At 44.9% G+C, this 57,671-nt stretch carries 43 protein-coding genes (1 of these 43 cut by a window edge); 25 read left to right on the top strand and 18 right to left on the bottom strand.

Features of this window, described 5'->3' with window-relative positions:
* From JKP82_RS09980 to JKP82_RS09965, 4 genes are all read left to right on the top strand, one after another.
* Positions 1-2,367 carry the 3' portion of an efflux RND transporter permease subunit gene (locus JKP82_RS09980; RefSeq protein WP_218396854.1) on the top strand. Its footprint begins 219 nt before the window's first position, so the window shows 2,367 of its 2,586 coding nt (coding positions 220-2,586); its start codon lies off the left edge, out of view; its stop codon occupies positions 2,365-2,367.
* Between the two features lies 1 nt (position 2,368).
* Positions 2,369-3,283 carry an outer membrane lipoprotein-sorting protein gene (locus tag JKP82_RS09975; RefSeq protein ID WP_218396852.1) on the top strand — a complete coding sequence of 305 codons (915 nt, stop codon included), beginning with the start codon at positions 2,369-2,371 and terminating at the stop codon, positions 3,281-3,283.
* An 83-nt stretch (positions 3,284-3,366) separates the two neighbouring features.
* Positions 3,367-4,827 carry a hypothetical protein gene (locus JKP82_RS09970; protein WP_232370705.1) on the top strand — a complete coding sequence of 487 codons (1,461 nt, stop codon included), beginning with the start codon at positions 3,367-3,369 and terminating at the stop codon, positions 4,825-4,827.
* 92 nt (positions 4,828-4,919) lie between these two features.
* Complete coding sequence (locus JKP82_RS09965) at positions 4,920-5,138, top strand: YgaP family membrane protein (RefSeq protein ID WP_159533858.1); 219 nt, start codon at positions 4,920-4,922, stop codon at positions 5,136-5,138.
* A 70-nt stretch (positions 5,139-5,208) separates the two neighbouring features.
* Here the strand turns inward: JKP82_RS09965 and JKP82_RS09960 are convergent, their stop codons facing one another.
* Complete coding sequence (locus JKP82_RS09960) at positions 5,209-6,033, bottom strand: HAD family acid phosphatase (RefSeq protein ID WP_246604384.1); 825 nt, start codon at positions 6,031-6,033, stop codon at positions 5,209-5,211.
* A 171-nt stretch (positions 6,034-6,204) separates the two neighbouring features.
* Positions 6,205-6,594, bottom strand: coding sequence for a YybH family protein (locus tag JKP82_RS09955; protein ID WP_013786455.1), 390 nt, complete (start codon positions 6,592-6,594; stop codon positions 6,205-6,207).
* Positions 6,595-7,158: 564 nt separating this feature from the next.
* On the opposite strand from JKP82_RS09955, the gene JKP82_RS09950 reads away from it, so the two are divergent.
* The 6 genes from JKP82_RS09950 (at position 7,159) to JKP82_RS09925 (ending at position 11,124) form a co-directional block, all read left to right on the top strand.
* Positions 7,159-7,515: a nuclear transport factor 2 family protein gene (locus JKP82_RS09950; protein ID WP_159533854.1), complete on the top strand. Its 357-nt coding sequence runs from the start codon at positions 7,159-7,161 to the stop codon at positions 7,513-7,515.
* A gap of 228 nt (positions 7,516-7,743) precedes the next feature.
* Entirely contained in the window at positions 7,744-8,154 is a 411-nt protein-coding gene (locus JKP82_RS09945) for an MAPEG family protein (protein ID WP_159533852.1), read from the top strand.
* A gap of 23 nt (positions 8,155-8,177) precedes the next feature.
* Positions 8,178-8,684 carry a P-loop NTPase family protein gene (locus tag JKP82_RS09940; protein ID WP_218396850.1) on the top strand — a complete coding sequence of 169 codons (507 nt, stop codon included), beginning with the start codon at positions 8,178-8,180 and terminating at the stop codon, positions 8,682-8,684.
* Positions 8,685-8,700: 16 nt separating this feature from the next.
* Positions 8,701-9,102 carry an MmcQ/YjbR family DNA-binding protein gene (locus tag JKP82_RS09935; protein ID WP_218396848.1) on the top strand — a complete coding sequence of 134 codons (402 nt, stop codon included), beginning with the start codon at positions 8,701-8,703 and terminating at the stop codon, positions 9,100-9,102.
* A 120-nt stretch (positions 9,103-9,222) separates the two neighbouring features.
* A complete protein-coding gene (efpL, locus tag JKP82_RS09930; protein ID WP_013786447.1) occupies positions 9,223-9,789 on the top strand; it encodes an elongation factor P-like protein EfpL in 567 nt (188 codons plus the stop codon).
* 234 nt (positions 9,790-10,023) lie between these two features.
* The gene (locus JKP82_RS09925; RefSeq protein ID WP_218396846.1) at positions 10,024-11,124 is read left to right on the top strand and encodes a M14 family metallopeptidase; all 1,101 of its coding nucleotides are present in this window, start codon (positions 10,024-10,026) and stop codon (positions 11,122-11,124) included.
* A gap of 102 nt (positions 11,125-11,226) precedes the next feature.
* Here JKP82_RS09925 and JKP82_RS09920 read toward each other — a convergent pair whose 3' ends face one another.
* Together JKP82_RS09920 and JKP82_RS09915 are read right to left on the bottom strand one after the other, a co-directional pair.
* A complete protein-coding gene (locus tag JKP82_RS09920) occupies positions 11,227-11,673 on the bottom strand; it encodes a DUF3015 family protein (protein WP_218396844.1) in 447 nt (148 codons plus the stop codon).
* A gap of 22 nt (positions 11,674-11,695) precedes the next feature.
* Complete coding sequence (locus JKP82_RS09915) at positions 11,696-13,525, bottom strand: Lnb N-terminal periplasmic domain-containing protein (protein ID WP_218396842.1); 1,830 nt, start codon at positions 13,523-13,525, stop codon at positions 11,696-11,698.
* A 255-nt stretch (positions 13,526-13,780) separates the two neighbouring features.
* Here JKP82_RS09915 and JKP82_RS09910 point away from each other — a divergent pair, with 255 nt between their 5' ends.
* Positions 13,781-14,551 (top strand): sulfite exporter TauE/SafE family protein, encoded by a 771-nt coding sequence (locus tag JKP82_RS09910; RefSeq protein WP_218396840.1) that lies wholly within the window; start codon positions 13,781-13,783, stop codon positions 14,549-14,551.
* 126 nt (positions 14,552-14,677) lie between these two features.
* On the opposite strand, the gene JKP82_RS09905 is transcribed toward JKP82_RS09910, so the two are convergent.
* From JKP82_RS09905 to JKP82_RS09895, 3 genes are all read right to left on the bottom strand, one after another.
* The gene (locus tag JKP82_RS09905; protein WP_218396838.1) at positions 14,678-16,771 is read right to left on the bottom strand and encodes a TonB-dependent receptor; all 2,094 of its coding nucleotides are present in this window, start codon (positions 16,769-16,771) and stop codon (positions 14,678-14,680) included.
* 78 nt (positions 16,772-16,849) lie between these two features.
* Positions 16,850-17,272, bottom strand: coding sequence for a hypothetical protein (locus JKP82_RS09900; RefSeq protein WP_232370704.1), 423 nt, complete (start codon positions 17,270-17,272; stop codon positions 16,850-16,852).
* Positions 17,273-17,355: 83 nt separating this feature from the next.
* Positions 17,356-18,618 (bottom strand): sigma-54 interaction domain-containing protein, encoded by a 1,263-nt coding sequence (locus JKP82_RS09895; RefSeq protein ID WP_218396976.1) that lies wholly within the window; start codon positions 18,616-18,618, stop codon positions 17,356-17,358.
* A gap of 212 nt (positions 18,619-18,830) precedes the next feature.
* Here JKP82_RS09895 and JKP82_RS09890 point away from each other — a divergent pair, with 212 nt between their 5' ends.
* The 6 genes from JKP82_RS09890 to JKP82_RS09865 all read left to right on the top strand — a co-directional run bounded on the left by JKP82_RS09890 (position 18,831) and on the right by JKP82_RS09865 (position 26,226).
* Entirely contained in the window at positions 18,831-19,448 is a 618-nt protein-coding gene (locus JKP82_RS09890) for a Tll0287-like domain-containing protein (protein ID WP_159533836.1), read from the top strand.
* A gap of 412 nt (positions 19,449-19,860) precedes the next feature.
* Positions 19,861-21,441 carry a cytochrome ubiquinol oxidase subunit I gene (locus tag JKP82_RS09885; protein ID WP_159533834.1) on the top strand — a complete coding sequence of 527 codons (1,581 nt, stop codon included), beginning with the start codon at positions 19,861-19,863 and terminating at the stop codon, positions 21,439-21,441.
* On the top strand, positions 21,438-22,574 hold the full coding sequence (gene cydB / locus JKP82_RS09880; protein WP_159533832.1) for a cytochrome d ubiquinol oxidase subunit II: 1,137 nt from the start codon (positions 21,438-21,440) through the stop codon (positions 22,572-22,574). Before JKP82_RS09885 ends, cydB begins: the two co-directional genes overlap by 4 nt.
* A 10-nt stretch (positions 22,575-22,584) precedes the next feature.
* The gene (gene cydX, locus JKP82_RS09875) at positions 22,585-22,698 is read left to right on the top strand and encodes a cytochrome bd-I oxidase subunit CydX (RefSeq protein WP_013786436.1); all 114 of its coding nucleotides are present in this window, start codon (positions 22,585-22,587) and stop codon (positions 22,696-22,698) included.
* A 133-nt stretch (positions 22,699-22,831) separates the two neighbouring features.
* Entirely contained in the window at positions 22,832-24,472 is a 1,641-nt protein-coding gene (locus JKP82_RS09870) for an ABC transporter ATP-binding protein/permease (RefSeq protein ID WP_159533830.1), read from the top strand.
* On the top strand, positions 24,469-26,226 hold the full coding sequence (locus JKP82_RS09865) for an ATP-binding cassette domain-containing protein (RefSeq protein WP_218396837.1): 1,758 nt from the start codon (positions 24,469-24,471) through the stop codon (positions 26,224-26,226). Before JKP82_RS09870 ends, JKP82_RS09865 begins: the two co-directional genes overlap by 4 nt.
* A gap of 108 nt (positions 26,227-26,334) precedes the next feature.
* Here the strand turns inward: JKP82_RS09865 and JKP82_RS09860 are convergent, their stop codons facing one another.
* Positions 26,335-28,713: a TonB-dependent receptor gene (locus tag JKP82_RS09860; protein WP_218396835.1), complete on the bottom strand. Its 2,379-nt coding sequence runs from the start codon at positions 28,711-28,713 to the stop codon at positions 26,335-26,337.
* A gap of 515 nt (positions 28,714-29,228) precedes the next feature.
* Between JKP82_RS09860 and JKP82_RS09855 the strand changes: the two genes are divergently transcribed.
* The gene (locus JKP82_RS09855) at positions 29,229-30,548 is read left to right on the top strand and encodes an alpha/beta hydrolase family protein (protein ID WP_218396974.1); all 1,320 of its coding nucleotides are present in this window, start codon (positions 29,229-29,231) and stop codon (positions 30,546-30,548) included.
* Between the two features lie 149 nt (positions 30,549-30,697).
* Here the strand turns inward: JKP82_RS09855 and JKP82_RS09850 are convergent, their stop codons facing one another.
* From JKP82_RS09850 to JKP82_RS09830, 5 genes are all read right to left on the bottom strand, one after another.
* The gene (locus JKP82_RS09850) at positions 30,698-33,679 is read right to left on the bottom strand and encodes a TonB-dependent receptor (RefSeq protein WP_218396833.1); all 2,982 of its coding nucleotides are present in this window, start codon (positions 33,677-33,679) and stop codon (positions 30,698-30,700) included.
* A gap of 66 nt (positions 33,680-33,745) precedes the next feature.
* Positions 33,746-36,418, bottom strand: a complete 2,673-nt coding sequence (locus JKP82_RS09845) for a glycoside hydrolase family 16 protein (protein ID WP_218396831.1) — start codon at positions 36,416-36,418, stop codon at positions 33,746-33,748.
* Between the two features lie 510 nt (positions 36,419-36,928).
* Positions 36,929-40,075, bottom strand: coding sequence for a carboxypeptidase-like regulatory domain-containing protein (locus JKP82_RS09840; protein WP_218396830.1), 3,147 nt, complete (start codon positions 40,073-40,075; stop codon positions 36,929-36,931).
* A 104-nt stretch (positions 40,076-40,179) separates the two neighbouring features.
* Complete coding sequence (locus tag JKP82_RS09835; protein ID WP_218396828.1) at positions 40,180-40,956, bottom strand: fimbrial biogenesis chaperone; 777 nt, start codon at positions 40,954-40,956, stop codon at positions 40,180-40,182.
* 63 nt (positions 40,957-41,019) lie between these two features.
* The gene (locus tag JKP82_RS09830) at positions 41,020-41,529 is read right to left on the bottom strand and encodes a hypothetical protein (protein ID WP_159533816.1); all 510 of its coding nucleotides are present in this window, start codon (positions 41,527-41,529) and stop codon (positions 41,020-41,022) included.
* 466 nt (positions 41,530-41,995) lie between these two features.
* On the opposite strand from JKP82_RS09830, the gene JKP82_RS09825 reads away from it, so the two are divergent.
* Entirely contained in the window at positions 41,996-42,940 is a 945-nt protein-coding gene (locus tag JKP82_RS09825; protein WP_159533814.1) for a cation diffusion facilitator family transporter, read from the top strand.
* Between the two features lie 25 nt (positions 42,941-42,965).
* On the opposite strand, the gene JKP82_RS09820 is transcribed toward JKP82_RS09825, so the two are convergent.
* From JKP82_RS09820 to JKP82_RS09810, 3 genes are all read right to left on the bottom strand, one after another.
* A complete protein-coding gene (locus JKP82_RS09820; RefSeq protein WP_218396827.1) occupies positions 42,966-44,690 on the bottom strand; it encodes a solute:sodium symporter family transporter in 1,725 nt (574 codons plus the stop codon).
* A 16-nt stretch (positions 44,691-44,706) separates the two neighbouring features.
* Positions 44,707-46,809, bottom strand: coding sequence for a glycoside hydrolase family 31 protein (locus tag JKP82_RS09815; protein ID WP_218396825.1), 2,103 nt, complete (start codon positions 46,807-46,809; stop codon positions 44,707-44,709).
* Between the two features lie 162 nt (positions 46,810-46,971).
* Positions 46,972-47,733: a sulfite exporter TauE/SafE family protein gene (locus JKP82_RS09810; protein ID WP_218396823.1), complete on the bottom strand. Its 762-nt coding sequence runs from the start codon at positions 47,731-47,733 to the stop codon at positions 46,972-46,974.
* A 101-nt stretch (positions 47,734-47,834) separates the two neighbouring features.
* Between JKP82_RS09810 and JKP82_RS09805 the strand changes: the two genes are divergently transcribed.
* The 6 genes from JKP82_RS09805 to JKP82_RS09780 all read left to right on the top strand — a co-directional run bounded on the left by JKP82_RS09805 (position 47,835) and on the right by JKP82_RS09780 (position 53,660).
* Entirely contained in the window at positions 47,835-48,584 is a 750-nt protein-coding gene (locus tag JKP82_RS09805; protein ID WP_159533806.1) for a GntR family transcriptional regulator, read from the top strand.
* A gap of 304 nt (positions 48,585-48,888) precedes the next feature.
* Positions 48,889-49,851, top strand: a complete 963-nt coding sequence (locus tag JKP82_RS09800) for an aldo/keto reductase (protein ID WP_218396821.1) — start codon at positions 48,889-48,891, stop codon at positions 49,849-49,851.
* 9 nt (positions 49,852-49,860) lie between these two features.
* Positions 49,861-50,853, top strand: coding sequence for a TauD/TfdA family dioxygenase (locus JKP82_RS09795; RefSeq protein WP_218396819.1), 993 nt, complete (start codon positions 49,861-49,863; stop codon positions 50,851-50,853).
* A gap of 5 nt (positions 50,854-50,858) precedes the next feature.
* Positions 50,859-51,860, top strand: a complete 1,002-nt coding sequence (locus JKP82_RS09790) for a YeiH family protein (RefSeq protein WP_218396817.1) — start codon at positions 50,859-50,861, stop codon at positions 51,858-51,860.
* A gap of 63 nt (positions 51,861-51,923) precedes the next feature.
* Positions 51,924-53,303, top strand: coding sequence for a sulfite oxidase (locus JKP82_RS09785; protein ID WP_218396815.1), 1,380 nt, complete (start codon positions 51,924-51,926; stop codon positions 53,301-53,303).
* Positions 53,304-53,306: 3 nt separating this feature from the next.
* Positions 53,307-53,660 carry a hypothetical protein gene (locus JKP82_RS09780; protein ID WP_159533797.1) on the top strand — a complete coding sequence of 118 codons (354 nt, stop codon included), beginning with the start codon at positions 53,307-53,309 and terminating at the stop codon, positions 53,658-53,660.
* A gap of 171 nt (positions 53,661-53,831) precedes the next feature.
* Here JKP82_RS09780 and JKP82_RS09775 read toward each other — a convergent pair whose 3' ends face one another.
* Both JKP82_RS09775 and JKP82_RS09770 read right to left on the bottom strand, forming a co-directional pair.
* Positions 53,832-56,405, bottom strand: a complete 2,574-nt coding sequence (locus JKP82_RS09775; protein WP_218396813.1) for a glycoside hydrolase family 3 protein — start codon at positions 56,403-56,405, stop codon at positions 53,832-53,834.
* 14 nt (positions 56,406-56,419) lie between these two features.
* The gene (locus JKP82_RS09770; protein ID WP_159533793.1) at positions 56,420-57,664 is read right to left on the bottom strand and encodes a sugar MFS transporter; all 1,245 of its coding nucleotides are present in this window, start codon (positions 57,662-57,664) and stop codon (positions 56,420-56,422) included.
* Positions 57,665-57,671: the final 7 nt, after the last annotated feature.

Here is a 57,671-nt window from a genome sequence, read left to right as displayed (position 1 = left end):
TTGGTGGTAGCGGACAATCTTGCAAAAAGCGACGAGTCCAAAAACGGCATATACACGCCAGAAACCTTGGCGGCCATCCACCAGGTGACTAACCATGTACTTGCCATAGAGGGTGTTATTAGCCAAGACGTCATGGCATTTTCAACGGTAGACAACATTAAGCAAGGTAGTGACGGTAGTCTTGAATTTTCATGGTTAATGGCCAGCCCACCTGAAACCGAAAGCGCAAGTGCTGAACTACAAAAATCTATCGAAAGACTGCCGTTACTGTACGACACACTGGCTGCGTCTTCAGGTAACGCTGCTGCTATTTATATCCCTATTGCCGACAAGAATGAAAGTTATCGCATTGCCCAAGATATTCGCGCTTATTTAACGAATGTTCACACGGCAGGCCAATGGCACATCACAGGTTTACCTGTTGCTGAAGATCAGTTTGGGGTAGAAATGTTTGTGCAAATGGCCATTGCTGCACCTGCGGCTGGTGCCATGATTTTTATTCTTCTGTTCTTCTTTTTCAGAAATTGGTCGCTTATTACTGCGCCCATGATAGTGGCGATGGCTACAGTTATCATTACCATGGGTGCTCTCATTGGCATGGGATTCACTGTGCACATCATGTCATCCATGATTGCCATTTTTCTCATGCCAATCGCGGTAGTCGACTCAGTACACATATTGTCTGAATTTTCCGACCGTTATAAGCCAGGTGAAAATGCAGGTAAGGTGATCACTCACGTGGTTGAGCACCTGTTTAAGCCCATGCTGTTTACCTCACTCACTTCATCAGCAGGCTTTTTCTCTTTAATGCTAACCCCGATACCGCCCGTGCAGATCTTTGGTGCTTATATTGGGTTTGGTATTTTGTTGGCGTTTTTAATTACCCTTACGTTTATTCCCGCTTATATATCCCGTATGTCACCTGCGGCATTAAACAAACTTCAAGTCGCGCTGCATCAAAATGAAGAAGCTGACAATAGTGAAGGCAATACCACGTTACTAAAACGTACCGTTAATAAACTACGTTATATTGCGCTGAATCACAGAGCGCTGATTATCGCAGTATTTGGTGCAATTACTCTTGTATCAGCGTGGGGGATTACCCAAATTAATATTAACGACAACCCCGTACGTTGGTTCAAAAAAGACCATGAAATAAGGGTGGCAGACAGGGCCTTAAATACAGAGTTTGCGGGCACGTATAATGCCTATTTGGTGATTACAGATACCAATGAAAACATTGATGCAAGTAAGGTGTTAAATGAGGCAAAACTACCTTCAAGTTTAGATGAATGGGTTGAGCAAACCCAGGCCGCGATAAGCCAGAACGATGACGCTAACAAAATGTCGGAACTTGCCATGCGTATTGATGATGCGCTATTTAGCAATCTCGACGATGATGAACTAACCGCGTTAGACAACTTATTGCAAGTCGTCGATGCCGCGAATGGGAATGCCAATACCTTCCAACAGCCCGCAGTACTTGTGCATATTGAGAAGTTGCAAGCGTACCTAGATACTCAACCTTTAATTGGTAAATCACAGTCTTTGGTTGATGTAGTCAAAGTGGTGAATCGTGAGTTACGCTCAGGTAACGAGGTAGACTACGCATTGCCCGCCAACAACCGAGGCGTGGCACAAACCTTAATGCAATATCAGTCTTCCCACCGTCCTCAAGACCTGTGGCATTTTGTCACGCCGGATTATCGCCAAACGCTGATTTGGCTACAGCTAACCAGCGGTGACAACCAAGATATGACGAATGTGATTTCGCTTGTTGAAGATTACTTTGCGAATAACCCACTACCGGAAGGGCTGAACTACGACTGGGCGGGTAAAGCCTATTTAAATGTGGTGTGGCAAGAAAACATGGTAACAGGCATGTTGGAAAGTTTGCTTAGCGCTTTTGTCATTGTATTTGTGATGATGGTACTGCTATTTCGTTCTTTTGTTTTTGGCGTACTCGCCATGCTCCCCCTTACCATCACTATTACGTTTATTTATGGACTTATTGGCATTGTGGGAAAAGACTACGACATGCCTATTGCTGTACTTTCGGCGCTTACCTTGGGACTATCTGTCGATTTCGCTATTCACTTCCTTGCTCGGGCGCGGGAAATCTATAAGGAGACGGGCAGTGTGCCAGACACCTTAGACGCTATGTTTGATGAGCCTGCCAGTGCAATAACGCGCAATGCGTTGGTGATAGCACTGGGCTTCACCCCTTTACTGCTAGCGCCGTTAGTGCCTTACATAACGGTGGGTGTTTTCTTGGCGAGTATCATGGCGGTTTCTGCCTTGGTGACTTTGTTGGTCTTACCCGCGGCCATGGTATTTTTAAAACGTTGGGTTTTTAAAGGGGCTTAATATGCGTAATTCAATGCTTCACATCACAAATGTTAATCGCGATTTCCTTGTTATGGCACGCGCTAATACTCACATCAACACAAAGACCTCCAACTCGAGTGTTCGTGTTTGGTTAACAAGTATGTTGCTACTTTGCTTTTCTTTTGCCGCGGTGACTCCCGTTACCGCGAATGCGCAAGAAGACGTGGCGAGTATTATTGCGAAGTCAGAAAAGGCCGCCTATTACGCAGGCAATGACGGTAAATCAATGGCGCGAATGATCATTGTAGATAGTCAAGGGCGCAAACAAATGCGTCAGTTCACGATTTTGCGTAAAGACGTGCTAAACAATGAAGGTACTGAAAGCGGCGACCAAAAAATGCTGGTGTTTTTCAGCCGCCCAACCGAAGTAAAAGGCACGGTGTTTAGAGTTGAAAAGCACACCAACATTGATACCGATGATGATCGTTGGTTGTATTTGCCGGCCCTTGATTTAGTAAAGCGCATTGCCGCTGGCGATAAACGCACCTCGTTTGTCGGTTCACACTTTTTTTATGAAGATGTGTCGGGCCGTGCAGTGTCAGAAGACAACTTCACTATGCAAAATACCACCGATACCCACTATGTGTTACGCGCAACGCCTAAAAGCGCCGGTAGCGTAGAGTTCTCACATTATGTCGTAGAGATAGACAAGCAAACCTATTTACCTACGCTAATAAACTTTTTCAAAGGAGATGATAATTACCGCCGTGTTGAAGCGGTATCAGTAGACACAGTTCAAGGGTACCCAACGGTAGTACGAAGCAAGGTGTCTGATTTAGCATCAGGCGGTTATACCTTAATGGAATTTCGCGGTATTCAGTACGATATCGCCTTGCCGGACAGCATATTCAGTGAACGGAGCTTGCGGGTTCCTCCACGAGAGTTTGTGGAGTAATCGTGATGCGGGGAGCACAGCTTTTTTCAGGGAAATGTTTTGATAGCGCACCTTTTGAGACCGAGCCACTGGGAATCGCGCTATTGGGAAAGAAATCACGTGGAGCGGCGCTACTTGCACTAGCGCTGCTGGGAATAAGTGTTTCACTACCGGTGTATTCACAAGAACTGCAGAATGAAATTGCACAAGATGTACCCGCTAAAACTGAACAAATCGACAACCCTGAGCCTGCTAGTGACGATAGTTTGGAAAATGAAGGCTGGGAGGATGACAGCTGGGGCAACGAAGGTTGGAGTGACGATAATTGGGATAGCGAAGACTGGGGCGAGAAGGATATTAACGCTACCGCTTACACCTTAAGCGGATTTGTCGAGCTCGCGGCAGGAAACCGAGTGGCTAATGATGCCGCCATTGATGCTAGCAGCACCTTGCGAGATGCAAGAGTGCAATTGCGTGCTGACTATGCGCTAGCAGCATCAAAACTTAGTTTTCGGGGCGATGCGTGGTACGACGGCGTTAAACATCAACGAGAATTTCAGATACGTGAGCTAGCATGGCAAGGCAATCTTGCTGCCTTGGGCCAATGGGGCAATGCTTTTGATCTAAAAATCGGACAGCAGGTGCTTACCTGGGGAACTGGTGATTATGTTTTTCTAAACGATCTTTTCCCAAAAGATTATCAGTCATTTTTTTCTGGCCGTGATGATGAGTATTTAAAAGCGCCCAGTGCTTCTATTAAGCTATCGGGGTATTGGGAGGCCATAAATATAGATGTTGTGGTGACACCTGAATTTGAACCTGATATCGGTATTACAGGAGAAGTATTTTCCTTTTTTAGCCCCCAAGCCAATGAAAATATCGCGCCAGCTTATACCGTAAGTAATGACAATACGCCAAGTGGTAGTGAAGTGGCGTTGCGGGCGCATCGTACATTTAGCAGCTCGTTTGGGAGTATTGAGGCTGCGCTTTACGGATATCGAGGCTATACCAAGCAACCTACGGCCACAGATGAATTGGGTGCGCCGCGTTATAGCCGCTTAAATGCCATTGGCGCCAGCGTAGTTATGCCGTTGGGTAAAGGGATTGCAAATGCAGAGTATGCGTATTACCGGAGTGTAGATGATAGCGAAGGAACTGATCCATCTGTGAGTAACTCCCAGAGCCGGTATTTACTTGGTTATAGCCAAGAAGTGATGGCTAATGTAACGGGCGCTGTGCAGTGGTATACCGAAGCCACTCAACATCATGATGCTTTATTGGTTCACTCACTCTACCCAGAATATGAGCAAGAAGCGTATCGGCATTGGGTTACAGGTCGTATTACATGGCAGGCATGGCGACAAACCCTCACCATCAATAGCTTTCTATTTTATTCGCCTACGGATAATGATGGTTACTTGAAAGCTAGCGCCAGCTATTCCCCTACCGATAAGTGGCAGGTTCGAGGCGGTGTTAATTTATTTAGTGGCGAAGAATCGCATACGTTCTTTGCTCAATTCGAAGACGCCAGTAACGTCTATTTTGCATTTAGGTTTTTTTATTAGTTTGCGCAGCAAACAAATGTAGTCGCGATTTTTGTACGAATTAGCGGTGTACCATTAATTAACTGGGTGCGATTATTTAAGAGGAAATGATAATGTCTCAAGAAAAAGCATTAACCGCTTTTGCGGGTTTCATGGTGTTGTTATCGGTAGTGTTAACGGTGTGGGTTCATCCAAACTTTGTATGGTTTACGGTATTTGTTGGCGCCAACCTATTTCAGCAGAGTTTTACTGGCTTTTGCCCCGCCACCCTTTTTTTTAAAAAGGTATTGGGGCTAAAAAGCGAAAGAGAGCTGGCTCAACAGCAAAACTAGTTTAACGATAAGCTAATTACAGTACTAGTTAGGGCACCAGTTAGGCTTAAGCGTTTAAGGCTAACTACGCTTACCAAGAACCATACATAGGGTTAGGTAAAATAAACAAGCTAGTACCGACTTCAGGCAGTATCGCTGGCAGATAAGCGTCTTCCTGCGTTACTCCTTGAAAATCTTCAATATTATCGCCAATTTGCATAATTATATTATGCGGTTTGTTCCAACTATCACTTGCTGCTTCATTAGTTAGTGAGCAAGCTGGCGAGCCTTGTTTTACAGCATTACGGCGACGATCTTTATCGTTTACAATATATTTATGATCAACGGCCTCTTTATCGGCAGGTAATCTGCCCATAATACAGGTATTGCTTGGTGTAAGCGGCAAGCCCATAGCAAGCAAGTTATTCCATGTGTGGGCGTCTAAGGTTTTATCGCGATTAGTAATAAGGGCAATTTTCCCGCCTCTTTCAATCACCGTTGCTAGAAACTTGTCTACACCAGGAACCAACGTAGCTTCTTCTCGTTTAATCCATGCATTCCAGCTTTCGCTTGAATAACCCATGCCTTTCGACTCACGCTCTTCTTGATAAAGGCTGTTATCAAGCACAGTTTCATCTACATCTAATACAATCACCGATGGGGTTTGTTGATTATCAAAAGACGCGGGCAATGCAGCGGTAGCTTGTTTGTAAACATAGGCACTAAGGAGTGGATATTCTTTGCTCTGGCGTTGGTATTTCACTGAGTTTGATAGTGAAAACGAAGCTTCTGGTGCGACGGCCGCGGTGTCAGCCTGTTGTGTGGTAACACATGCCGATAGCGCACTTAGCGCTAAACAAGACACGGCAATAGGTCGCAGTGCGGTCTTAAAAGAAATCGAAGCAGTGGTAAACATGTTTATAGTCCTTGCTTAGCGTTAACAGTCTGTATTCGCCAATGAAAATTTTGATGCGTTACTTTGACACAAAACGTTCCGGCTTCAAAATAAAGGTAACTTGCCCGAGCTTCACTTTGTCGTATTACTGATAAAACTAACTAGCGCCGGGCCTAATGCTTCTGCAAAGTCTCAGGCAAAGTCGAGTAAATCGGTGCCAAAGAAGTTATCGATAATGCATCGCCATTCACCGCTGTCGTTTCGCTGCATCACATACACCGCTCGTTTGCCGTCGCAAGGTAATGTGTGGGGAGCGGCTTTTGGCACTAGGTAAAGCTTAGCGATTACTAAGGCTACATCACCCGCCTCAATTACAATTTCATCGCCGGTGGTAACGATATGCTCCGGCATGTATTTGCGTTGGAAAGTTTGTAGTGCGCTAACACAATCGTGCTGGGCTGTGCCTTTCAGCGGCGTAGATACCACCTTGGCATTATCGCCATAGCAGGCGCTAACCGAAGCAGGGTCGTTTTCGTTTACCGCGTTGTGCAAACGGGCTAATAACTGAGTGATGTTGTTCATGGCTGTCGTCTCGTTTGTTTTTACCGCGAAGACAGACTTAAGAAAAACCCGCCTTGGCGGCGGGTTTTAGTGATGTTTTACGTACGCACTAACTTTCCCGCCAATTATTAAGAATAATAGCGAGGAGGATAATTGAGTTTAACGCCAAACCTTGGCGCGGTGCTGAAAACAGCAATGTGCGTAATGTCATAACCGCAGTATTTAATTTGCCGAATAAAAAGTCAACGACTTTGTATTGTTTCAATAGTCAGTGAGGGCGAAGCGCATGCCTCATGACACGCCGTAAACCCATCCATGGGGGCTCCGCTGCCGCATCCTTGCGGTAGAGGGTCATGAGGCTCGCTCTCAACCCTCACTCTGAAACATAGCGGGCTACTTCGCCACAGCATCCCTGCTGTGGAGGGTTCCGATTGCCCTAGTACACCATCTATACTGAGTTCGTACGGTAGTGCTCGGTATACCCATCCATGGGCGTTGTTGATTTATTGGAATGTTGAATAGTTTGTGAACACTAACAAGATGTCGAATACTCAAATTATATGTTTACAGTAAAAGGGAAATATTATGACACCTAGTGAATTAGTCAAACGATGGGTAGCGGCGTTTAACGAGGGCGATGCAGATAAAATGGCGAGCTTCTATGCCGAAAATGCCATTAACCATCAGGTGGCCAACCTTCCGGTGGAAGGAAAAAAAGCCATACATGCTATGTTTTCAAATGAATTCGCTAATGCTGAAATGGTATGTATTGTTGAGAACATTTTTGAAGATGGTGATTGGGCCATTCTAGAGTGGAAAGACCCTATTGGTATTCGGGGATGTGGCTTTTTTAACGTTAAAAACAACCTTATCGTTTTTCAACGTGGTTATTGGGACAAGTTAAGCTTTTTGAGGGCTCATGATTTACCTATTCCCGATTAGCGGCCTATGATTGAGTAAATCGGTACTAATAAACTCGTCAGATGCCGAGAAAGGTGTTTTTTAAAGGGTATTTCCATCGAAAATATAGTTAAATATCTACATTCACTTGGCGAGGAGGGCTGGGAAATTATCGACTTAGATTTTCAGATGGACCCAACTATACCCGGTGGTCCTACGCACTTTCATGGCGTGGCGAAAAGGCCCAAAAAATAACGAGAGTATTAGCGAATGGATAGCCTATTAGTACCAATGTTTGCCCATGTTTTACTGTGCACCTTTCTTTATATACTTTTAACTTTCGTGAGAGCGCCAAAGGTGTGGGGAATAGGTCGCAACCACGATGGCACCAACCCATTCGATACTATTCAACCTAAAATTAGCGCTAATTTAAGTAACCAATTCGAGTGGCCGTTATTTTTTCATATTATTTGCGTTGTATTAATAGTTAAAGGGCTTGAATTCACCTCGCTTTATGTTGCTTTTGCTTGGGTGTTTATCGCTGGGCGGATAGTACATAGCGCGGTACAAATATTAACGTCAAACGTACAATTGCGAGGCTTGGTCTTTACGCTAAATTTTCTGGCTGTTTTAGCAATGTGGGGCTTGTTCGTTGCTGAAACCGTGGTTGCACAAAGCTAGTTCAAAGTACAATAAGGCTTCTTATGACAAAAATCGTGGTTTTTGGAAACTCAGGTTCAGGAAAGTCTACCTTAGCTAAGAATTTGGTAAAGGTGCGCCACATCGCGCATTTAGATTTGGACGCGGTGGCCTGGGCGCCCTCAAATGCGTCCTCTAGCCCACCTAGTCGTTTGCCTATCAGCGAATCAAAGGTGCTTATTGAAACTTTCTTATCTAAAAATACATCGTGGGTTATTGAGGGTTGCTATTCCGATTTGCTCGCTGAAGTCTTGCCTTATGCCGATGAGCTTATCTTCTTAAATCTACCCATTAACCTTTGTGTAGAGAATGCTAAGGCACGCCCATGGGAACCTCATAAGTATGCGTCTAAGCAAGCACAAGATGCTAATTTAAGTATGTTGTTAGACTGGATAAAGGACTATGAAAATAGAACAGATACCTTTTCCAAGCAAAGTCATCAAGCCTTGTACGATAGCTTTGAGGGAACCAAAACCATGTACACCTCAAACAGCCACAGTGAAAGACAATGAAAGATAGTGAAGCACAGTGACCTACGACGAGTTTAATCAGTTTTGTGGTGGCTTAAAGGCTACAACTTATGTAATGCAATGGAATAACTCCCATGTATGGAAGGTGGGCGGTAAAGTATTTGCCATAGGCGGTTTAGGCAAAAACGGTGAACCCGCTTTTATTTTCAAAACCTCAGAGCTTAATTACCATTTTTTGAGCGAAAAACCCGGGTATCGCCCCGCGCCTTATTTTGCGTCTCGGGGCATGAAATGGATCCAGCAATTTGGTGGCGCTGAAGCTCAACCTAAAATAAACATTGAACAAAGTGTAGAAGATCTCAACGAAGAGTTGAGGTACTACTTACATGAGTCTTACAAAATAGTGTCGCTAGGACTTGCTAAGAAAAAACAAAAGGAACTAGGGCTGAACCAAGTGTAGCAGATGTTTGTTCAATAAAGGTGTAACGGCTTTGACTATAACACTCAATTACCGGAAGATAGGGCGATAATTTAACATGGCCAGCCAATTGTTAAAGGCCATTAATAACAGGGTAAGACCATGCCAAAGGCAAGTGAAATTAAAAAGAATCACACCATCGTTTATGGTGGTAAAACGTGTATTGTGAGAGATATCGAACGTTCAGTACCTCAGGGCCGTGCGGGTGGTAGTATTTATCGCATGCGCATGTATGACGTGGTTAGCGGCGCTAAGTTTGATGAAACCTTCAAAGATTCAGACATGCTAGAAATGGCTGATTTAGTGCGTCGCCCTGTGATGTTCTCTTACATTGATGGCGACGAGTATGTATTCCTCGATAACGAAGATTACACGCCATACCACTTAAATAAAGAAAGCATTGCTGACGAAGCCTTGTTTATTAACGAAAAGACCGAGTCTATTCAGGTGTTAATTGTAAGCGACGTGCCAGTGGCGTTAGATTTGCCAATGAGTGTAGAACTCGAGGTAACTGAAACCGACCCTTCGATTAAAGGTGCATCAGCAACCTCGCGGACTAAGCCTGCTACTTTATCGACGGGCTTGGTGGTTCAAGTGCCTGAGTACATCAGTACGGGCGAGTGGATAAAGGTAAATACCGAAGAGCGTAAATTCCAAAGTCGCGCGTAAGTTCACGAATTTTAGTTGCGCCTTAAAGAATACCAAGGCGCAACTATGTCATGTTTTGTTTCCTGCAAGCCTTAGCGTTTAAAAGCAAATACATTACCCAATGTTAGTTTCAAGCTCACATTCCTTATTAAATTAATCGTTTAAGCTGGCATTGGGCAGTGTATAATCACTGGCTAAGGTGATGTTATAGCATTACAAAAACAATCTATTTTATATCGAAAACTAGGTAAAAATATGAAGTTTAAAACGTATTCTTGGGTCAGTATCCTCTCTATTTGTTTTTTATTAGTTGGGTTTGGGGCAAGTGCAAAAGACATAGAAGTTGCAGGCACTTTAGTGGCCGAAGGTAGCCGAGAAAACATTAGTATTCCTGTGGGAACGGGTGGGGGGAACAGCACTGAACCAGAAACCTTTATCCCAGTAACCGTTATCAATGGGGGTAAGTCAGGACCTGTACTTGCTACCATCGCTGGCGTTCATGGCTATGAATATAATTCAATATTGGCCACTGAAAAATGGCTTGCGAATATCGATCCTAGTACGATAGCCGGTACTATCATTGCGGTGCGAGTAGCGCATATACCTGCTTTTGAAGAGAAAAGTATTTACGTAAACCCTTATGATAGAAAGAACCTAAACAGAAGCTTTCCGGGCAAGGTTGAAGGCACGCAGACAGAGCAAATAGCGTGGAATCTATCGAACCACGTTATTGCAAAAGCCGACTTTGTTATCGACCTTCATAGTGGTGATGGAGCTGAGTGGCTTGCCGGTTTTGTGGGTGTCTATGGTGGGCCGCTTTCCAGTAATTACGCACAAGCCATGTTAGTGGCAGAAGGGTTTCAATTCCCAAATATCGTAACCTACAAAATGAAAACACAAAAACAAGTTGATACTCGTCGCTCGCTCAATCGCCAAGCGGTAGCCCATGGTGCACCTACCATTTTGGTTGAAATTGGTGAGAACGGCTCAAAAAAAGAAGAGCACATAAATGCGATGGTAACAGGGCTTGAAGAGGCCACTCGTATTTTGGGTATTACTTCGCCTTCTAGTATTAATACCAGCAAAGCTGACTTAGCTTCACAGGGGGCACCTGACCGTCGATATTTTGAAGGTACTTTTTCTGTACCGGTTAACTTTTCGGGTTTATGGTTTCCTGAAATTACTACAGGCCAATTTTTGAAAAAAGGTGATATGTTAGGGGTAGTAAAAGACTATTTTGGCAATACGGTTGAAACTGTTATTGCGCCAGAAAGCGGCTTTGCGCTTTACGGATTATCGGGGCCTTCAGTAAAACAAGGGCAAAGCATTATGACTATTGCCAAGCAAGTAAAATAGGAAGATTTGGATCAAGAATTAGCTTAAAAATTTGTTTTAATCTTAATATAGCAAGATGAGGCAGTGGCATTCCCGCTTGCGGTAATGTCACTGCCCACAATACTAGATGTTTGCTACAACTGCGTTGTAGAAAGCTTCTGGGCTAGTTGCTTCGTTTGCTGCAACTGATAATGCCATTTCAGCACGAACAGCCGTAACAACATCAGCGCGAGCCGCTTCGTTTACTTCTAAAATATCAAGCATTGCCGTTAGGTGTGCGCCTGAACCTTGACTCGTCTCTTCAATAACATTGTTGAAGTTATTTTGAATGAATACGGCCGCAGTAGTCATTTTACCTTCACAAGAATCAGCAGATGATACTTTTGAAGAAACCGCAGTTGTCCCTAAATCCCAAATAATGTTTGAAATTGCAGCAGCTGTGCCATTGTCATCAAAGATAACAGCGCCAATACCACAGTGCTTCCACGGGTTAATGTTGTCATCAGCTGATACGTTCCCAGCAAAAGCGGTAGTCGTAAGAAGAGCGGCAAGTGTTAGTTTTTTAAACATGTTTATATTCCTCTGATTGTTATTAGTAATAATGTGAAATGAGCAAGCCGAAGTCAGTACCATGCTTGTTATCAATATTTGCTCTCACGTCCCAGCGCTGATTAATTGCATATCGTGCGGTAACAGAGAGGTAATGTTGATCCTTCGATGGCTGGTTAACAAACCATTGTTGTCCTACTGCTAGTGACATCGCTATTTCAGGCGTAACATGTGCTACGCCTCCCACTTCTGAACCCACAGCGATAAAGCCGCCATTCAGATTAGAGCTGGTAATAGAAGTACTGAGCGCCGCGTAACCTACAAGGTTGTGACGAAACGCCCAAGACTTCCCAATAAAACTGTCGATATAACCTGCGCCGCAGTGGGTGCAGTTATTAGCTTGTTCTTTGTAGCCAAAGGCCAGTTTCCAGGCCCAATTGCTATCAAGTGGTAATCCTGATTCAGATGCATTTAAGTTAATAATTCGCACCGGCGTAAATTCTTTTACTGCTAGTCCTTCACCCTCTAGGTAGCGAAGACGAAGATTAAAGGTAGTGAGTTCAGAGTAGGGAATTCGCCCCGCATTTAGCGTGAGTAGGTCGTAGTAATTGGCCCGAAAGTTCAGCTCCCCCGCTAAGTCGCCTGCTGGTGTGTTGTATAAACCAAGGCCAATGCGCGTGGTATCTTGTGCCTCATGAGGAGGGCGTCTATCTACGCTTTTCCAGTTTGGTTTACCCGGCGCCATCGCAAACCGCTTTATCATGGCCTGCCGCTTTTGTGCTTGTTGTGTAACGGTGAGCTCGTCTTCTTTTTGTTCAATAAACGCAAAGTAGTCGTAAAGGGTATCGATAACCCGTATCGCCGATGCGTCACCTAAAGCAGCAAGTTGCTGTTGCGTGTCTTTAGGCGCACTTTCTAGAATGTGCAGTAAGGTTTGCTGTTCTTTGCTGGTTAATTGTTGCCAGCGATCATAAAGTGTTTGCTGACGTGAGCCATGGTAGATAACGTCATTAAACATGGGGCGGGTAGCTTGATGGCGCTGCATCATTACCACTAAATCAAATGGCATCACCCACACCTTATTGGGGGCAATCAGAGATTCATCGAAAACTAAGCTGAGTAACTTTGCTAATTGGTAGGCACAGTTTTGCTCAAAGAAATAATAGGTCATTGTGGCATTTTCTAGCTCCCATAAATGGGCAAGTAGAAATTGAATATCGTCTTGGGATAGGGCAAGTTTATATTCCCACATATCGCGAAGCTCGGTTTCGCTATAAGTTAAATGATGATGGTGGTATTGCTGGTTAGAGAACTTACCTTGATAGCCGCCCAATATGCCTTTAGTGATGTAAACCAACTTGTTTTCGTTATCGGGCACCTTGGCCCCATAAGAGAAGGTGTTATCGAGTAAGCCGTCTTCTGATTCACCATTAAACTTCAAAAATACATGGCCAAACATCGACGCGGGGTTACCTAAGTAGCCTGAAGCAAAAATAAGGCTGACGCTGTGGGTAGAAAAAGCATCTAAATATTCTTCATACTGTGGGCATGCCACGTCAGGGAAGCTAAGTGTGGGTAACTGTTTTTCTATAAAACGTTTACGTGCAGGAAATTGACACTGGCTTTTTGGGTTTTGCGAGAAGGCATGAATAGTCGCTTCAAGTTCCGAAAGTGGATTTTCAAAGCCATTTTCTGCTAAATAGAAGTTACTGCCATTGTGGTGTAGCGTTACTGCGGTTTGCTCAGCATGTAATAGCTGCTTCCACACCTTGTGTGATGCAAGGTTATTTATATGTTGAGACGCATCGTTAGCGTAAACTAGCGTTACGGTACACAAAAATACTATGCAACAGCGGGTGAAAAAGGAATACAACGCAACTTCCTATATTAAATCCATTTAAATTCGCGACAACGACGTAAAATAAACCGTTTCGTTGCGCAATGAAGATTGCAGAATATGCCTTCGCTGCGGGGTATATACAAGTTCCAATTACAGATAATTTGTTACTAATTGCTACTAGGTGCCTTAAATTTCGCTTCAAAAAGGTGAGGTGAAAACCATTTTCTTTCACCTCGTTTGTGCTTAAGGGAAACTAAAAATCAATAAATTAAAAAAGGAGGGCTGTAATTGGATCTCGTTACTTATTGGCTAACCGCTGATGGCGCTATCTCGATAACTACCGCCGCAGTGCTAATAGCAACCTCTACGATGACGTCCTTGATAACCGCCACCTTTGGTATTGGCGGTGGCGTGTTGCTTATTGTGGTAATGGCGGGAAGCTTGCCAGTATCTGCACTTATCCCTGTGCATGGATTGGTACAGTTAGGTTCAAACGGCAACCGAGCACTAATGACCTTTCGTTATGTTGATTGGTCTATGGTGAAGTTCTTTTCGTTTGGGGCGTTGTTGGGGGCGGTGCTGGCTACGTTTATAGTCGTGCAATTGCCTTTAGTGGTTATTCAATTTGCTGTAGCGGGTTTTATCTTATTTTTGGTGTGGGGCAGCAAACCGAAAGCGCAGGAAATGCAACCCGCAGGGCGAAGTCTAGCGGGGCTGGTCACCACGTTAATTTCTATGTTTGTCGGGGCTACGGGGCCGTTAGTAGCCGCTTTTGTGCATCGAAATAACTACAATAAAATGCAGATAACCGCCACCATGGCCTCGTGCCTTACCTTTCAGCATGGGTTAAAAGCGTTCGTTTTTACCTTTGTTGGATTTTCTTTTTTTCAATGGTTAGGGTTAATTTTTGCCATGATTATAAGTGGCGCAGTGGGGACTTACGTGGGGCTAAAAGTACTCAAGAAAATTCCAGCCGACAAATTTCTCGTGTTATTTAAAGTTATTGTCACCTTATTAGCTTTTCGCTTAATTGTTCAAGCAACAGCTGACTTAGTGTAGGTCAGCCTGTTCGCTATTGTTTGTCTATGAATTACTCAACGTAAGCGTGATAGGCGAATATCTTCGCCTATCACTTTACATTTTTTATCGTAATTTACATGTTAGCTCGCTTTGGGAACGGGCCAGCTAAAAGCGATAGCTTGCTGAGACCTGCCATTCCCTGCCAGTCCCAGGCAGTTTATCCCCTACCGCAATATCGACATCTGATACGCGGTTAACACCCGCGGTATGAGCGGTATAGTACTTATCAAACGCATTTTGAAGCTGTGCCGACACGCTGAAAGCTTGAGTAAGTTGCCAGCGTGCGCCTAAATGTATAAGCCCGTAACCTGATGTACTGCTTTCATTTTGGAGGGCAGACGTATGATTTTGCGCACCCGCTAAATGAGAAGTAACCGACAACATAAGCGGCGATTGCATTAGCTCGCTTTGCCACTCGATACGGGTAGTTAGTTGCTCGGGGGCAATGCGAAATAGCGCGTCGTCTATATCGTCACGGTTACCATGGCTAACACTGGCGGTTGAGGTTAACAACAAGTTATTCGATAGCTTAGCGTTAATAGTTACATCAGCTCCTTTAATAACAGCGTCAGTATTAGTCCATTGAAATGGTGTATCTGACCCCATCATGGTTGAGAACATAACTGCGGCTGCATTGCTGCTCGGTGTGCCAGCAATGTAGTCTTCTATGTCTTGGTAATAAAGCCGTGGTGAAACCGTCCAGTTGTTTTTGCTGTAAGTAACACCAAACTCAATTTGACGAGCAGTTTCCTTATCAAGTTCAAGGTTACCAATGTAATTGAGCCCGTCAGCCATGCCGCCTGTAATGCCTAACGGTAACCAGGTGTAACGTTCGTAATAGTTGGGCGCACGGTTTTTTTGTGAGATACCCGTAAATACTGTCATGGTTTCGCTTACGGGTACTTGAATAGTGGCTGCCGCATCTAGCATATTGTAGGTTTCACTACGTTCGGCATTGTTGAAGTTAGACGCTAGCATAGCCACCGCATCGTTCATCATCACCATGTTAGAGCCAATTGCATCAGCGTCCATATCAATTTGGGTATAACGAAGGCCCAGCAAGTAATCAGCGGTGTCGGTTGTTCGATGCCATTCGGTGAAACCACTGTAGGTATCGCGGGTAATATCGCTAAAGTTGTTGATATAAAATGCGCTGTTATTCGGGTTGGTGATAACAGAATTATTTCGGCTGTGTAAATGGCTAAAGCCTACTTCGAGTTCACCATCAAGGGCAGGGGTAATGTAAGTTGCCTCTACACCCTGCGCCACAGAATCGGCGTCGTTTTGTCTAGCCATGCTTGCCATTGAAATCGCGCGTTGGGAAGCATTATCCATGGCGTGTTGGTTGCTATTGCCAAACACGCTCATTTTCAACATACGCTCATCATCGGCTTGATATTGATAACCTAAGCGATACCACGCCGCGTCTATAAACGAAATATCCATTGCAAGCGCCGCAGTGCCGCTGTTGTTAGTGTTCAGTGTTTGGTAGCTGACATCTAGACTATGCTTGCCCCAACTATAGCCCGCGCGCAGTTTTCCGCCGTTTCTTTGGTACTGAGAATTAGGAATAGTTATGTTTGAGGCGGTATTGCTAGAACCAGCCTCGCGATCTTCGCGTTGCTGGTGGGTGAATGCGCCGGTAAAAAAGCCATTGTCTGCGCCATAAAACGCATTGGCTTGGTACTGCTGTGCATCGCCGGGAGAAAGTGCACTGGCGCTGGCATTAAACTGCAGGCCGTTAGCTTGTGAAAATAAGTGCTGAGCGTCGGCACGAATGTCTAGCTTACCACCTAAGGTTTCAACCCCTGCACTTACCGGTACTATTCCGCGATACAGCACGGCCTGAAGCCCAGGTTCAGGTAACACGTGTGAAAGCGGGGAGTCCATGGAATTTGGACCTGCGCCCGCTATATCTACTCCATCAATAGTCACGCCGACTCTGTCACCATAAAGGCCACGATACTGGATTAGCCCAGTTACGGGGCCATTTCGCGAAATAGTCACGCCAGGTAGCGTGGCGAGTTGACCACCATAGTCAGCTTCGGTATTGGTAGAGGCTGAAACGGGCGCATTATTGGTGGCGGTGAGCGGTTCGCCAATAACGGTAATCACTTCTGTTGATGAAGTTTCTTGAGCATACAAAAAGGGGGATAAGCCAGCAGAACATACTGCTAGTGCAATGGCTGTTTTTTTCATAATTATTCCATTTCTAATTAAACAACGTCAGCGATAAAGCTGATTAAAGCGCGTTATAAGTAAAGTGTGATGGGAAAACTATGAAAGAGGTGGAGCGCGCGAGAGCGGAGCTGCGTAGGCGTATGCCGTGTAGGGTCGCTGTGCAATGGCAGTAGCTAGGTTGTTAAAGCGAACAAAGGTGATTAAAGGAAGTGAAAAGTCAGGAGCCGTAACCGCATTGGGTAAATCAGAAAGTAGACTGTTGGTACAGTCGATATGTTCTACCGGTACCTTGCTGATATCGACGCTAACATAAACAAATTCACCGGCATGCTCAGTAGCGCTTAATGATATCCAGCGCATGGTACTGCCAGTACAAATGAGTTCTATATCGTTACTGCTGTCATTCAATTCAGTAGTCAGTTGCTGCGCCTTTTCCATTGTTACAGCCGCAAGCTTCAATGCCATCGCATTTTGCAATAGCAAGGTTAGGCAAACTAGCAGTGTAAATAATGACTTCAATGGCAAAGCGCTATTCTATTTCTACCGGAACTTACTTAATAATACGTTAAATATAGGATGTTGAAAGGGGTTTTTACCGCGTGTTATTTAATCTTTAGTCCTAACGCTTGAAGCTTACGGTACAAGGTTCGCTGGCTGATACCCAGTGCTATGGCTAGGGAATCTATACTGCCTTCATGTTTTGCTATTACCTCTTCTAGGTACTTAGCTTCAGCAGCTTCCAGAGTGAGAACACTTGCGCAGTTATGGGATGTGGGCTCGCAGACTAACTCGGGTAAGTCTGTGGGGTAAATAACATTTTCATCTGCCAATAAGTACGCTTGCTCCACAATATTCTTGAGCTCACGAATGTTACCTGGATAGGTATAGTGGCTTAGCACTTCAAGAGTGGATTTGTGTAAGCGTTTTTTCGAGGGGAGTTCATGCAACATGTGGCTGCACAGCATGGCAATATCGCTTTGACGCTCGCGAAGCGGCGGAAGGTGTATGGGGAAGCCCGCAATTCGGTAGTAGAGGTCTTGTCTAAATTCACCTTTTTCCACCAAGGACTTTAAGTCTTTATGGGTAGCGCATACTAAACGGAAATCGGCTTTTTTAACTTGAACGCTTCCAACTGGGCGGTAGGTTTGAGTTTCAAGCAGCCGCAGTAACTTCACTTGCATGGTAAGAGGAACATCGCCAATTTCGTCAAAAAACAGCGTTCCACCTTGGGCGGCATCAACCAACCCCTTCTTGTTCGATTGCGCGCCTGTAAAAGCACCTTTCTCGTAGCCGAATAACTCCGATTCAAAAAGCGAATCAGCTAACCCAGTACACTCTATTACTACAAAAGGTTTTTCGGCGCGGTGGCTACTGGTATGCAGGGCATGAGAAACCAGCTCTTTACCTGTACCCGTTTCACCTTGAAGCAACACGGCTATATCGGATTTTGCGGCCCGATTAATTTTATTCAGCATCGCTTTAAAGGCGGCAGACTCACCTATCATTTTACCCTTAGTCGGGTAATTTGAGGCGAACGCGAGTTTATCTAATATTTCTAAGTAACCAAGCAGGTCGCCGTTAGCATCGTGAACCGGTCGCATGAGAATATCACAGTAGCTTTGACCGCTTTTTGTGGTGTGAATGTGAACCACACTTGCAGTGCGGCCGGTTTCTTTGCATTGTTGAATAGGGCAACTTTCACCGCATTGATCACAAGGCTTGGTATTACCGTGTGACACCTTAAAGCACTGGCTATCTCCCGGAATAATATCCACAGGATAGGTATTACGATAAGGCTGATTAACCGCTTCTATTACATATTGATGATTGATGAAAATAGCGGGTTTATCGATGGCGTCTATCATTGCTTGAACAATCGAGATATTCATGTAACAGCTTCACCTAGCAATACGGGCTGGGTATGCATGACGTATGCACACAATTCGAACCCACAAGATAACTAATCTAGGTTTAAGGTATCACATTGGCACGCGCCTTGTAGGTCTGTTGATGAACAAGTGTGTAACTTCAAACCCAACATATGTAGGTGGGTAACTCTCCGGTACGAGGAAAAAAAATGAAAATGACATTAACGGTTGGTGTAATAGGTGGATTACTTTTGTCAACTGGGCTGTCGGCCAAAACTCTGCAGCCGCAAGACAGCTTAGCGACACAACAGGAAACGGAAGCCGTCATACTAGCAGGACCCGAAGGCAAGTTAAATCAAGCACGTACCAATGCTAAAGCATTGGGTGGTGCTTTAAAAGCACGGCTGCAACAAGCGATAGCTAAGGGCGGTTTAGAAGAAGGTGTAGAAGCATGTTATGTGGCCGCTGGGCCTATCGCGCAAGCACTCAAGAAGGATGGTTGGACCGTGGGGCGCACCGCGCTGCGGGTGCGTAATCAAGACAACCAACCAGATGGATGGGAAGAAACCCAATTGCACGAGTTTGCAGATGCCTTATCTAAGCAATTGCCTATGCCGTTAGAGGCATCACGTTGGAATGAGGAAACCGGTGAATTACGCTATATGTCAGCGATTGTTACGGGGCAAGTGTGTACGGCTTGTCATGGCAATAACGTGGATCCTGCGGTGTTAGGTATTATTAGGGAAAAATACCCTGAAGACACCGCAACGGGCTTTGCGCCAGGAAGTTTAAGAGGTGCTTTTACACTTACCTATTCACCCGAATAGCCTTTTCTTTTTTCAAGGAAATGCAACGTGTCTTTACCGGCATCCGTTAACGGCACGCTATGCATTTTTTCCTGCATTCCCCACCTTTCCTGTAAACGCCCCACTCTCAAACCTTTCCGCTACTGCTCATATCACTTTTTTGTGTCAAAAATGGCACTGATTGACATTTTTGGCGCATTCTCCTCTCATCTTGTTTGAGGTGGATCAAGGCGGTAAATCCAACTTGATGGAATAATTGCGCCGCATGGTAGGGAATACAGGTGGTGATGGGCAATCGTGCCATAGCTGGCGCAAAGCTTGCTAAACCTCCTTCAGAAGTACAAGTCTTACGGTGCGGCCTTATTTTTAAGGTTATTGATTTAAAAGAATTTTAGCGGCTTGCCGTACTGTTTTTTAACTAGGGAGAAAACCCATGAGCGATACGTTAGTCGAGCTATCGCGGTGGCAATTTGCGCTAACTGCGATGTTCCACTTTATATTTGTGCCCTTAACCTTAGGGTTGAGTTTCATGCTTGCCATTATGGAATCCGTTTATGTAATGACAGGCAAAGAAATTTACAAACAAATGACTCAGTTTTGGGGCAAGTTGTTTGGTATTAACTTCGCCATTGGTGTGGCTACCGGGCTCACTATGGAGTTCCAATTCGGAATGAATTGGTCATACTATTCTCACTATGTTGGGGATATTTTTGGGGCACCGCTGGCTATTGAAGGTCTGATGGCGTTCTTCCTAGAATCTACTTTTGTTGGGCTGTTCTTCTTCGGCTGGGATAAAATGTCAAAGGGAAGGCATTTAATGACCACTTGGTTAGTGGCTATTGGCTCTAACTTCTCAGCACTATGGATCCTCATTGCCAACGGCTGGATGCAATACCCTATAGGGGCTGAATTCAATTTTGAAGCCATGCGCATGGAAATGACAAGCTTTGCTGAGGTTATCTTTAACCCGGTAGCACAAGTTAAGTTTGTGCATACTGTTTCAGCTGGTTACGTAACGGGGGCCATGTTTGTATTGGCTATTTCGAGTTACTACTTACTAAACCATAAGCATATTGCCTTCGCTCGACGTTCCTTTGCCATTGCTGCGAGTTTTGGCTTAGCGGCTACCTTGTCAGTTATTGTGCTTGGTGACGAAAGTGGCTACGAATTAGGAGAAGTGCAAAAAGTAAAATTGGCAGCGGTTGAAGCGGAATATGAGACCCATCCAGCACCTGCGCCTTTTACTGTATTTGGTATTCCTAATGATGACAAAGAAGAAACCGAATACGCACTTCAAATTCCTTGGGCGATGGGCATTATTGCTACTCGTTCACTTACTGAGGAAGTTAAAGGCTTAAAAGACATTAAAGCAGAAAACCGCTTACGTATTCTTGATGGTATTAAAGCGTACGGTTTGCTCGATAGTGTTCGAGATGGAACGGCTTCAGCAGAAGAACTCGCGCTGTTTGAGGCACACAAAGATAATATGGGTTACGCCATGTTGTTAGAGCCATTTACGGATGATGTAACACAGCCTTCTGAAGCAGCCTTACAAAAAGCAGTGGATTACAGTATTCCTCAAGTTGCCCCCTTATTTTGGAGTTTCCGCTTAATGGTGGCATCAGGCTTTATTATGTTAGCTGTGTTCTTAGCTGCCTTCTACTACAGCACCCAACATAAAATTACGCAGCCTCGCTGGTTATTAAAAGCTTCATTGTATAGCTTGCCGCTTCCTTGGGTGGCGTGTGAAGCCGGTTGGTTTGTGGCTGAGTTTGGTCGCCAGCCTTGGTCTATTGCAGAGATTTTACCGGTGCATGCGTCAACGTCTAATTTGTCTATCTCTGACATTGTCACTACGTTAGTCGCTTACTCAGCGTTTTACACTGTGATGTTCATTGTTGCCTTCTACTTAATGAAGAAATTTGCCAAAAAAGGGCCAGTGCCCCCTGAAGATAACCATAGTGATGAAGATGACGATTTAATCGACTTTGATGCAAAAGGAGCAAACGCATGATTGATTATGAATTTCTTCGCGTAGCCTGGTGGTGCCTTATTGGTGTGTTGTTGATTGGTTTCGCAGTAACCGATGGGTTCGATTTAGGTGTAGGTTCATTGCTGACCATTATTGGTAAAACAGACAAAGAACGTCGCGTAATGATTAATACCATTGGGCCGCATTGGGATGGAAACCAAGTGTGGTTCATTACGGCTGGTGGTGCCATTTTTGCAGCATGGCCGATGATTTATGCTACTGCTTTTTCTGGCTTTTACTTAGCCCTAGCACTAACGCTTATTGCGCTTTGGATGCGCCCAATTGGATTTGATTATCGCAGTAAATTGCCAAATGCTCAGTGGCGAAAAGCATGGGATTGGGCGTTATTTGCTGGCGGTTTCATCCCTGCGCTTATTTTTGGCGTGGCATTTGGTAACTTGTTATTAGGTGTGCCGTTTGAATTCGACAACACGCTTAAATCAACGTACACCGGCTCTTTCTTTGGGTTGCTTACCCCATTCGCTTTGTTGTCTGGGTTGTTGTCAGTGGCTATTTTACTTAATCACGGCGCAGCATGGTTACAAATGAAAACGGATGGTTTCATTGAATCTAGAGCACGTGTAACGTCGTTTATACTGAGCCTAGTGGCAGTAGTCTTATTCCTGATTGCCGGTGCGTGGGTAGCATTTGGGTTAGATGGTTTTGTTATTACCTCTACCGTAGATGCCTTAGCCACCTCGAATCCAATGAAAAAAGAAGTCGCTATTGAAGCGGGCGCATGGATGACGAACTACTCACGATATCCATGGATGATTATTGCGCCTGTTTTAGGTGTGGCAGCAGGGCTCGCATGTGCCATGTTTTCTCGCAAAGGAAACGCAGGGATGGCATTTGTTTCAAGTGCACTGCTGATTACTGGCGTTATATTAACTGCGGGCTTCTCAATGTTCCCGTTCTTGATGCCCAGTATCACTATGCCGGAAGCTAGCCTTACGGTATGGGATGCCACCTCTAGTCACTTAACCCTAAATATCATGTTTATTGTGGCTTGTATCTTTGTGCCTATCATCTTGTGCTATACCGCCTATGGCTACTATGTAATGCGTGGGCGAGTCAAAAATAGCGACTTAGATCAATCTCACACTATTTATTAAGGAGTAGCATATGTGGTATTTCACTTGGATCCTCGGCGTACTGCTAGCGTGTTCATTCGGTATTTTAAATGCCATGTGGCTAGAGTCTACCGAAGATATGGACCGCCCTGAAGACGCCGAATAGCTGATTTATTTAATGTTCACGGCGTAATATAAAACGTAAAAGGCAACGAGCTGGTGTATTCAACGCTCGTTGTCTTTAGTTTAACCGTTATTTTAACCAGCTATTTTAAAAGATAGGCAGTGCGATAAAGTCAATGAAAAAGTTAGACAGGCAGACATTTCAAGCTAAGTTTAATCAACTCGACAACACGCACAAGCTTGGCGCGCGCAGGCGGGTTTTGATCATCACTTTGGTGAAGTGTCTGTCTCTTTTTTCACTGATTATCGCTTTTTATTTTTTCGCTCATGCTATGCATGACTGGATAGTAGATACCCATAAAGCAAGCCAATTTCATATTGTAGGTTTATCTGTCGCGTTGTTTATTAGCTGGATAGCTCAAGGGTTGGTAAACACGCTTACGCTGTCATGTAAGAGTCAGTTGATGCAGGCTATGGAGCAAAAGTTACAACTTATTTTCGCCGAGCAACAGCACGCCCTCATTCGTCAACATTCACTTTTTTATTGGCAATCACTTTGGGTGAAGCATATTCGCTCTATTGCCAATTGGGCTTTCGATTACCGCGTACAGCAATATGTTGCAGTACTTGTCCCATTGATGGCGCTAGTCATTATTTTTTACGTTAACCCCGTAATAGGAATGGGGTTAGCTATAGCCCTTCCTATTGTTCCTTTATTTATGGTTATTGTTGGTAAAGGAGCCGCCAGCTTACATCGCAAGCATTTCGTGGCGCTTGAACGGCTAGGTGGGCTTTTTACCGATAGACTTAATGCACTGCCTTTAATGGCGAGTTATCGGGCTCACAATACGCAGATGCGTTTGCTTAATAACGCCAGCGAACAACTCAATAAACGCACCATGCGGGTGGTAGGCGTCGCGTTCTTATCATCGTCAGTATTAGATTTTTTTGCCACTTTATCGGTAGCCTTAGTTGCTGTCTTTATAGGTTTTTCACTGCTCGGCGAGCTTAACTTGGGGCCTGAAATTTCCTTACAGCAAGGGCTTTGGGTGTTACTAACGGTGCCGCTAATTTTAAGTGAAATGAAAAAACTGGGGCAGGTTTATCACCAAAAAGCTGAAGCTGAAGCGGCCAGCGAGTGTTTGTTTTCGTTGTTTGATACGTTGAACGACAATGTGTCTGTGAAGAAAGGGGAAGTGAGCAAAGGCGAAATGAAGAACAAACCATTTTCTGGGTTTGATGCTCAAAATTTCCGTGTATCCAATTTACTTAAAGCCGAGCACCTTAAGGTTGCTTTAGGAGAACATATTCGCCTAAATGGCGTTTCTGGAAGTGGTAAAACGGTATTGCTAGAGGCGTTAGCTGGCCATCGCAAAGCCTCTCACGGCTTTGACGGACATTGTGTCTGGGTGAGTCAAACTCCCGTTGTTTTACCTGGCAGCGTGAGAGAGAACCTCATACTTGATGCCCACTATAGCGATAGTGCGTTGTGCGAGGTGCTAAATTCAGTTGAGCTCGCTGATTGGCTTTCGTCGCTGCCTGATGGCCTCGATACTTTGATGACTGAGTACCCCAACCTTTCCGGTGGTGAAGCGCAACGGCTTGCGTTGGCTCGTGGTCTATTAAGAGATCCAGATATCTGGTTATTAGATGAACCCACCGCGCATATTCCCGATGAACAGCACCATCGTCTTTCGCAGCTTATTTCCCGTGTCACTCAAGGCAAGACTGTGATTTGGGCATCGCATAAGTTATTGCCCGCGCATTGGTTTGACGCGCATTGGCATATTGCAAACGGGGAGGTAACGGTGAAATGAAATACTTACCTTCAAAAGCAGCACCTGATTCATCAAAAGCGCCTTCGTCACTAACCGGGCAGACGTCAATGGCTGCGTATGGTGCTCTGGGTTTGGCCTTGCTTCATGGTATCGCGGGCTTAAGTATTCTTATCATATCATCTTGGTTTATTGCCATTAGCGCGATAGCACCTTTAGGGTTTAACTATGTTATTCCAGCGGTGGTCATAAGGGGGCTTGCGCTACTTCGAATTGCTAGTGGTTACACCACCATGTGGCTTGGTCACAACGATTTATTAACGCGCATTGCCAAAGCGCGCTTAGCCGTGTTTGAACAATTAGCGTCAAAGCGTCTTGAAAGCAAAGCATGGACAGTTGAAGCTCTCGCGAACCATACGGAGCAACTTGCATCAGCCTTTATTGCGTGGGTTTCGCCACTAGCCTCGGTTGCGCTGCTAATGACAGGGTTATTGTTCACTGGGTATCTCATGAATGTGCCGGGTTATGGTTTTTTCATAGCCCTAGCCATGCTGTGGTTGGTGATGAGTGTTATCACCACGCTTTGCGGGCTTAAAACCGTGGCTAAAACGGCGCAGGAAGAGCTTGAGTTTCGGCACCAAAGCGCAACGTTTTTTCAAGCAAGTAGTTTGTGGCACCTTAAATCGAAAACTTCGAAAGGCTTGTTTAATGCCCCCAGTACCCAACAGGCACAAGATGCGCAATTAAAAGAGCAGGCGCTAGTGTCCAGAGCCATGTGGCTTTTTCAAGGTGGCGTATTCAGTTTGGTTGTTCTGGTTGTTGTTAGTGCTAACTCAGCGGCTTATTTCGTTCCGCTCGCATTAATCACGCCTATGGTTCTGTTAGCAGCGCCAGACTGGGCAAACGCCACTTTTAGTAGTGTGGTTAAGTTCGCAAAGTGGCAACATAGCAAAGCAGAGCTACAAGCAATGCACACTCAGTCTTTACCTTTACTAAATGCGCATAAACCTAGGGTATCACTTTCATTAAAAGATTTTATCGCACAAGACAGAAACCTACCTACGGTCAATATGCAGTTTGAGGCTACAGGGCTTAGCGTGCTCAAGGGGTATTCAGGGTGCGGTAAGTCGAGCATTCTACAAGCCATATGTGGGCTAATTCCTTTTGAAGGGCGCCGCTCAATAGACAATGTTGCCACTGTGCAAGGCATGTTAGAAAAATGGATTTACGTTGAACAGCAACCCATTATTTTGGCAGGTACCATTAAACTGAACTTAGATCCTGCTGCCACTGGGATCAGTGAAGAGTCCATGCACGAAGTTTTAGCGCGTGTTGGTTTACAGCACCTTTCTGCGTTAACTGAATGGGTTGGTAAAGGAGGAAGGGCTTTATCAGGCGGTGAAAGTAAACGCTTAGCATTGGCCAGAGCCTTATTAGCAAAACCTGATGTGCTGTTAATCGATGAGCCCTTTGAAGGGCTAGATAGCGAAGCACAGCAGCGAGTCGCTGAGGTCATTAATGAGAGTGCACTTTCGGGATTAGTTATCGTTGCTACTCATGTTGTTCCGGTGGCCCTGCAGCCTAATGCAGCGTTTACTCTGGATGAAAAAGGTGACCAAAGCAAATCCCATCATTCTCGTCAAAATCACAGTCATCAATACACGTATGGCGATGATGAATTACCTATAACTTCATCGGTCTACTCAACGCTAACGCCTAATGAGCAACAGCAACAAGCGCTAGCAGAACTGCAACGCCATGAACGCAACACGGTACTTGGTTTTAAGCCGCGATAAACTACACGGCGAGGCTTGATACGTATGCGGGCTATTATTTGTTAAGCCAAAAAGCGAACAAAAAAAGGCGCCTTAACGGCGCCTTAAACACACATGTTTAAATTGTCTTTAGAATCTAGCGCGAAGTTGCACGCCAAAGTAACGGTCTGCATCACGCGGGATTTGATAACGGAAGTTATCACCGCTGTAGGTCGTTACATAGCTTTCGTCAGTCAAGTTCTTACCAATAAGGCTGATGCGGTAGTCATCATCTTGGAACGAGAACGCCAAGCTTGCATTCACAATGGCATAGTCTGGTAACACAGCAGGATCGTTTTCCTCTGCAAACGCACCTGGTGCACCAACGAACATTTCGTCAGTGTAAACGTAAGAACCGTTTAAGATAATGTCCATGTTGTCCATCTCCCAAATGTACTCACCGGTTACTGAGTATTTAAGGTCTGGAGAGAAAGGTAAGTCTGCACCAGAACTGCCGGTACAGGTTGGGTCACTAACTGGGCAAAGGAACTCATCGACTTCTGCATCTACTTTCGATAAACCACCAGTCAACGATAGGTTGTCTGTTGCTTGCCACATGAAATCAAACTCGAAACCTTGTGTGGTGACCGACCCTGCATTGGTTAAGCGAGTGATAGTAACTGAATCAAGTAACTCTGAGTTATTCGCTTGGAAACCGTCGATATCTGTTCTAAAGATAGCGGCATTGAAGATAATGTCACGGCTGGCGTACTTATAACCTAGCTCGTAAGCATCCGAAGTTTCTTCACCAATAGGCAAGGTATCTGAGTCTGACATGTTGTAGAACACGTTAAACGCAGGGCCTTTATAGCCTTGTGAGAAGGTGAAATACGTCATGCTGTTATCAGTTAAGTCATACTGCACACCCAACTTGCCTGATACATTAGTTTCGTCAGTCTTGCCGCTGTAGTCAGTATCGAAGCTCCGTACACCTACACCAGTACGACTGTATTGATCATTACTGCTACGGTTGTGCGAGTAGCTTACTTCGTCATCGGTATAACGAATTCCAAATAGCAGGCGTAAATCGTCATTAATATGGTATTTACCATCAGCAAATAATGCCCAGTTATCAAACTGGGTTTCCATGTAAGCCGTTGCGCTTACAATATCGTTTGAATTACAGCTAAGACCTTCATCAGCAATAAACTGGTTAACTTGATCGTCAGTTGGGTCAGCTATACCTAATGTGTCAGTTAAGTAAGCGCTGATAGCCTTAGGGAATTGTAAATCGTTATTTTGACAACTAGCATCACGGGTAAAATTACGCTCAGATTTTTGTGTCCACCAGAACGCGCCCACTTGATAATCGAATGCCTCACCCACAGGCGATGCAATACGGAATTCTTGTGACGTTTGCTTCCAGTTTTGTGCGCCAATATCGTGTAACTGGAACGGTTCGCCAAACACTGGGAACGGACGTGTGCCCGCTGTTGAGGTGAAGTCACCTTCACGGAATTCAGTATTATCCCAATCACGGTAAGCAGTGATTGAAGTGAATTGGTGATCGCCAAACATGGTATCAACCTGCATAGAGAAACCCGTGGTTTCATCTAACGTACGAGTTTCAAAGTCATGGTCTATAAGGCGCTGTTCTAAATCTAAGTCGCTATCACCAGTACTGTTTGGTAGTGCTTCAGAATCAGGGTGACGGCCACTTGGTGAAAGTTCTAAATCGGCACAGCAGCTATCATCAGATTTCACGTTTTCAAAGATAAACAGAATGTCGGTGTCGTTACCCGCTTCCATATCAAGCATGGCGCGAACGCCTTCTTTGTCGTAGCCGTTAGTCATTTCGTTGTTATAAACGTTCTTGATATAGCCATCAAACTGGGATTTAAGTACGGTTAAGCTACCACGAACATTATCGTTTAATGCACCTGATACACTCGTTTTTAAGCGGTATTCATTGTCTTGAAACAGGCTTATTTCGGCTGTCCCTTCAAACTCATCAGTAGGGCGCTTGGTCGTGATATTTACCACACCCGCCGATGCATTCTTACCGAATAATGTACCCTGTGGGCCACGTAAAACTTCAATGCGCTCAAGGTCATATAAGTCAACAAACGCTTGACCGGCACGGCCTAACACAACGCCGTCTACTACGGTAGAGACACTCGGCTCAGCAGCCACACTAAATGAAATAGTTCCAATACCACGAACGGTAATGGCGGAGTTTCGTGTTGTATTGCCTTTACGGAAACTGACCGATGGGACTAATGCTTGTAGACCTTCAATGTTGTTAGAAAATGCAGCGTTAATTTGATCTTCGCGTAAAACCGAAACCGCAACAGGCACTTCATTTAGGCTTTCCACTCGTTTTTGTGATGTAACTGTTATTTTTTCCAAGCCCTTTGGCTCGGCAGTTTCTGCTTCTTGCGCGCTGGCTGCAAAGCCAATAGTCATACAAGTACCAATGGCTAATGCCCGAGTAATACTTGAATGTAGTGTGCTAGGTCTTAGTAACATGGTGTTCTCCACGAATTCTCTTTTATGGGTTTTATCCAGTTTTATCTGCCGTGTGTCCGACGGTCTTTTCTTAGGTCTTATTAATTTTATATAAACTAGGTATTGCTCATTTGTCTTATATAAGACAGAAGATAGTCAAAATTTAACCAAAAAGTAAATCAATTGCAATCTTTTTGTTAATTAAGTTTTAGGGGTCTTTGAATTGTTATGTAAGTAAATGGTTTGAGGTTAAGATTATGTTTTAATTGGTTTTATTTTGTTTCTTGCTGAGTTTTCCCAACTCATTAATAGTCGCTATATATTTTATTGATACAAGTTTATAACAATAAGGGTGCTGGTTTGTCTTGCATTAGACCGTTAAGTTTAGGGGCTGGTGAGTCGCGAAAGTAGGCAAGTCTAAAATTAACAGGTAATTCGGTTAATGGCTTTTAATGCTATCCCTAAAGTGTCACAGTTATGTGAGCATAATTATTGATTTAACTAGAAATATCGAAATGGATGGAAGGAAGTTAGGTATGGGTGTGAGTAAAAGTATGTTGTTTAAAGGTCTATGGACTATGTTGTTCATAGGCAGTGCTACAAGCGGGTACGCAGAAAATAGAATTGATACCCAACGCTCTGACGCCCCAGCGCTTGCGGCCTACGGAGAGTTTACTGTTGGTGTGCGGAAGCTAGAGGTGGTTAACCCTAAGCAGATTGATATTCTTGCTCTTGATGCAACCCAGCCTGAACCCGACACCTTTCCTACTTATGACCGCCCCTTAACCCTAGAGGTTTGGTATCCAGCACAGACAGGCAGTACTGGCGATACCGTTTTGAATGCTTATATTCGCGATGGCAAACAGCAGGTTGAACTTCATGGTAAAGCAGTAAGAGATGCTGCGCCTTTAGAAACGAAAGAAGCTTTTCCACTGGTTTTGGTGTCGCATGGATACCCTGGAAACCGTTTTTTATTGTCACATTTAGCGGAAAATATTGCCTCTAAAGGTTATGTAGTCGTATCGATTGACCACACCGACTCTACCTATCGCACTCAGGCTGCCTTTGCGTCTACGTTAGTAAATCGCTCTGTCGATCAGTTATTCGTGCTATCGCAAATTGAAACCATGTCGAAAGATGAAGGTTCATTTTTATACCAATTAGCCGATGCCAGTCACACAGGTATTATTGGTTACTCTATGGGTGGATACGGCGCAGTAATAAATGCGGGGGCTGGCATTACTGAGCAAGCGGTAAATAGTAAACTGAGTGCGCCCTTTGGTACCTTGGCTCGTCATCAAACCGGTGTTAGGGAAAAGGTTGATTGTCGTGTAAAAACGATTATTGGCTTTGCACCTTGGGGTATGAATTACCGTATGTTTAATTTAGACAGTGTGGCTATTCCTATGATGCTGGTGGCAGGTTCTCAAGATGATGTGTCAGGGTATGAAAACGGCGTGCGAGCCATTTGGGAAGGGGCAAAAAACGTAGACCGCACTTTGTTAACCTACGATAACGCCAATCATAATGCGGGAGCAGTAATGCCAGCCCCTGAAGAGTCTTTCGTATTTGATGAAGCATTAGGTTTCGATGTAAGTTCACATTATATCGACGCGGTATGGGATAACGCACGCATGAACAACATTGCACAGCATTTTGTTACCGCGTGGTTAGGTAAATACCTTAAAAATGAAAGCCGCATGCAAGCTTATTTAGACGTATTACCGGTATCAAATGACGGCGTGTGGGCTATTGATGAAGATGGCAATCCGAAGGCAGAGCATACTTATTGGGAAGGTTTCCCTCATCGCACCGCAAAAGGCTTAAGATTAGAGCAACTGCCAGCATGGCAATAGTACTTTCGAAGTTTTATACGGCGCTTTGAAGTAGCGAATGTGAAAAATTAACTATAAAAAAGCGGCGTAGAGGTTGACTCAACGCCGCTTTGTTTTTCTAGCTAGTGCTTTTAATTATAGCTTCCAAATACTGCTTTAAACCTGCAATGTTAGAATGAGTAACGTGCACCAAAGGTGTAGCGAGGCCCGTATTGACGAGCAAATAAGAACTGCTCTTCAAAACGCCCGTAACCTTGCTCAGTTTCATCGTTGATATTCACACCCTCAAGGAACACGGTTAGGTTTTCATTTACATCGTAGTTCACGCTGGCATCAACCTGCCCGTATGTATCGAACTGTGTCGCTGGATTATCAGCAGACCCTTGATCTTGACCCATACCGACGAGGTAGTCCGAACGCCATGCGTAAGTCACTTTCACAGATAAGCCATCTTTTTCGTAAAACACTTGGAAGTTAGCTGAGTCACTAATACCCGCAAGTGGGTTTTGCTCAGCGCTTAAATCGTAAGGGTCATACTTAACATCGCCGTCAACGAAAGTCGCATTTGCACCTACGCCAAACCCAGTATCACCGAAGGTATGTTGAACGGCTAATTCGACACCCTCAACCGAGCGGGTATCGCTTAGGTTACGAGGTTTGGTTACCCGCCAGGTAATTAAAGGGTCATCAGCGTTAGGGGTTACTACGCCATCAGCATCCGCATAACCGTTATCTACAAAGTATCCGTAGATGGCGCTATCAGTTGCTTGCACGCCTGCTGCTTCTAACGCAGACACAGCTTCGTTCCAGCGTGGGCCTTGGTAAATGTCGTTTAAGCCTTCAAAGGTTTCTTCTTGTGCTGAGTAAGCAATGTAGTTTTTAACAGACTTTTTGAATAAACCGACAGAGGCGTAACTCGCTTCGTCGTAATACCACTCAAAAGAAAGGTCAATATTCGTCGATTCATATGGCAGCAAACTTGTGTTTCCTTCGGAAACCGTTCGAGAACCAATTTTAGGGCTTCCACTGAAAGCTCGGCCGCCTTGTAGTTCACCGATAGGCGCACGAGTAATCGATTTGCCCCAAGAGAAACGAGCAACAACATCGTCGGTGACATCGACTTTGACATCTAGCATAGGCAGTAAGATATCGTACTTACCCGTAAAGTCTTGAAGTTGTAAGTCAGCCTCAAATTGTGTTATCCACTCTGATGCCGCTACCCAATTGACCTGTGTTGGTACGCGAACTTCGGCTGCACTTGGTACTTCTGTTTCTTCATAGCGCAGGCCTGCGTTCACTTGAACATAATAATCGCTGACTTCGAATTCCCACTCTGATTGTACATAAATAGAGTCGGTGGTCTCTTCAACATTACTCACTGACGGGGCGCCACTAAAATAAGGGTCAATGGAGTAAGCGTTACTTTCACCTACCACGTCAGCGGTAAGGTAAGCTAGCTGACGAGCAATGGCTTCGTCAAAGTCAAACGTGTAATAGTACCCAGGATTCATGCTAGCGCCGCCACCAGAGAATGCGTCTAGGAAGCCACTGGTGTCGTTTCTCACGAACATATCATCAGGAAAAATTTCAGTGAAAGAAGGGCTAAAGCCCGGTCCACCACGTAAGCCACTCCACGCGGTAAATCCTGATAGGGCTTGCTCAGTACGGGCAATACCAAAATCGATTTTTACTAGTGGAATATCAAAGGCTGAGTTGAACCAGGTTCCATCTATTTGAAGCTGCTCAATGTCAGAGCGGCCTGGGGAATAAATAAACTGGCTAAAGTTGGAGTCAATTTCACCCGGGTTAATTTCATTGGTGCCATTGTTCCAGTTAATATAGACCTGTGGAATTTCGCCTTCTCGGTAGTCATATACTTTAGAGCTAAGCTGATTAGAACCCAAAATAACTTGGCCTGCACTACCTAACCCTTCATCGTAGCCATTGTCTGTTTCATTGTACGAATCATGGTAATCAAGAGTGAAAAACCAGTCGTCATTCATTTCCCAATCTAAATTCACGCCAAACGAACGAGCATCAACCCGCGTTGTATCCCGGCTGGCAGTATATGAGCCATCGTCACCACTGATATCAGCATAAACAGCGGTACCATTGGCATCGAGTTCGTAGGCATTTATGTTAGAGCCAAAGTTATTCCATATGCCCCAGCCAACCGTATTTGTTCCAGTCGTGGCGCGGGTAGCGGTATAATCAACAGTGGCAGTAAAATTATCTACGGGGCGAAATTGAAAGGTAACCTGACCATTTGAACGTTCGCGCTGTACATCATTAATGCTGTAATTCATATCTTTTGGGAAAAATGCAGCGTCAGTGATATTGGTGCGATTATCGATAACGTTAGCAGCATCTAAATCTGGTAAATCTGCGTTTTCTTGCAACACCCAGCCTTGAACACTGGCAGCCTGTTGTTGGAAATCACGCTCTTGATGAGAAAAAGACACCCCAAAACCAAACATATCGTCAGCGAAGGTGTTGCTGTAAACCCCAGCAATTTCTGGTGTTACATCATCGCCTTCAACATTCGAGGTATCGTAAATGCCCTTCGCCGAAAACGAGGCTTGTTGACCAGGGCGAGAAAGAGGCTTCATGGTAATGATATTTACCGTAGCACCTAACCCACCACTTGGGTTTTCAGCACGGGCTGTCTTGTGTAGCTCAAGAGTACTCACCCCTTCAGATGACAAGTTCTCTAAGTTAAATGAACGGGTGAAGCCGGTACCTGGCATTTGACGACCGTTAAGCGTCACCAAGTTAAATTCTGGGCCAAAACCACGAACGGTAATTTGGCTACCTTCACCGTTAGAACGGCTGATAGTCACACCGGTAATGCGCTGTAACGATTCCGCAAGGTTAGTATCCGGAAACTTACCTAACTCTTCTGCCGAAATGGCATCTACAACGCCGCTTGAGCTGCGTTTTACGTCCATTGAACGAATCATACTGCCGCGAATACCGCTAACCTGAATAACTTCAACTTCACTTGGTACGCTATTGTCAGAGGCCGCAGCTTCTGACGTTTGCGTTTCTGGTCTTTCTACTTCTTGCGCAGAAGTAGAAAATGCCAAAGTTGAACCCAACAACAAAGCCATTGATGTGGCGAGCTGGGTCTTTTTAAATGTTGTATTTTTCATAATTGACCTACTAAATCTTTATCAATTTATTGCTGCCGCTTGAGTGTGCAAGCGGCAGAAGCTTTGTTATTGCGCTGCAATTTCAGCATTATCTATACGATATACCGCACCTTCACCGGCGCCCCACGCTGGGAACACCATCACAACATCGATAGCGCTGATGTCTAACCCAGCGTCGTACAAGGTTTGAAGTGGGAAGGTGTAGGTTTGCCATTCGCCAGTAATTGGATCTGCGCCTTCTAGACTCTCTGAAATAGCAAGCTCAACCGCGGTGGAGGTATCGCCTGATTCAATCTTAAATAGCCAAGGTGCTGATGCATCGTTAGGCGCCGAGCTTACCTTCATTTCGAAGCGGACTACGCCTGTTGAAAGCAATGTAGAGGCATCAAAATAAACATCGTCGTCGGCAAGAAAGCCCATTACGGTAGGTGTCGCACCAATGCGGAATTCAGCTACTGTACCGTGGTCGGTATCATCCACTTCTTCTGTGGGTGTAGAACCGCCACAGCAATCCCAAATTGACCATTGGTCAGCCGCTGTATCAGCGAATATAGTTAATTCGGTTGCAGCAGGTGTGTCACCATCTGGGTGGTAAAATTTCACGTTATCTAAGCGATATACCGCGCCTTCACCTGCGCCCCAGGCTGGAAATACCATAATCACATCTATGGCACTTAGGTCTAGGCCTGCCGCTTGTAGGTCAGCAATAGGAAAGGTATAAGTTTGCCACTCACCGGCAGTTGGCGCTTGTCCTTCAACGCTATCAGAGATGGGTAACTCAACCGCAGTGGCACCGTCGCTAGATTCAACTTTAAATAACCAGCCGGCACTCGCATCGTTTGGCATGTTGACAACGCGCATATCAAATTGCAGTAAACCGCCATCGGCTAAGGCAGAAGCATCAAACGGCGTGTCGCCACCGCCTGACGCTGAACGGGTGATAAAGCCCATAACAGTAGGCTCTGCGCCAATACGAAACTCGGCCGTTAAACCATGTTCTTCATTGTCGATTTCTTCTGTAGGGGTTGAGCCACCACAGCAATCCCACATCGGCCAGTCAGGGTTCATTTCATCTTCAAATATCACTAATTCCGGATACGCAGACTCTTGCGAAATTTCAACATTGTTTACACGGTATACCGCACCTTCACCGGCACCCCATGCTGGGAATATCATGATGACATCAATAGCGCTGGTGTCTAAACCGGCATCAGCTAAAGCGCTTAATGGAAATTCATAAGACTCCCATACGCCTTGCTCAGGTGTATCGCCACCGGTATCAGCAGGACCGACATAGCCAGTCATTAAAGGTAGCTCGACGGCGGTAGTACCTTCACCACTTTCAATCTTAAACAACCAAGTAGCAGTCGTGTCGTTAGGGGCAGACATCACCTTCAGGTCGAATTTTACGCTACCGTTTTCTTCCATAGGCGAGGCATCGAAGGGTGATGCTTGACCTGCTGGGTCGGTAATAAATAGCTCGCGGCTAATAAAGCCCATGACAGTAGGTTCTGCACCAATGCTGAATTCATATACCTGACCTTCAGCACTATCTTCTACTAACGCAGGTGTTGAACCTCCGCAGCAATCCCATGCTGGCCAATTAGGGTTGGTGGTACCTTCAAAAATAGTGAGGTTTTCTGCAATGCCTGTTGAAGGTGGAGAAGGAATAGGGGCGGCGCCTTCCACTAGCGCATCGTCTAGTGAGTCGTAGCCTGGACGAACGGTTTCACATCCTGCACCCGTATCTGGGTTTGAGGCACATTCGTAAACCCGAACATAGTCGATCTCAAAGCGCTGGCCATTTTCAAACGCACTGGCATCAATACCCGTTTCGTTTACCGCTTCAGGCCATTCTCCACCTACTGCTAGGTTCAAAATAAGATAGAATTCTTGATCGTATGGCGCGTTATCCCAATGGGTAACTAGTTCTCCAGTACCTTGCTCGAAGTATTCGGTGTACCAACCACGATGTGACAAGCCTGTGGCGTCGCCATTGCTGTTGTAACGTACTTCAGAACGACGCTGAGTGGCATACAAGTAGTCGTCCATATACCAACGAATTTCACCTTCTTGCCATTCTATCGCGTAGGTATGAAAGTCATCTGCTGGGTTAGCGCCATCAGGCAATGAATAGGCTTGGCCTGAGCTGTCGTTGTTTGGCCATTCTTGCCCATAATGCAAGGTGCCGTAGATATGCGCTTCAGGGTTGCCATCTGCATCGGCAGCTTTAAGGTTAACTGCTTCAAAAATATCGATTTCACCGGAACGCGGCCAGCCACCATACACTTCGTCGGTAGGCATCATCCAAAATGCAGGCCAACTGCCTTGACCCGATGGCATTTTAGCGCGCATTTCAATGCGGCCATATTTAAAGTCTGCTTTGTAACGAGTAATTAAGCGGGCTGAGGTATAAGGCTTTTGTGCACCGTCTTCAGCAGGTAATGCAACAATGCTTAATGCGCCATCACTAACGAATGCGTTTTCGTCGCTGTCGGTATAGCACTGTGCCTCGTTATTGCCACCGCCATCGCAGTTAACTTCGTGTGTCCAGTTATTATCGTCAATGGTCGCGTCTTCGAATTCGTCGCTCCACACTAGTTCCCAGCCTGTGGTAGGGGCGCTAGTGTCAACGGCGTCTATGTCGGTAGAAGTGGTTGCTCCACCGCCACAGCCAACCAAAGCTGTGACCGTTAACGCGGCAGCAATCCGAGAAAGTTGAGTTACATTTTTAGTCATTATCTTCAGCCCTAATGCTAAGTAAATGGTTATCTAAAACGCCGCGTTGGCCACGTCGAGTTATGTTTTGTAAGCGCTTCCATTTGAAGTTGTTATTTTTCTTTTTGAAAGCGCTTACATAAGGTTAATGCACGTTAATTGAAAGATCAACAACCCTCTTTGATATTTTTAACATTTGGTTTACTTGATACAAGTAAAAGTACGCAGGTTATGTAATTAACCTTATGTAACTTAAGAATTTTATTTTTCGCAATGCATGGTTATTGCATTTAATACAAAAATTTAACCTTGTATTCTGGTGAATAAAAATAAAATGTTAATTAATTCGCCGGGGCGTTATTAGTGCAAAACTCTCAGGAATGTTGCGCTTGCAAATTAAAATGTAAAGACAGCTATGCCAGCGTGTAAAAGTGTTTATGGTATTTCATGAAACGTTAGGCGTTGAGGTGAGTTCTTATCTTTCTAATAAAATGGGCAATACGTGTAGGGAAGCGGCTTCGACAAAAGCTTCTATTGTTTTGTTAGCAAGCTTTCTCGAGTGACCGAATACGGGCCGCTACGGTATTCGGCACCGTAATAATGGTCATGACAAACTGAAGTAGAAGCAGCGGGAGCGACAAGGCGGTAAAACGAAGGAGACGCATTGTTATTAGGCAATAGCATCAGTTCAGGATGTTGGATAAAAATCGTTGGATTAATTGAGCTAAGTGCTTGATAAGCGGCAAGCTGACAAAGGCGTTCGGCGGAACTCGATTCTAATCGATGAAGTGAGTTTTGAATAAGTTCTTGTACATCCTCTAATATAAATTCTAATCGCCAATGCGCTCCTGTGAATCGTGCTGATGGACTTATGAAAGCGTGACTAAAAGTTGGGTGTTGATTGAGTTTTTGTAATATCATTTTTGCTTCGCTAAATAGGTCAAACCTTCCAACTGTCACATAGGTTAATCCCGCACTATGATTGCGATGAAATTGGATTGACTCAGGTGCGATGGGCAAATGTTTCATCACTTCAAAAATAGAACGAGAATGCCTGAATATACCAATTTGAATTTCATATTTGCCGGTGGTGTCGGGGCTCGAAACCGGCTGAACGGTTGCAGAATGGTATGCAAGGTTTTCGTTCGGTAATGCCGTTTCTCGCGCAAGCAAAATATCATCTACGAAAACGGAATCACCTTTTGCAGGTGCTGTAAATGAAAGGGCATCTGATTGAATAGTTAAACCTTGCTGAATGAGATAATCATTATCTATTTCAATGTGATAATCACCAGGGGGGATAGCGTTAACATAAAAATAGCCATCGCTCTCCGTTCGCGTTTTAACGACTATTTGTTCAGTATTGTCGATAATCGCTATATCAACATAAGCCGCACCACGGCTTGAAGAATCACCTACTACGTAAATGGTTCCTTCAACATCATTAAAGGTATGTACTGGGAATTGTGCTGTATTAACTCCGCCTGGGTGGGTTAATACTTGAACTTTTCCAGCGGCTGGCAACATATATGGGTCAGGCAGCGAATCAGATTTTAAGATGAGATTTTGTGTTCTAGCCCCAGTATTGAGCCTGACCATTCCATTGGCGTCGGTACTTTTATCACGCCACAGTGAACTTCCGGCAAACATGACTCCTTCTATGGGAGCTTCATTGGTGTCTTGGCGTAAATTTCGATTATCGTCTAAGTAGGCAAACGCATCTATACGCCCAGCAGTGGCACCCGCTGAACGTTCAAAATTCAAACTTTGCGTATACGGGTTAACATTGGTATTGCCCGTTAAAGAAAGGTTTACTGACCAATCTCCGCCCTCCATTACGCTGGCTGCCAACCCAATATTCAACGACTCAAAACGCCAGTTGTGTTGGTGTCTAATTTCCAAAGCATTGTCAGTATCGCCTCTATAACGTAAGCGAGTTTCGCGATATTGGGAGAGTGTTTGCGGCCATCGCATCGACACATAGAAGTTGTCAGTTGAAAAGCGATCAGAGGGAATAAAGTTCCAAGCACTGGAAAGATTCCATCCATTAACGTCTTTGGCGTAATACAATCGACCAGTGACCGCAGCACTACTGTTGTTAGACACGCTGAACCCTGAAGCAAATGTGCCCCCCAGAAAGTTGTCATTTAAATTTACGTTTAGCGCACTTTGGGGATCATCGAATTCATAGGCTCGGTGGGTCATACTGGTGTTCCAACCAAAACGTCCAAGCCACTCAGTTTTGCCGTTCAAACGCAACGAGGAAATATACTTAATATCATCATCTTGTGAGTATGCATCACTATAAAAATTGTTGAAGTAGCGAGTAGAAAAGTTCAAATTGAGGCTATTGCTGAACCTGCCGTTCCAGCCTAAAAACATACCGTAACCACCAGTATTCTGATCTGATACCTCAAATTTAAGCGCCGATCCGAAAAGCTGGGTGTTAATACCCGCAGTGACATACGAGGCAATTCCATCTTCCAGCCAAAGGCGTTGAACGCTAGCAGATAAGGTAGCGCTATCGGTAAGACCGTAGCCGAGCCTTGCGACAGTGGCTTTTCCTACCCCTGTTGTAGATACTTGACCATCAAGTAAGCGAAATTGATTGTCGGTAAGCCCAAATAAGAAGTCGAATTTTCCCTGCCTTAGCTGGTTATTACCAACATTGACGGTTTTAGTTCGAACCTCTTGCTGGCCTTCAGGTCCATATAACTTTAACTCAAATAAGTTTGCCCCGTAGAACGTTTCAATATCTTCGAAAAGTACCTTATTCTCCTCGTTACTGAATTGCTCATCGATAAATTGCCCATTTCTGAAGAGCTGTATTCGCCAGCCAGGTAATACGAACTCTTCAATGCTAGTGCTTGAAAAACTGCGCCGTTGCCGCGTGTCGCCATTGTGTACAATCAAGCCGAGTGACTGTCCAGAGCGTGTAACAAGTTCATCCCTTTGCAGCTGTATATCGCCAAATTCATAGGCAAAACTATTTAAGGCGTTGTCAGTGTTTTGGTAGTTTTCGTTTAAGGTTTTGCCAAACCGAAGGTAATGAATACTCGTGTCATCAACTCTGCTTACACGAAGGTTGGCTGAATGATATAAAAAATCGAATCCTGCATTTATATTGGCGGAAAAGCGATTATCGCTGCTCGCGCTATCCTGCTTAGATAAACGGTATGTAACCAGTGGCGAAGTGAAAAGTTGATATTGATCTTCAACAACTTTACTTGCAGGTACTACGCTAGGCGTAAAGTGTAGAGGCGGATTATCAGCGCTTGCGTTTGTAGATGAATTTAAGGGAAGACGGCCAGTGAGGTTGAGTTGAAGCAATGTATAATTAAATTTTTGTTCAATCTGCAATAATGCAGCAATCATGCGTGTATCGATATAAATATCGAATTCATCGGCTGCCCAAAGAAATGCATCAGGCCTTGTATTACTTAGAATGGGCAAGGTTTGATTAAATGTATGGTTGAAGCTGCAGAAATCTTCACTACCCTCTGACTGAATCGACCCCTGAGCCATTGATACTTCCCAATCTAGGGAAAGCGCGTCGGCGAACAGTGATGCGGGAACGAGGTATCGTTCACCTACAGGGTAAACGTCAAAGCCGTCCCAAAGGGGGCGGCCGTTAACGCGTAACACACTGATCAATAACTGGTCTTCGTCTAATGCCACCCGACTCGTGGAAGAAATGGGAGGGCAGGGTTCCGCCCATGAGACGAATACCGTAAGACACAAGAAGATGAAGGATAGTATCCTCATGACACGTTAGCGGGCTGCTATTTTATGACGTGATCAATAGATAGCGCTATATCACCACCGAATTTATCAATTTCAGTAAACCGAATAACAACAGGCCCTTTTTTTACGTTCTGCAGGGGAATTAGCACTTTTCGACGTTCAAGAGGGCGATACACAGCTACGTTGTTCAGTACACCGATTTCTTCGCCTTTAGCATCTTCTATGATGAAGTTTCCAAATAACGAACGGTTGCCCGAACGTTTAAGCCACACTTGTACGTGTGGTTTCCCGTTATAAATAATGGTGGATGGATTCACCATTGAAGCCTCAGCAGTAATGCGTCCATGACGCACTATAATCGGAATGTTGTATGCAAGTTTGCTGGCAAGGTTTACATTCCCGTTCGTACTAGGTGCTATTTCTGTTATTAAGCGAAGGTTAGCGCGGTACTCACCATCTGCAAGTCCAGCTGGCTTTCGCAAAGCGAAGCGTAGTGCTTGACGTTCTCCGGGTAGAATATTGCCGCGTTTTGGAGAGTACCTAATAAAGGATGATACAGTGAGTGGGTCTTCTGTTACGGCGTAGACTAATCCCTCTTCAGTCATCGCATTAATAGATAGCTCTGCTCGGTAAGACATTTGCGTTGAGCTTGTGTTACGAATCTGGATAGAGTCTGAACGGGATTTTGAGTCAAAATAAATGCGAAATTTAGATAGCGAAACATCTGCATTAGCGACATTGGAAACAAATAGAGCAACAGAGATAATAAGAAAAGTAGAAAGGCGAATAGGTGTTAACAGCCGTATCAGTATCATATTTACTTTTGATTTCGAATATAGAAAAGAATAGGCGAACGCAGTTCGCTCGCCTCAAAACGATTACTGGAACGTAACGTCAACTATGTAGTTTGCAGTATAAGAGTCACCTGGCGTTAACGCCGAATCAACCGTCATATCACCATATACATCGATAGTAAGATCAGTACCTGATGCGTCTGTAGTAACCGCAGTCAAAGTGCCATCTGCGATATTATCGTGTGTTGCCGCAGCGGCGTTGATATCGTAGTTAGCTTCAAAAGTAACATTGGTGCCAGATGCACCTGTCACTGTTACATTCACAGGAACATTTGAAGCTAAGCCTGAAACGGTAATTAGACCAATAGCAATGTTTGCATTAGAAACATCGCAATCGCCTGATACTGTGCCCGCATTATCCATAGTACACACAGAACCTACAGTCGGTTGCATTGCACCGAAGTGAAGCGTAGCCGTCTCTGCAATAGTGGCATCGGACATTGCGTCTACATTCGCCTGAAATGTTTCACTTGCTGCTAATGTTGACGCAGAAATAGTAGAAAGTAGCGCTATTGTCATTATTCTTTTTTTCATTTTATTTCCTCTCATACCTTTAGTCGGGGCTGTCTAACGAATTATTTTACAATTGTTCTAAAATCAGTGAGTTGCTTGGAAGTTATTATTCGAACTCAATTGACAGCGAAAATATATAACCACAGTATTTACGCTTTTAAAAGACGTTAAACCTTATGCTTACTTATTGAATTTAATAACTATTCTAGAGAAGAAAAAAAACAAGTATTCAAGGTGTTGATTATAGTTAAGTTTTTTTTAATTCACTTTTTAAAGTTATACTTTTGTATACAGGCATAATTTTTTAAATTTTCAACTTTTTTTATAAGAAATATTTTTTTATGTAGGCTAGAAGAGCGTTTTTATCATTTTATTGCGCCATTGAACTGATTTTGAACCGCATGTTTTTTTACAAGCATCGTGTTTTCAAGGAAGCGGTTTATAATTTCAGTATGAAGTGGGCATGCTATTTAAGGAGCGACAGATCATGCACCATCATTCTCACGATCATGAACATAGTCACGCAGAAACCGACAGTGGCCGCATAGGTTGGGCATTCTGGTTAAACTTCTGCTTCACCATTATTGAATTTATCGGCGGTTGGCTTACCAATAGTGTCGCTATTATGGCTGATGCGGTTCACGATTTGGGCGATACTCTATCTATTGGCCTTGCGTGGTACTTAAGTAAGCTTGGTCATAAAGCGGCCACCGACAAATATTCTTATGGGTTCAAGCGATTGAGCCTACTGGGCGCCATGATTAATGGACTCATTCTTGTCGCAGGTTCGGTGTGGATATTATCTGAGGCTATCCCTCGCCTAGCAAACCCAGAAATGCCGATGACAGAGGGTATGATTGGCCTAGCGATAATGGGCATTGTCGTAAATGGATTTGCTGCCTATAAACTAAGTGGAGGCCATTCAATGAATGAGAAGGTGCTTAATTGGCACCTTATCGAAGACACTATGGGGTGGGTGGCTGTACTTGTTGTGGCTATCGTTTTACATTTTGTAGAATGGCCTATTCTCGACCCAATCCTATCTATTCTATTTACCCTATTTATCTTATTCAACGTGCTGAGATATGTGGTGCAAACCATGAAGTTGTTTTTGCAGGGGTCGCCAGATGATAACCAAAAGCAGGCTATTTCTGACGTATTGCTAAGCATAGAACATGTTGAAGAATTGCATCATGTTCACTTTTGGTCTCTTGATGGCGAGCAGCATGTGCTAACGGCGCATGTGGTGATTAATTGCAGTATCGATAACCCAAAAATTCTGTCTCTAAAGCAAGAGGTGTCACATCGATTAGCCCCGTTTAATTTGGCACATACCACCATTGAATTTGAATTGCCTGGTGAGCCTTGTCGCGATGACACTGACAATTTGCACGTTCATCCACACCATCATGAACATGTTCATCTTAAATAAAAAAGGCGGCCAAGGCCGCCTGATTTTATGATTGATGCGCTAAGCGCTTTAACCCTAATTCATATCTGGTACGCCACCATTTAAGGCTTATACCGATGGCTACGAAGCATGTGCTCCAAAGACCAATCAATGAAGGGATAAAGGCGTTACTGATACCGCCCACAAAACCCACAGGTGAGAACATCAGGTACAAAGTTACAATTAAGCCAACCAATACAATTGCGCAAGGTATAGCGTAGCGCCACGGTGTCATATCCACTTCCGCTTTAGGCACAAAACGCCATGGTTTTGCCATAGGGTAGAAATGGCCAATTGCCAACATAATACCTAGCTCGATAGCAAACAAAATGGCATAGATATGGATGAAATTAATCTCAACTTGCCATACAAACTTCAGTAACCCGTAAGCAATAACATGAAAAATAATAGCGACTTTTGCCGCAAGAGCGGGCACGTTTTTGGTAAATAAACCGACTAATACGATAGTAATAACCGGAATATTATAAAAGCCTGTGAAGATACGAATAATCTGCCATAACCCTTCTGGTGCCAGCATTAGTAAAGGCGCAGTAACGAAAGACATCACCGCAATCACTAAGCTGGTAATTTTGGCTACGCGGATAAGCTGAGAATCAGTGACGTTATCTTTCTTAAACGGCTTATACACGTCTAGACAAAACAGTGTGGCGGCACTATTTAATAGTGAGTTAAATGAACTAAATACGGCACCTAACAACACGGCTAAGAAAAAACCAGACAAGTATTGTGGTAGTACTTCTTTCACTAAGTGAGGGTAAGCGAGGTCGATGGTTTGAAGATTTTCGTTTTGGTACAAGTGATAAGCAATCACCCCAGGTAACATCATCATAAAGGGTACGAGAACTTTAAAGTAGCCGGAAAACAACACGCCCTTTTGCCCTTCAATTAAGTTCTTAGCACCAAGTGTGCGTTGAATCACATATTGGTTGGTACCCCAGTAAAACAGATTCGCCAATATCATACCGGTAAAAATAGTCCCAAAGGGCACGGGATCATCCGCCCCGCCTATGGCGTTAAGCTTTTCAGTTTCGGTTGTCGCAATAGTGGTTAGGCCGGCCGCGAAGCTGCCATCACCCAATGCAATTAAGCCTAAAATTGGCACCAATAACCCAACAATAAGAAGGCCTACACCGTTAATGGTATCTGACACTGCCACCGCTTTTAAGCCACCAAATATGGCGTACAAGGCACCGATACTGCCTACCATTATAATGGTGACAATAAGACTGGCTTCATAACTTAAATTCAATAACCCAGGCACATCAAACAACCGAAGAACGGCAATAGAGCCTGAATAGAGCACAGAAGGAATAGTAATTAAGGTGTAACCCACCATAAATAACACCACGGTCATTCTTCTTACGTTATCGTCAAAACGGTCACGTAAAAACTCAGGTAGGGTGGAGAAAGCGCCCGCTAAGTATCGGGGCAAGAATATCAGCGCCATAATAATGGTGGATATACCTGCGGTAACCTCCCATGCCATCGCGCTTAAATTGTACCCGAAAGCAGAGCCGTTAAGCCCAATAAGCTGCTCTGCCGACAGGTTGGTCAGGATCATCGAGCCTGCAATGAAGGTGCCGGTTAACCCCCTACCGGCTAAAAAATAGCCGTCTTGTGTATTCACTTCGCCTTTCGTTTTTATGTACGAAATAATGGCGACCACGGCCATAAAGGCCATACAGGTCAGTAAGGTAAGCGTCACATTCATGCTAATACTCCGACGACTACTGCGGCCACATAGTGGTAGCAGACATATCCATTTCGGTATGCTCTACCTCAGGGCCTAGAATCACTTGTTCACCTTTGCGAACAAATACCGCTAGCTCATTTAAACTTAAAATTTGCTCGTAGTACTTGCCGCCTTGGTAGGTGTCTTCGTCTATTGGTGAAGTGCTATCGGCATTAAAACGAACCCAATCACCTTCTGGTAAATAGAACTTCACTTTTCCACCAGGCACAATACAAGGCACCACTAACAAACTTTCACCGCACATGAATTGTTGTTCAAACTGACGGGCAAGTGGGTCGTTAGGGAACGCAAGCGCCATAGAACGCTGTACAGGCAAGCCGGTTTCACTGGCTTGTTGTGTGGCTTTTTCTAAATAGGGCAGTAAGCGATAACGAAGTTTTAACGCACTAAAAACAGCATCAGACGCTGCTTCGCCATATGACCAAGGTTCGCGAGGGCCAATACCATGCAGGCGCATATGGGCAGAGAATACAGATGCCTGTGCCCAACGAACGTATAATTCAGCGTCACGAGTATCTTTATAGAAACCGCCGATGTCGGTGGCAAAGAAGGGACCACCTGACATGCCCCACGATAAGCTACCGCGAATACTAGCGGCTAGTCCATGCCAGTCGGCTTGAGGATCGCCGCCCCACTGGGCAGGAAAACGCTGGCTGCCTGTCCATGCTGAACGACTGAACAAAAATGGTCCGGTTTTACAGTATTTCTCAGCCGCCTCGTAAACACAGCGGTTATACAGCATGCTGTATACGTTATGCAGTCGGTCGCCAGAATCGCCGCTGTAAGAGAGCATGTTGTCATCTTCTAACTGCTCACCAAAGTCGGCTTTAATCATATCAACACCCAATTCGAACAAGGGCTTGTGTGATTCTTTCCAAAATTCGTACGCATCTGGGTGGGTAAAATCTAAAATACCTGAATCGGGTAGTGGGGTAAGTACTTCACCGAAGGGGCTTAAATCCCATTCGTAGCGATAAGCTTCACCTGTGCGTTTGTCTTTAATTAACCAGCCTTTTTCTGCGGCCTTTGCATACAGTGGGTTTTTCACTGAAATCATGGGGTATTCCCATACGCAAATCTTAAAGTCCATTGCTTTTAGTTCATCAATAACCGGCTTAGGATCGGCATAGCGAGTTGGGTCCCATTCAAATGCAAAACGCGTATCGGTATCTTGCCACGCGCGGCCATCTAGGGTAATGACATCGCAAGGCATGTTCTTTTCACGCACTTCGCGGGCCACGGCTAATAGCTCTTCTGAATCTTTGTAGTAGGCCTTAGAAAGAATAACCCCTAGGCTCCACTTTGGTGGAACAGGGGCGAACCCTGTGAGGCTGCTGTAAGTATGAATACTTTGCGCTGGGCTATCACAATGATACAAGAACATATCTAGCAAGGTGTCTTCGACCACGCAAACGTACGCGCGCTGCGACCATGGCGCATAGCCCACACCATGAGTCACAGACGTTGGCGTGTGAACAAAAAGGTTCCAGCCTTCAGAGCTCCATGCGTAAGGGGTATTTTTATAAGACTTTTCAGTGTTTACGCCAAGTGCATCATGATTATATGAACGAACCAACTGGCCGCGTTTATCTAGCTTGCCCCATTTTTCACCTAAGCCGTATATGGATTCATCGTCGCCAAGTTCTAAGCAAACCATCCAGCCCGCATCGGTTTTCGCGAAAGGCGGTAGGCGATGTTGGCGAACAAAGTGACCGTCGGTAGCCGATTCTTGTACTACCTTATCGTTTCGATAAAGTTTGAAATGAAGCGGAGCAGAAAAAAGCGCTAAACGATATTCACCGGCATTAATGGTGCAGTGCTTATCGTCTCCAGAAAACACGAGTTGCTGAGCATCCGGTGTGGCAACCAGCATGCCATAGTCAAAGCCATCAACTAGGGTCGCATTTTCACCGCACGACTGAATACGTAAGCCGAATTGGCTGATAGAAAATAGTAAACTACCATATTGGGTAGGCACCGCTAGGTGGTGATCGTCTACTAGATAAGGGCTAGCGGTAATATCCGCCGCTTTTATGCTGTTCCAGTCAGGTTCGGTTACCGAAAATGCATTGCTCATATCACTTCACTCTTAATGTCTTATATAAGACATAAGTTAATGAAATGTAACTTGGCTGTCAACGAGCAATTACAGTTTTCAGTGCAAATTATTACAAGTGGGCGTTATATGAGAAGCGGTGAATGGCGTTATTACTATCAGTAGCGGCTTCCCAACCAGTACTTAGCTGAATACGTGGGGCACGTTTTGAAGAATCAAGGTTAGCCCACTAAGCGCTAATGCACTAATGGCCAGTAATCTTACCACGCTAGGCTCAATCCGCGCAGCTAGCAGCCTACCAAGGCGTGTAAATACCAATATCAAGGGGATAGCAAAGAGGGTAGATATAACCGTAGTATGATCGGGCAGTGTACCAAACGGCACCATGGCTAAACGGATAAGCGCGGTAACACTGAAGATTGCAAGCAGGGTGTATCGCACTTCGTGCACAGACCAATTTTGGCGATAACACTGAAATACAACGGGTGGACCAAAAGTAGAAAACAGCCCACCTAATATGCCGCCCAATGCACCAGACACCAAAAATCCCCAGCCTTTGCCTGAGGCGGCAGATTGGCTTCTTTTCACAATAAGTAGCAAACAGCAGGTTAATATTGCCAGCCCAAGCAGAATATTTAACCAAACCGACAATCCAGCGGACAGATATTCAAGCAGAGCATAGCCTACTGCGATAAAAGGTATGCCGCCAATCAACACAAGCGTGAAGGCTTTGCGGTGGATAAGGTGAACATTCTTCAAGACAATACTGGTTGAATTAACTAACCCTAAAACGCTAATTAAAAAAGTGGTCGCCGTAAGGGGAAGTAAATTAAACAAGGTGAAACTAGATACCACCATCAACCCAAAGCCAAACCCGCTTAAGGTTTGCAGTACAGTAGCAAAGCCCAATAGAATGAACATAGGTACTAGGGTTTCAAGTAACATTTTGCATCTACACCTGTAGTTGTATGTGATTTACATCAAAAATGCGCTATAACTCTTGTGTATGATATAACAACAAAAATTAAGCATTAGGTTAGGGTTTCATGTCTTCATCTCAGTTCGACCACAAATTAAGTGGTCCCAGTCTTGCGTTCCAACCGCTCTATCAGCAAGTTGCCGAGTATATCAAGCAGCTCATTGTGGAACGTCGGTGGCAGCCTGGTGAAATGTTGCCAAGCGAGTTTCGACTGGCTGATGAATTTAATGTTAGCCAAGGCACGGTTCGTAAAGCGTTAACCTTGCTTACCGACACTAAAATTGTAACACGCCGTCAAGGTGTAGGTACTTTCGTTTCCGAGCATACTGCACAAGATGCCCTGTTTCGATTTTTCCCGCTGCAAGCTGATGGCAAGGGTGCAGACCTACCTAAAGCCGAGTTGCTTGGCATGGAATTAATATCCCCAGATAAAAGCGTACAAGCCGCGTTAAAGCTATCGGGCAAAGAGCGAGTGACAAAACTTGAACGTCGACGCATTTTAGATAACGAATTTTGTATGTTGGAAACGATTTTCCTACCTGCTAAATATTTTGCCGGCATGCACGAACGCAAAGATATTCCTCATACTTTGTACCATTTCTATCAAACCGACTTTAATCAAACCGTGTTTAAAACCCGAGACGGTATTAAAGCAGTACTCGCGTCAGATAACGATGCCAAGCTTCTACAAATAAAGGCCGGCGAGCCGCTGTTACTGGTAACACGGGTGACAGAATCTATAGACGGCAAACTGATTGAATATCGTGAAAGCAAATGTAGAAGCGATCATTATCATTACCAAGTAGAACTTGATTAAAGCAGGCCGCAGGCCTAGCCACCCCTATACTCGCTTAACGCATGGCAGTGTGAAATCGCTATGCTCTTGTTAACGCTGTTCCCGCCAAAGCTCTACTCTTTAATACTAGCCCTTTAACGCTAGGGCTTGGGCACATCGTTATTCGATAACGTCACTTCGCAATAAGCAAAAAGATAACGTCGAGAGTATCAAAAAGTAAGTGCCTCATTAATTTTGTTAACACTTTGTTGACATGGCATTCCTCCTATAATAACTTATGTCTTATACAAGACTAAAGTCTTTTCTATTAAACAGGATTAAAGATATGAACGCGTTGGAAAAAATCCCTGAAGTCGGGTTTGGCTTCTGGAAAGTCGATACGGCTATCTGTGCTGATACTGCGTACGAAGCGATTAAAGCGGGCTATCGTCACTTAGACTGCGCTTCTGATTATGGCAACGAGAAAGAAGTGGGCGAAGGTATTCAGCGTGCTATTAACGATGGCCTTTGTACCCGTGAAGAGCTTTGGATCACGTCTAAACTGTGGAATACCTTTCACGCGCCAGAGCATGTGCTGCTAGCACTTGAAAAAACATTGAGCGATTTACAACTCGACTATCTCGATTTGTATCTGATTCATTTCCCTATAGCGCAAAAATTTGTGCCGATAGAAACCCGCTATCCACCTGAGTGGTTTTACGATACCACGCAAGACAACCCAACAATGGAGTTGGCGCCTGTTCCACTTTATAAAACATGGGAAGCCATGGAAGGTTTGGTAGATAGCAAGAAAGTAAGCCGTATTGGTGTGTGTAATTACAATACTGGGCTACTTCACGACCTAATGAGCTATGCCCGTATCAAGCCTGCCATGTTGCAAATTGAGTCACACCCTTACCTAACACAAGAACGATTGATTCGTTTAGCGAAAGACTACGACATGAACGTTACTGCGTTCTCGCCACTTGGTGCACTGTCTTATCTTGAGCTAGAAATGGCGGATAAAACGGAGTCGGTACTAGAGCAAGACGTCGTGAAAAAAGCAGCTACGGCTCATGGAAGAACACCTGCACAAGTGGTACTTCGCTGGGGCGTACAACGTGGCAATGCCATTATCCCTAAAACGTCGAAGCCTGAAAGAATGCGTGAGAACTTAGCGTTGTTTGATTTTGAACTTACCGACGAAGAAATGCAGGCTATTTGTGCGCTTAACATGAATCGACGTTTTAACGATCCGGGGCACTTCTGTGAAGCAGCCTTTAATCGTTTCCACCCTATTTACGACTAGGAGAGTACTATGAGCAACGCAATCGAATATGCCAATGTGCCAACCCAACACCGCTATAACGGTCAAGTCTTCCCGCAAATTGTGGTGAATAACGATGGCTGTAAAACCGTTGAAGAAACGGTGATGTTTATTCAACAAAATCAGGCTGAGCTAGAAGCACAACTCGCCATATCGGGGGCGTTGTTGTTTAGAGGGTTTCCTTTAAACTCTGCGGAAACCTTTGATATTTTTTCAGCCGGTTTTGGTTATGCAAACTTCACCTACAAAGAGTCGCTATCTAATGCAGTTCGCATTAATTTCACAGAACGGGTTTTTACTGCAAACGAAGCGCCTAAAGATGTAGAAATTTTCTTACATCACGAAATGGCACAAACGCCAATTTCACCTAGCAAAGTATTCTTTTACTGCCAGTCAGCAGCCGACGAGGGTGGTGCGACACCCTTATGCCGTTCAGATAAATTGTTTGAAGCATTAAAGGCTGAAAACCCAACGCTTGCTAGCGATTTTGCTGAAAAAGGCTTGAAGTACACTACCACCATGCCTGCTGCCGATGATGCTAATTCTGGTCAAGGCCGCAGCTGGAAAAGCACGTTAAGTGTAGAAAGTACAGCAGAAGGCGAAGCCAAATTAAAAGAGCTCGGCTACAGCTGGGAATGGTTGGAAGATGGTAGCTTACGCGCCGTTACTCCTGAGTTACCCGCGGTTATTGATTTAGGCGATGGTTCACATTCATTTTATAACCAATTAATCGCGGCTTACATGGGGTGGAAAGGTGTGCGTGAAAATCCATCTTCAGCCATCACCTTTGGCGATGGCTCTGCTATTCCCAAAGAAGGGTTAGAGCGAATTGCTGAACTATCGCAGCAGTTTACTTTCGACCTTGAATGGCAAGATGGGGATGTTGCCTTGGTTGATAACTATCGTGCTATGCATGGCCGCCGCCCCTTCTCTGGTGAAAGAAAGCGCCAAGTGTTAGTGGCACTTGTGGCCGCTGAGCGTTAATTGTTATGACCGAGTTTGCCGCAAAGTGTAAATCGATTTGGCCTGGTTTTGGTATTGCTACAATAACCGGTATGGCAGCGCTTTTTTTAAGTGAGCATTATGGCGCGCCCGCCATGTTGTTCGCGCTGCTACTGGGTATGGCAATCTCATTTTTGTATCAGGCCGATGGGGTGTGCAAGTGCGGCATTGATTTTACTGCCAGTACGCTATTGCGTGCAGGCGTGGTGTTGCTGGGGTTGCGTATTGCTTTGGGCGACTTAGTCGTTCTTGGCTGGCAAACCGCAGCCATGCTAGCCTTTGCGATTTTCTCAACCATAGTGTTGGGTGTGGTAATGGCAAAAAGTGTAGGTATGCAAAAGCGCTTCGGTGCACTCACCGGTGGCTCGGTAGCTATTTGCGGTGCATCTGCGGCATTAGCGATTTCTACTATTCTGCCTGCTGGGAAAAACCACGAGCGAGATACCTTGCTTACGGTGATTGGCGTAACGGCCATGTCTACTATTGCCATGATTGTTTACCCTATTATCGCTGGGCAATTGGGTATGAACGATACCGAAGCGGGTATTTTTCTAGGTGGCACGATTCACGATGTGGCGCAAGTAGTAGGCGCCGGTTATTCGGTGTCTGAAGACGCGGGCGATATGGCTACGTTAACTAAATTAGTCCGCGTTGCCATGTTGTTACCCGTTGTTATGATCATGATGGTGATAGTAAAACGTGCGCACAGTAGCGTGCAGGATTTAGATGGCGAGATGCCTAAGCTACCCGTGTTCTTAGTGGGATTTGTGGCGCTTATGCTATTAAATAGTTTTGTTACCCTACCTGAAGTGGTTATCGATTCAGGTTCACAGATATCACGATTTTTCCTTGTGGTATCGATCACTGCCATTGGTATGAAATCAAACTTAGGTAAGCTGGCTGAAGTGGGCATGTTACCTATAGTACTTATCGTGACGGAAACCCTGTGGATAGCTTTACTTATTTTAGGTTATCTGTTTTTGAACTAGTTCTTGAATTAGCTTTTTTAAGTTAGTTTTTCGTCAAAAATGCACTCGTAAAGGAGGCAATGCGTGCCTATCTCAAACAAATCTAAGCAGGGTGTGAGCACGCATTCTGAATCATCAGACCAACAGCCTTCAGTAAACAAAACCGGTATACATGCCCTTTACGCCGAAAATCCTATCGCCGCCGACGAACAGGTATTTGGGCGTAAAACCGATGGCCTTACACGCCGTGGTTTTCTATCAGGATTTAAAACCCTCTCATTGTTACTAGGCGCAGAAATTGTTTATGGCCGGTTTATGCCAGCAGGGCTTATTCCCGCTGCATTAGCACAAACAGAAACGCCTTTTAGCATTGAAGGCAAAGATGGGTTAGTGGTGCTAAACGACAGACCGATTAACGCCGAAACACCCGCGCATTTACTTGACGATAAGATTACGCCAGCGTCGAAATTATTTGTGCGAAACAACGGGATTGTACCTGAAATAACACCTAAAGATTTTGATGAAAATGCGTGGACACTCACTATTGAAGGGGAGTCGGCAGCAACATCACGCACTTTTACGTTAAGTGAGCTTAAAGCCAATTTTAAACACTACACCTATCAATTAACTCTTGAGTGCGGTGGTAATGGTAGAGCTGAATTTTCGCCTGCGGCCAGCGGAAATCAATGGACTACCGGCGCGGTAGGCTGCCCGTCATGGACGGGAGTACGTTTAAAAGACGTACTTAACGCAGTAGGTATCAAAGATGATGCTGTCTACATTGGTTACTACGGTGAAGACTTACATTTGAGTCGAACGCCGGGCAAAGCAGCGATCTCTCGTGGCGTACCTATTAGCAAAGCGCTAGAAGATGAATCGTTAATTGCTTTTGAAATGAATGGCGAACCGCTACCGCTTATGAACGGCTTCCCTATGCGGTTAATGTTTGGCGGTTGGCCTGCTTCCACATCGGGTAAGTGGCTGTCTAAAATTGTTATTAGAGACAGGGTTCACGATGGTGCCAAAATGGGCGGTAATGCATATCGCGTGCCGTGCAAGCCCGTTGCCCCGGGGACTAGCGTACCAGAAGACGAAATGTGCATTATTGAAGCTATGCCGGTGAAATCCTTAATTACCCATCCTAAGTCAGGTGCCGAGCACAGCAAAGGTAAAGCATTGGCAGTGCGTGGGCATGCATGGAGCGGCGAAGCCGAGATAGCCAAGGTTTTTACTTCAATTGATTTTGGACAAACCTGGCAGCAAAGCGCGTTGTCGAAACCCGTTAATCGCCACGCGTGGCAACATTTCAACGCCGATATAAGTTTTAAACAAGCCGGGTATTACGAAATTTGGGCGCGAGCAGAAGATGCCAACGGCCGGTCTCAGCCAATGGTACTGCCTGGTTGGAACCCCAAAGGCTACCTAAACAATGCGTGTCATCGCGTTGCAGTGAAGGTGGTGTAGCCAATGAACAGGCTGACAAGCGCGCTAATGCTATCGGTGTTATGTACAACATCACTAGCAACGCGAGCTAACGAACATAAGCTCAATCCCGCTACAGGACTTATTGACGCCACGGGGCATAACATGGTGGCTGCACATTGTACGGCGTGTCATTCCGCTAAGCTTATTTCGCAAAATCAAATGAGCCGTGAACGCTGGCTTGAGACGATACGCTGGATGCAAAGCACGCAAAAGCTATGGCCCTTAGGTGATGCTGAACCTGTCATTTTAGATTATCTAACTACGTGGTATGGACCTAAAACACAGAGTCGCCGTGCACCCATTCCGGCCCATTTAATGCCGAAAGAATCTGACTAGTTTTATCGCAATTAAAAGCTAAAACACCTAGATGACAAACATAAAAAACGGGAGCCTAGGCTCCCGTTTTTAATATTTATATTGCAAGTGCTAACTTAAGGCTAGCTTAGGGCTAACTTAAGCCAAGATAGGCCAAGATAAGCACTAGCCCGTTAGCCCTGCAATCATGCACTATGGGCACGCAATGTCTGACACTGCCGCATCATCGCTAGATGCATTCGCTTCCAAACGTACATTGGACACCAATAGTGACGCCGAGGTGTGAGCGTTAAGCGCAAATGGTGAGAAAAGCTCAGCAAATGACGCGCCTGCTTCTACGAAACAGCGTGAAGGAATAACAACCGTTTGCCATTCGTTTGAATTCGCCGCGAAGCTATTTAACGGCAAAGACACACCGCAATCACTGCTACTACAACCAATAGAAACACTAAGGTTATCTCGGCCTTCTGCTAATTTCACATCTAGAACAAGCGCAGATTCATCTTCACTGTAATCACGCATATCTTCAGGGAAGGGCGAATAGAAGCCTACAGTCGCTTGGTCAGTAAACGTTAGCGATAGGCTATCTTCTTGCACCATGCGGTCAGTGGTACGCACGCTTGCGCCTTCAGATTCCACCGTATTGCTTGCTACCGTAGTATCACCCGAGGCGTCTTTAATCATTAGCTGCCAAGGCTTTTGTGTAGAAAGTACGTAAATATCATGAGCAGGTAACGGTGCGTTTGCATCAACGCCAGTCGACTCAGACAGCGGCGCTTCGATAGGATCAGACTCGCCGAATGCTAAACCATAACCGTAAGCAAATTGTGCAGTATTGCCGTCATCTTTATTCACAATTTGGGTCGGCGTTGCTGGCCATGAGAATGACAATTTACCGTGCATAGGATAGTTAATTTCACCGTTTTGCTTGGTGAATAATACATCGGCAACACCTTGGCCTTCAGAGCCAGGTAACCAGGCTACTACAAATGCATCACTGGCGTTAATTTCTGGGTTTACCCACAGTGGACGGCCGGTAATGAAAACAGACACAACAGGAATACCTTGGGCTTGGAAAGATTTCAACAGCGCAAGATCTGACTTGTCGCCACGTTGATATTCAACATTTGAAATATCGCCATTGCCTTCAGCATAAGGGTTTTCACCAAATACGATAATCGCCACATCAGGTTTTGCTTTTGAAGCGGTTTCAATCACACCTGCTTCAAACGCTGTTCCTTCAAATAGCGTAGCGGTTCCGCCGGCTTCGCTAACCGCTTGCTCAATACCCTCAAAAATAGAGGTTGCACCTGGGAAGTCGCTGTTCTGATTACCCGTGCCTTGCCACGTTATAGTCCAGCCGCCTGATTGCTTACCTATATTATGGGCAGCATCACCAGCAACAACCACGTTCATATTTGGCGCTAGGGGCAGCAAGTTATCTTGGTTTTTAAGCATCACTAGCGACTTTCGAACCGCTGCACGAGCAATATCGCGATGTGCTTGTGCACCAATAATTTCGCTATTACCCGACAACGCACGGTTAGCCGGAGAGGGTTGCTCAAACAGACCCATGCGCACTTTAACCCGCAATACGCGGCGTACCGCATCGTCTAAACGAGACTGTGGAATAATGCCTGATTTAACCTGTGCAATGGTGTTTTCGTACAAAGGTTTCCAAGCACTGGTAGGCACCATAAAGACATCAAGCCCTGCATTCATAGCTTGTGGGCAGCTTTCGTTAGTACAGCCTTCAATTTGACCGTGACCATTCCAATCACCGACTACAAAACCGTCAAAGCCCATCTTGTCTTTAAGTACATCGGTTAGCAGGTATTTGCTGCCGTGAATTTTCTTGCCATGCCAGCTGTTGAATGAGGCCATTACCGACTGTGAGCCAGCATTTAAGCCTTCAACGTAGCCTTGTGCGTGAATGCGAAATAAGGTTTCTTCGTCGGCAATGTTGTTACCTTGATCGTCGCCACCTTGTGTTCCGCCATCACCAATAAAGTGCTTTACCGTTGAGATAACATGGTTATCGTCAATGCTGCCACTGGCAATATCGCCTTGCATGCCAGATACAATAGCCTTGGCATAAGCGCCTACAATGGCAGGGTCTTCTGAATAGCTTTCATAAGTTCTACCCCAACGATCATCACGGGCTACCGCAACAGTTGGCGCGAATATCCAATCAATGCCAGTTGCACGTACTTCTTTGGCAGTCGCTTCGGCAATTTGAGTGATAATGGCAGGGTCGTTCATCGCACCCAAACCAATATTATGTGGAAACAAGGTAGCGCCAATGACATTGTTGTGACCATGTACTGCATCGGTTCCCCACATAGTAGGAATGGTGCTTCCGTCAATAGAGTCGTCTATTGATGCTTGATACATGGCATCCGCAATGGCAATCCAATCTTGAGGTGTAGCGTGCTTATCATTATTGGGAAATGCACCACCGCCATTTAAGTACGAACCAAACCCGTAGGTACGCATGTCTTCTAGAGTCACATCGCGAATTTCAGGCTGTATAGTTTGCGCCACTTTTTGCTCAAGGGTCATGGTGGCTAAAATAGCGTTTACTTTTTCTTCTACCGCTTCGCTGTTTTCTGTACTAAAGGTAATTTCAGGCCAAAAGTCGGGGACTGATTTTTGTGATGCTTGCTCAGTCAGCTCAGTTTTCGGCGTGCTAGCCTCGTCTGTCGCTGGCTGACAACCTGCCATAACCAATGCTGCGGCAATTAATGAATATGAACTTAGTTTCATAGCAAATCCCTTGTTTATTTGTGGCTAGCAGCCAAGTTAACGGTAGCACCACGAAGCCCGTAATAAGCAATATATAAATAGCAAATAACCGGCAATAAGAAAGAAAGTTGTACACCCGCGTTGTCAGCAATAACACCTTGTAGTAGTGGCACAATAGCGCCGCCCACTATGGCTAAACACAACATGCCAGAGGCTTGTGCGGTTTTTTGGCCTAGCCCTTTAAGTGCAAGACTGAAAATGGTGGGGAACATAATAGAGTTGCAAAGACCTACTGCTAAAATTGACCACATGGCGATATTGCCGCTGCTGCATACTGACACAACAATGAGTGTACATGAGGCAAATGAATTAACAGCGAGTAGTTTTCCCGCGGCCACTTTTTGCATTACCGCAGCACCAATGAAACGCCCTACCATAGCGCCACCCCAATAATAGGCTATGTACTTAGATGCTTGGCTTTCGCTCATGCCTTTAATGCTTTCTAGTCCAAAGTAGTTGACTAAAAAGCTGCCAATCGCAACTTCAGCGCCTACGTATAAAAACAAACCTAGCGCACCCAATGACAGGTGGCGATGTTTTAATAAACCGGTATCTGTCGTGGTAGCGACATCCATTTCACTATGCGTGGGTGAGGGAAGCTTCACTTTAACCATAACCACAGCCATGGCCACTAATACAGCGGCCAATGTTAAATAGGGAAGGACTACCGCATTTGCATCTACTGCTGCGTTTTCCATTCCTTCATGGGCACCAAATAATACGATGCCACCAATAATTGGCGCGACTGTAGTACCCAACGAGTTAAACCCTTGGGTCATGGTGAGTCGACTAGAAGCGGTATCTGGGTTACCCATAATGGTTACCAAGGGGTTTGCAGCCACTTGCAAAATAGTGATACCTGAAGCCAATACAAACAATGCCCCTAAGAACATCCAATACTGAGTGAAAAGCGCAGAAGGAATAAACAAGACACAGCCCACTGCAGCAGTGATTAACCCCACACCAATGCCTTTTTGATACCCAGTCGCACTCACTAACTTTCCGGCTGGAATAGAAATAAGAAAGTAGGCGCCAAAGAAGCACGATTGCACCAGCATAGCTTGTGTATAAGAGAGCGAAAATAAGGCTTTCAAATGGGGTATTAGAATGTCATTAAGTGCGGTAATAAAACCCCACATGAAAAATAACGATGTTAGCGTAGCTAGCGCAAGTTGACTGGTGGTTGTCGACCCGGCCGTGGTTTTTATTGTTTGATTCATAGGTAAC

This window comes from Alteromonas lipotrueae (assembly GCF_019249215.1).
Taxonomy (GTDB): Bacteria; Pseudomonadota; Gammaproteobacteria; order Enterobacterales; family Alteromonadaceae; genus Alteromonas; species Alteromonas lipotrueae.
The sequence above is the reverse complement of the archived record's forward strand: the minus strand, read 5'-3'. Positions and strand labels throughout refer to the sequence as shown.

Coding starts and splice junctions, on each gene's coding strand:
- JKP82_RS09870 (WP_159533830.1), top strand. CDS start 22,832: ATGAAAAAGTTAGACAGGCAGACATTTCAAGCTAAGTTTAATCAACTC.
- JKP82_RS09865 (WP_218396837.1), top strand. CDS start 24,469: ATGAAATACTTACCTTCAAAAGCAGCACCTGATTCATCAAAAGCGCCT.
- JKP82_RS09835 (WP_218396828.1), bottom strand. CDS start 40,956: ATGATACTGATACGGCTGTTAACACCTATTCGCCTTTCTACTTTTCTT.
- JKP82_RS09860 (WP_218396835.1), bottom strand. CDS start 28,713: ATGTTACTAAGACCTAGCACACTACATTCAAGTATTACTCGGGCATTA.
- JKP82_RS09810 (WP_218396823.1), bottom strand. CDS start 47,733: ATGTTACTTGAAACCCTAGTACCTATGTTCATTCTATTGGGCTTTGCT.
- JKP82_RS09795 (WP_218396819.1), top strand. CDS start 49,861: ATGAGCAACGCAATCGAATATGCCAATGTGCCAACCCAACACCGCTAT.
- JKP82_RS09920 (WP_218396844.1), bottom strand. CDS start 11,673: ATGTTTAAAAAACTAACACTTGCCGCTCTTCTTACGACTACCGCTTTT.
- JKP82_RS09905 (WP_218396838.1), bottom strand. CDS start 16,771: ATGAAAAAAACAGCCATTGCACTAGCAGTATGTTCTGCTGGCTTATCC.
- JKP82_RS09815 (WP_218396825.1), bottom strand. CDS start 46,809: ATGAGCAATGCATTTTCGGTAACCGAACCTGACTGGAACAGCATAAAA.
- JKP82_RS09945 (WP_159533852.1), top strand. CDS start 7,744: ATGGATAGCCTATTAGTACCAATGTTTGCCCATGTTTTACTGTGCACC.
- JKP82_RS09975 (WP_218396852.1), top strand. CDS start 2,369: ATGCGTAATTCAATGCTTCACATCACAAATGTTAATCGCGATTTCCTT.
- JKP82_RS09890 (WP_159533836.1), top strand. CDS start 18,831: ATGAAAATGACATTAACGGTTGGTGTAATAGGTGGATTACTTTTGTCA.
- JKP82_RS09895 (WP_218396976.1), bottom strand. CDS start 18,618: ATGATAGACGCCATCGATAAACCCGCTATTTTCATCAATCATCAATAT.
- JKP82_RS09780 (WP_159533797.1), top strand. CDS start 53,307: ATGAACAGGCTGACAAGCGCGCTAATGCTATCGGTGTTATGTACAACA.
- JKP82_RS09805 (WP_159533806.1), top strand. CDS start 47,835: ATGTCTTCATCTCAGTTCGACCACAAATTAAGTGGTCCCAGTCTTGCG.
- JKP82_RS09925 (WP_218396846.1), top strand. CDS start 10,024: ATGAAGTTTAAAACGTATTCTTGGGTCAGTATCCTCTCTATTTGTTTT.
- JKP82_RS09800 (WP_218396821.1), top strand. CDS start 48,889: ATGAACGCGTTGGAAAAAATCCCTGAAGTCGGGTTTGGCTTCTGGAAA.
- JKP82_RS09845 (WP_218396831.1), bottom strand. CDS start 36,418: ATGACTAAAAATGTAACTCAACTTTCTCGGATTGCTGCCGCGTTAACG.
- JKP82_RS09830 (WP_159533816.1), bottom strand. CDS start 41,529: ATGAAAAAAAGAATAATGACAATAGCGCTACTTTCTACTATTTCTGCG.
- JKP82_RS09885 (WP_159533834.1), top strand. CDS start 19,861: ATGAGCGATACGTTAGTCGAGCTATCGCGGTGGCAATTTGCGCTAACT.
- JKP82_RS09955 (WP_013786455.1), bottom strand. CDS start 6,594: ATGAACAACATCACTCAGTTATTAGCCCGTTTGCACAACGCGGTAAAC.
- JKP82_RS09950 (WP_159533854.1), top strand. CDS start 7,159: ATGACACCTAGTGAATTAGTCAAACGATGGGTAGCGGCGTTTAACGAG.
- JKP82_RS09960 (WP_246604384.1), bottom strand. CDS start 6,033: ATGTTTACCACTGCTTCGATTTCTTTTAAGACCGCACTGCGACCTATT.
- efpL (WP_013786447.1), top strand. CDS start 9,223: ATGCCAAAGGCAAGTGAAATTAAAAAGAATCACACCATCGTTTATGGT.
- JKP82_RS09775 (WP_218396813.1), bottom strand. CDS start 56,405: ATGAAACTAAGTTCATATTCATTAATTGCCGCAGCATTGGTTATGGCA.
- JKP82_RS09855 (WP_218396974.1), top strand. CDS start 29,229: ATGGGTGTGAGTAAAAGTATGTTGTTTAAAGGTCTATGGACTATGTTG.
- JKP82_RS09825 (WP_159533814.1), top strand. CDS start 41,996: ATGCACCATCATTCTCACGATCATGAACATAGTCACGCAGAAACCGAC.
- JKP82_RS09850 (WP_218396833.1), bottom strand. CDS start 33,679: ATGAAAAATACAACATTTAAAAAGACCCAGCTCGCCACATCAATGGCT.
- JKP82_RS09770 (WP_159533793.1), bottom strand. CDS start 57,664: ATGAATCAAACAATAAAAACCACGGCCGGGTCGACAACCACCAGTCAA.
- JKP82_RS09820 (WP_218396827.1), bottom strand. CDS start 44,690: ATGAATGTGACGCTTACCTTACTGACCTGTATGGCCTTTATGGCCGTG.
- cydX (WP_013786436.1), top strand. CDS start 22,585: ATGTGGTATTTCACTTGGATCCTCGGCGTACTGCTAGCGTGTTCATTC.
- JKP82_RS09940 (WP_218396850.1), top strand. CDS start 8,178: ATGACAAAAATCGTGGTTTTTGGAAACTCAGGTTCAGGAAAGTCTACC.
- cydB (WP_159533832.1), top strand. CDS start 21,438: ATGATTGATTATGAATTTCTTCGCGTAGCCTGGTGGTGCCTTATTGGT.
- JKP82_RS09965 (WP_159533858.1), top strand. CDS start 4,920: ATGTCTCAAGAAAAAGCATTAACCGCTTTTGCGGGTTTCATGGTGTTG.
- JKP82_RS09790 (WP_218396817.1), top strand. CDS start 50,859: ATGACCGAGTTTGCCGCAAAGTGTAAATCGATTTGGCCTGGTTTTGGT.